Source organism: Methanoregula sp. (assembly GCF_041663825.1).
GTDB lineage: Archaea > Halobacteriota > Methanomicrobia > Methanomicrobiales > Methanospirillaceae > Methanoregula.
Genome location: NZ_JBAYLY010000003.1, coordinates 56,830 through 114,500 on the forward strand (window position 1 = coordinate 56,830; position 57,671 = coordinate 114,500).

Below are 57,671 nucleotides of genomic sequence, written 5' to 3' on the forward strand. Positions count from 1 at the left end.
AGCGTGCATATGCTCGACTGGGAAGCCTGCGACAATTCGCTTGTTAACGCGGAACTGGAGCACGCAATGGAACTCGCCCGCTCGTTTGACGACGCGGTGCAGAACGCCCGGCAGGCCGGGAAACGGAAACTCCGCTGGCCGGTCGACGAAGTCGTAATCGTGACCGCAAAGGAAGAGGTCAAGGATGCTGTCGCCCGGCTCAATGCGATCTGCATGGACCGGGCCAACGCCCGCAAGGTGACGGTCGTGATGGGCCGGTGGGACCGGATCGGCTGGCACGCGGAGCCGGTGATGAAGACGCTCGGGAAAGGGTTTGGCAAGAACGCGTTTACGGTCAAGGGGCTCATCGAAGCCGCTGACGGTAATGCGATCAGGATCGCAACCGGTGCCGGGCAGACCTATACACTCGTGAGTGGCGATGCGAAGTACGAGATCGGTGCAGAGCACGTGACCTTCACGGAAAAACTTCCGGCCGATATCTTCTCCGCACCCATGGAGGACGCGACCGTGTACGTGGACGTGGCACTCACGCCAGACCTTGAAGCGGAAGGCTATGCCCGCGAAGTGATCCGCCGGATCCAGGAGATGCGCCGGCAGCTCGATCTCGCGGTCGAGGACTTTATCACGGCCGATGTGTCGGTTGCGGATAAACGGATCTGTGATCTTGTCAGCGGGGGCTGGAAGACCGGGATTGCGGAAGAGGTCCGGGCAAAGAACTTGTCACTGCATAATGCAACTGAACCGGCAACATCTGCGTACCAGCTCATCAAAGAGTGGGATGTTGAAGGGATCGCAATGACAATCGGGATCTCGAAAGCGAACTAAATAGTAAAATCTTTTTTTTTTGCACCGGAGAAAACCTGTGCTCATCCCATTTTTCCGAATCGTTTTGATAAGTTTTGAGGATCCCCCCATTCTCCCCAAGGGGGGAGCAGCCCATTTAATGCAATATCTCACATCCGGGGCAGTACCGGAAACGCCCGTAAAATCGCCCGTTTCAATCTTTCTGGAAATGAGGCATTTTATTTGCCCCGTTTGCAAAAATAAGCCCATTTTGAGCCCCGTATAATGCCCTTTACAGCCCCATATTCGTGTTCTGGCGGCCTCTGTTTTCTGGATCGTCCAAGTGGCAATTTTTCCTTCGAGATCTGCCCAAAAACCGCGTTATCGGGTCCGTTTTATTTCGTCCGATTTCGAAAATAAGCCCAAATTGAGGGTGTTTTTAAACGGAGCCCGATACGGGCTCCGTTTGGGGTGAGGGCAGGGCAATCGGGGGTCATATTGAGCCCGGATTGCTTCAGGTCAATGATGGATTCCGGAGGTAGCTGGCAGGACCGGGTGTATTCGGTCACTGGACATATGCAGGCCATTTCACCATTTTTTTCTTCAGGTCGAGAACCCTGCCGTCAATGATAAAAGTGCCGTCCCCTCTGTGATGGATGACCCGGCGTTCTTTACGCTCCGGATCGACCCATGCCTCGACCACTTCCATAACGAACATGTTGTATCTATCGACAAGGCTGTCGTCCTTCACCCGGCATTCGAAATTGGCGAGGCACTCGGCAACAAGCGGCGGGTTCACTTTTTTTGCGGAGACCGGTGTCAGGCCGAACGCCTCGAATTTGTCAATGTCCGCACCGGAGCAGTTGCCGATCTCAACCACCTTTGTGGCGAGATCGACCGTGGGGACAGCGATCACGCATTCACCGGTCGCGCGAAGCGCCCGAAAACTGTGATCCCAGGGCCCGATCATACAGCCGACGAGCGGTGGGACGCCATCCTGCATCACCATGTGATAACTCAATAGTCATGATATTGGGACGTTCTTTCTTTTGCACCGTTGTCACGAGGACGACCGGCCCCGGTTCTATGAAGCGGTACACCCGGGATAAAGGAAGCTTGTCCATCATGATCGTCACTTTCCCGTGAGGGATATATCAGGATTGGGATTCCGTTTGAGAATAACCCCATAAAAAGAGGGTGAGATACAGGTTATTTTTTCCCGAGATACTGCACGCCGGCCAGGCCTTTGAAATGCTGGTCACCGGTCACGAGCAGTAAATTGTTATTTTCAGAGGTTGCACGGATGAGCCGGTCAGCTATCCCGCCGGCAAACTTCTTTTTTTCATACGTCCCGGCACGTATCGCGATTTCCGGGGTTACGGGGAGAATGCGACTACCCTCGCTGATGAACCGGACAGCACGCTCGCCCTGTTCACGGCCACCTCCCCGCTGACTGAGAATGAATATCTCTGTCAGCGTAACAACTGATGTAAACACCGGTTCATTTCCCCGGAGGATCAGAGAGACTGCCGGATTGTTATTTTTCAGGTGATCTATCCATGCCCACGTATCAAGAAGGTATGCGATAGGGATCATCCTCCTCATCCCGTACAAACTCCGGCAGGTCCGGCATCATTCCCCCGCATTCGGGAAGATTTTTCCGCCATGCACGGTACAGGAACTCTATTGCATCGTTGTACGTATCCAGTCGTTCAACCTGCTTGACATGGTCCAGCCGTTCTTTTGCTAAATCGGTAAATTGTGCCGGGTTTCGTTTCCGGGGCTTGTGGGGAGGATCCGGGACACGGACTACCGGCACCTGCCGTCCCCGCCGTGCTGTTGATTTTGCCGCTTGCATATGGTATACAGTATACAGCATACCCAATAAACGTTTACATCTGACGGATATCGAGAGGCGCATCTGAGATATACGGGGCTTTTACTCATTCATGCCCGACACAGCCCGGGTTCCCGGTTGCCGTGAGCCGCACAGTGGAATGGACGAACCGGCACGTTTTAAAAAAAGACCTGATGAAAGATATCGGTATTTTCGTCTCATTATGTGTGGTCGGCAGATCGAACGCGACAAATTGGTTTTTAATCCTTGTTCTCGTGAGGATTTACTCGAAGGTCCGTTGGGGTCCGGGATCTCGAGTTTTTTGTAGTCGCGGGCCTTGATGGGCCGGACCCGATCTTTGTTTACAGCAGAGGGGTCCGGATCCGGGCTCATTTCAGCAGTTTTACAGCACGTGCTGTAAGAACCCGGAGGAGTTTGCGGGGCCGGATTCGCGATCTTTGCCGCTCCGGTCCGAGATCGATTTTTGTTTACAGCAATTTCAGAATCATGGAGACACTGATCTGCAGTTTTTCCGGAATTTTTGTCACCTCCATAATTCCGGTTTTGCTGTAAATGACATTCTCTAAGTACAGAAATATTATCAGAATACTCTTCTTTGCTGGAACCGGGCGCACCGGTTTGCCATTTTGATTTACAGCAGTTGCTGTAAAACTGCTGTAAACGTGCTGTAATGCTGTAAATGACTTTTCGTCATCCTTGCTCTTTTTTATTGTCCTTGTCGTCATCATCGTGATCGCCATCGTGATCGTGATGGTCATCGTGCAGATCGCGGTCGAGCCAGCAGGCCCCGCCGTTCGCCCACTGCCGGTAGATCTCGCGGCTCCACGTGAACGCCTCGGTCCGGCGCCGGACAGAGAGACCTTCGTCCTCCTTTAGCATCACGGTCCGGTCGGTGAACGAAAGTGCCGGGCACTTCTCTAAAAGGCCCGTGTAATTCTTCCCCTGGCTCTCGTAGCCCTTGAGCATCCGGTAGATCGCTCGGAACCTTGCGCCGGCATCAGGTTAAGGATCACTTTCGCACCGCACATGGCCGGATCCTTATCTCCCTCAGTGGGGTAGTGATCCGATGCTATGCAGATCGAGATCCGCAAGGGACTGGCGCTCCAGCCGGGAACATTTTCTGCCGTGATCGCTCCAGAGAAGGTGATGGTTGCGGCACTCAACAGCAACGCGGATCTCCAGCGGTTCCTGTTCCTCTACATAGGGGAGATTTACTCCCGCATCCTGTCGGGCATCCAGCGGTCATCGACCAACTTTGAGATCCGCCGGGCATTTACTGCCCACCAGCTCCTTACCATGCTCAGGGAAGCCGGCCATTCAGTCGTCTTTGTCGAGCACGACCCCTCCCTCTTTGATGGGGCCATGAACATCATCGAACTGGTAGCTGGGGCATTAAAAGACGTGGGCCGGGAATCGCTTCGGTAAGTCCTATCAAAAAAATTCTGATGTTTGTAAAGGAAAATTTAGAGAAGTACTGATGCTGATGGAGATCAAAAATCGGGCAATAGATGAGGCGAAACAGGAACAAGACAAACGTATTCATATTTACAATGTTTACAATATGATCATGCCAGCAGTGAAGAGAATCCCGGTAACAGAACCGGTATGGAAGGAACTTTCAGAAATGCGTTCAGCCGGCCAGACTTACACAGAACTTCTGGAAGATTTGATTGAGGCGCGAAAAAAGGATCGGCTTGCATCTGATATGATGCGCATTGAAGAAGAGGGAATATTTGTCCCACTCTCGGAGATTAAAGATTGACGTTTGCCCTTCTCATCGAACAAAAACAGATCGATAAGATCAACGGATTCGATGAAAAAAGCCGAAGAATAACCAAAGAAAAACTGGATACCCTCAAGGAAGATCCCTATCCGGGGAAACGAGGGGATAAAGAAAAGTTCTGTCTTCGGGGGGGCTATATTCTTTACCGGCTGCACATCGGGAGATCGTGGACTGCATTTTACCGGATTTACGATAAAGAAAATGTCGTAAAAGTGTTGGACATTATGACCATCGAACAGGCTCATAAAAAATATGGCCGTTTCAAATCAGGTTCTGAATAATTTTTTAATGATTCCTTAATAACGACCACCATGATAAACTCAAGGTGGCTTCTATTTCAGTAATCACCAAATCTCTTTTTTTGCACTGGAGAAAACCTGTGCTCATACCATTTTTCTGAATCGTTTTGATAAGTTTTGAGGGTCCCCCCACTCTCCCCAAGGGGGGAGGCAGCCCATTTAATGCAATATCTCACATCCGGGGCAGTACCGGAAACGCCCGTAAAATCGCCCGTTTCAATCTTTCCGGAAATGCAGCAATTTATCTGCCCCGTTTGCAAAAATAAGCCCATATTGAGCCCCATATAATGCCCTTTACAGCCCCATATTCGTGTTCTGGCGGCCTCTGTTTTCTGGATCGTCCAAGTGGCAATTTTTCCTTGAGATCTGCCCAAAAACCGCGTTATCGGGTCCGTTTTATTTCGTCCGATTTCGAAAATAAGCCCAAATTGTGGGTATTTTTAAACGGAGCCCTATACGGGCTCCGTTTGGGGTGAGGGAAGGGCAATCGGGGGTCATATTGAGCCCGGATTGCTTCGGGTCAATGATGGATTCCGGAGGAATCTGGCAGGACCGGGTGTATTCGGTCACTGGACATATGCAGGCCATTTCACCATTTTTTTCTTAAGGTCGAGAACCCTGCCGTCAACGACAAAGGTGCCATCTCCCCGGTGGTGGATGACCCGGCGTTCTTTACGCTCCGGATCGACCCATGCCTCGACCACTTCCATAACGAACATGTTGTATCTGTCGACAAGGCTGTCGTCATTCACCCGGCATTCGAAATTGGCGAGGCACTCGGCAACAAGCGGCGGCTTCACTTTTTTTGCGGAGACCGGTGTCAGGCCGAACACCTCGAATTTGTCAATGTCCGCACCGGAGCAGTTGCCGATCTCAACAACCTTTGTGGCGAGATCGACGGTGGGGACAGCGATCACGCATTCCCCGGTCGCGCGAAGCGCCCGAAAACTGTAATCCCAGGGCCCGATCATACAGCCGACGAGCGGAGGGATGCCATCCTGCATCACCATGTGATAACTCAATAGTCATGATATTGGGACGCTCTTTCTTCTGTACCGTTGTCACCAGGACAACCGGCCCCGGCTCAATGAAGCGGTACACCCGGGATAAAGGAAGCTTGTCCATCATAATCGTGACGTTCCCTTCCGGGATCTATCATGATTGGGGTTCTGCTGGGAATGACAAAAGGAAATTGCGAGAGATCGTTCCCTTTTTTGTTTGAGGGGAACTCGTTTCCTGCACAGCCCGGTCGCACTCGCGGAACGGTTCATCCCCACGCATGTGGGGAACTCGAAAGTGAAAATAGTAACAATTCCGACATCTTGGGGACACTCCCAAAACCCCCCTTCTTTTCATTTCCAGGTATCCTAGTCCGATCCGGAGGGAGATCTGCCTCCCAAAAGCGTATATTAGCGTTCTACGAAAGCCCGATTTACCCGGAAATACGGCAATCCGGGGACAATACAGTCGAATTCCAAAAATGTGTGTAAAACTGCACCCGTTTTGTGCATTTCAACACCTTCAAAACGCTCCGGCCGGAATGGGCAGGGCCTCATTCTCCGACGGAGACTCCTGCACCGGCACCGGGGCTGTGGTTCGACAGTTTTCATCGATCCGGGAACGGGTTTTTGAGGGTAAATCATTCGGAAATTCTGCCTCCCCTACAAATTCTCCGGCGTGAACTTCCCAGGATACCCTCCGGAGCCCCATATCCGCGTTCTGTTCGATCCCACATCCTCCAGTTCCTCCCGAAAAAACCCGACCGCTGGAACGCTGCTATTAGGTGTCGGGGCTCTCCGACGTTAAAATACCCTTTTTACCCTGAATTAGTGCCTGTTTTTGGCCCATGAGTGCCTCCCGGTAGGAAAAAGGAGGTGATCGGAGCCCAATATGGGTCCGGAATATCCGGTGTCTCCGGGAACGCATGGAAGTGTCGGGTTACAGGTTTTGTGCGAGAAGAGCCAGCCACGCGGGAATGTACAGGATCTCTTTACCGCTGGCGGCGGTCTTTTCCATCATGTTCCGGGTGATGATGATGCCGGTCGGGAGGTGGCGGGCATCCATGAAGGCCAGGATGTTCCCGGCATCGGACGGGCTGATCCGGCTCTGGTATTTCACTTCGATCGGGATCAACGTACCACCTCGTTCCCGGACAACATCCACTTCGCGTTTTTTTGCATCCCGCCAGAAATAGTCCCCGGCAAAGAGCGTCTCGACATACCGGCCGAGAACGGTGTCGATGAGCTGGGTGCGGTCGTAGCCGAGGACGGCGCAGGCGATTGACGGGTGGATAACATACAGTTTTTTGTTCTTCCGCGCCCGTTTTGCCGGGCTGCCGGTGTAGGACTCCGCGACCCTGACGAGGAATGCAATCCTGAGGTAGAAGAGGTAACTTGTCACGGTCTCGTAATGGACAGAAAAGATCCGGGACAGGTTCTGGATATCGAAAAGGTTCGATGAGGTCTCGCAGGTGTACCGGAACATTTCGTGGAGGATGTCGCGCCGCCTGACATCAAATATTGCCGGGATATCCTGGTAGATGATCTTTTTTACAACAAGATCATGGATATATTTCCGGATCACGGTGCTGTCCTCTTCGTTCACGAGCTCGGGGAATGCGCCTTTGTAGAGATATTCCAAAAATTCGTGTTCAAAGTACTCTTTTTCGGTGATGCACGTGAGGTACAGCCGGTTTGTTGCGGCGAAATCGTCAAGCGCCGCACCCGCCGGTTCGATGATCCGCCCTTTCATCGCAAGGTATTCGCGGAATGTCAGGGGATTTAACGGGAATGTGACCAGCCGCCCGGCAAGCGTGGCCTTCGCTTTCGAGATCTCCAGCGATTCCGATCCGGAGACGATGAACTTGAGGTTTTTCTGGTCGTAGTAGCGCTTGAGCGTCCCTTCCCAGTCGGCCACGTAATGGATCTCATCGAGGAAGATGGTGGCAGCGCCGAGGGTATTTACCGCATAATCGAGAATAAAGACCAGCACCTCTTTCTTCTGCGTCACCTCTTCATCGAAGGAGAAGAAGAGCGCCTTTTTTTCCCTGCCCGTCTCTTCCATGAGCTGGCGCATGAGCGTGGTCTTGCCAGTCCGGCGCAGGCCCACGATAGCGATTGCCTGTTTTTTTGGAAGCCATGGCTGTATCTCCGCGTAGAGATCCCGCCGGAACTCCGGGACTGCGAGGGGATGCCCTGCCAGCTGGGGGTTGTATTCGTAGATGAGCCGGATCAGGTACTCGTTATCCACAGTGTAGTGTGGTTAACTTGGAAAGTTAATATGGTTATGGTGTGGATATGTTTGCAGATTCGAGAGTACCGGGATCCGATCCGGAAACCCCCCTTCTTTTCAGATTTATGTACCGTAATCCGATCCCGGGGGAGATCCTCTTATTAAAAGGGACTATGAGCGTACCACAGAGGTTCAGTTTGTCCGAAATACGCCAATCCGAGGCCAATCCTATCAAATCCCCAAAAATATGTACCGGAATTTGCCATTTTGTGCAGTTCAACACATTTAAAACGCTCCGGCCGTAGGGGGCAGGCACTCATTCTCCGACGGAGACTCTGCACCGGCACCTGGCCTTGAGGTTCGATGTTTTTTCTCTCGATCCGGGAACGGGTTTTAAAAGGGTAACTCAATCGGAAATTGTGCCTCCCGCAAAAATTCTCCGACGTGAACTCTCCCGGATACCCTCCGGAGCCCTCTATCCGCGTTCTGTTCGATCCCACGTCCGCCAGCACCTCCCGGGAAAACCCGGCTGTTGGAACGCTGCTATTAGGTGCCGGGTCTCTCCGGCGTAAAAAAGCCCTTTAGCGCCTCAATTAGTGCCGGTTTTAAGCCCATGAGTGCCTCCCGGCCGGAAAAACAGGGTAATCGGGGCCCAATACGGGGCCGGAATACCCGGTGTCACCGGGGATCATGGAAATACCGGCCCCGGTCGTCATGGATGAACCCGGTGACACACCAGGGCACTCATTACCAATGAGAACATTTTAGTATATCTACTAATTACTAATTAGTATGAGTTCCCGGGAGATCCTGCGTCACCTTGTGATCCAGCAGAAGAACCAGATCGAAAAAGGCGGCGATTATATCGAACGGTCGATCCTTCCTGAGGTTCTCGATGCATTCAGCGACAACCGGGTGCTGATCCTCACCGGGATCCGGCGGTGCGGCAAATCAACGCTCTTAAAACAGATCATGCAGAAGAAAACCCGGTACTGCTATATCAACTTCGAGGACGAGCGTCTGCTGGCATTCCGCGCAGAAGACTTTGAGACGCTCAATGAAGTCCTCTTCGAAGTGTACGGTGTGCCTGAGATCTATTTCTTTGACGAGATCCAGAACATCGACCGGTTCGAGACCTTTGTCCGGCGGCTCCAGGACCAGGGCAAGAAAGTCGTGCTCACCGGCTCAAACGCCGCACTGCTGAGCCAGGAATTCGGGACCCGGCTCACCGGGAGATACAAACTCTTTAGCGTCTACCCGTTCTCCTTTGCGGAATTCTTACGGTTCAACAGGATCGATACCGGCAGGGATTCTTCGTACCTGACGGAAGAACGGGTCAGGCTCATTTCCGCATTTGAGACATATACCCAAACCGGCGGGATGCCGGAATATCTCAAAAATTCCGACCCCGACTACATCAGGACGCTGTACGACAATATACTCTACCGGGACATCATTGCCCGGTATTCCATCCGGAGACAGCGGCTCGTACGGGAACTGGTCGGCATGCTCGCCTCGTCCATCGCGCTCCCGTTTACCTATAACTCCTTAAAAAAGACGCTCGGGCTCAAAAACGCGATCACCGTCAAGGAATACGTCTCCTACCTTTCCGGCGCATACCTGTTCTTTGAGCTCTCCCGGTTTGACTATTCCGTAAAAAAACAACTGAACTCCCCGCGAAAAATCTACATGATCGACACCGCGTTTGGCATTCTCAATGGGTTTTCTTCCTCGCCCAATACCGGGCGGCTTCTTGAAAATATTGTGTTTGTCGAGTTGCTGCGCAGGGGCAGCGAAGTGTATTATTATTCCGGGGATCGTGAATGCGATTTTATCATCAGGCGCGGCCGGAAAATAACCCGGGCCATACAGGTATGTCATGAACTCAATAACGACAACGAGGACCGGGAGATCGGCGGGATTCTTGAGGCCATGGACAGTTTCGGGTTGCACGAAGGCATTATCCTGACAAGCCACCAGGAAGAGACCCGAAAGCTTGGTGATTCGACCATCACCATTCAACCGGTCTGGAAGTGGCTCATGGAAGAGAGCACGGGATAAAGATCAGGTCTGGCCCCGCGTGCAGGAAAAGAAAAAAATCCCGGCCAAAAATATACCCCGCACCCGCAATGGGGCAAATGAGACACGCCAAAAAATTTAAAAAATTTTCTTTCTCCACATCAAAACGCCCATCGCTGCCGAGATCATAAACGAAATAATAAAGATCGTTTCAAAGGCAAAGGGCCTGCCCGACAGCGGGATATCCCCGACATTCATCCCGTAAAAACTTGCAATCATCGTGGGGATCGCAAGGATAATCGTAACGGATGCCAAAAACTTCATCACGATGTTCAGGTTGTTCGAGATAATCGTCGCAAACGTATCGGTCATACCGTTGATGATGTGCAGGTAGATCTGCGACATCTCAAGGGCCTGCTTGTTCTCGATAATAACATCGTCTAAAAGTTCGGAATCCTCCTCGTACATCCGGAGCGGTTTTACCCGCATGATCCGTTCGAGCACAACCTCGTTGCTCTTGAGCGATGTCGAGAAGTAAATCAGGCTTTTCTGCATCTCCATCATATGGAAGAGCTCCTCGTTCTTCATGGATTTGTGAAGCTCTGACTCGATGTGCGAGATCGACTTCTCGATCTGGCGGAGGTGCGTCAAATAAGAGGACGCGTTCCGGTAAAAAATCTGGAACAGGAACCGGGTCTTCTTGAACGTCGCAAAGTGGCGGACTTTCCCCGAGATAAAATCATCAAGAATGTGGGTCTCGTACTTGCAGACCGTGACGAGATTTTTTTCGGTGATGATGATCCCGAGCGGCAGCGTCGTCAGGGTGCGGATGCCCTCGTTCTCCATCACGGTCGGGATATCGATAACAACAAGGACGACCCCGTCTTCCATGTCGATACGCGGCCGCTCTTCCTCATCGAGCGCTGCTTTCAGGAAATCAAGGGGGATCCCACAGGTCTCGCCTATGATCTTCAGTTCGGGCTCCGAGGTATTGAACAGGCGGATCCATGCACCGTCTTCGATCCCGCTGATATCGGCCGTGACCTCCTGGAGCCCATCCTCTTTTTTTGTCCTGATAATCTGCTGCATCTCTTCCCCCGATTATTTTTTTATGAGTTTCCGGTGACGGCGCCCCGGTCTTTTTAGGGAGCCGGTGTACGGAATCTTTCCCGCTTCGTTACATTACAGGGAAAACGGTCCCGGGTGCTATTGACAGTACTGGTGAATCTTTGACCGCTTCCATAAAACTGCTTTTTGGTTTTAAGTCCGGCCGGGATCAATAAATCCAGGGGGATTATCGGGACGAGAACCTGCCGGAGATTACGGGCCACCGGTGCCACCGATCAGCTTCTTCAAGAACGCCTGCCCTTCCGGTGTCGTAAAGAGCGGGAGGTCGCGGTCCGTGACAACCATGCTCCGTGTCACCGTCACGTGCTCTTTTGTGATCGGATTGTAGCCTTCTTTTTCGATCTCCTTTTTGCAGACAAGCACTCCCCGGCGCTGCCAGGCCGGTGTCTTTGCGAGATTGACACCCCGCTTGTGCATCATCTCGTGGAGCTCCTGCGCCGGCATCCCCTTGAGCTTTCTTGCCGCGTCGGTCCCGTCCATCCCTTCACTGATCAGCGCCTGCTGGCAGTAGGCATTCAGGTGGTCGCGCCATGCCTCGTCCTGCCGGCCGGTTATGTACTCGATCGCGGACTCGGGGGTTGCCTGCACGATCCGCGCATCAAACGCGAGCGGTGCTTTTGCATCAAGCGCAAGCGTGAGAGCGCTTGCCGCATACGAAGCGGCGACAGAATCGATCTTCTCAACCCGGCCCGAGAAGGGAAGTTCGGTAAGGTACAGGCTGATCTCGTCCGAGAACGTGTACGCAAAAACCGGCGTAAGGCCGCTCTCCCCGACAAGTAACCGGCAGACTTCGACCATCGCATTATTGAACCGGTCGTCAAACGGTTTTACAAACCCGAACTTCCTGGTCAGCCCGTGGAACGCGCGGCCATCGAGCCGGACAAAGACCGGGGAAATCGTGGCTAGATTTGAAAAGATCTCCCGGTTTTCCATGAATACCACCAATGCGGAGAAAAAAAGGGGGCGGCCCCGCACCACCCGGACTATCGTTACTGCTAAAACCCGGTTTATTGTTCCTCAATCGTGCCGGATGCGAACGCGCCCGGCAGGTGGCGGATAAGCACGATATCATCGATAGCGCTGATGATCCGGTAGGGGATCTTGAGGCCCTTATAATTCTTGAGCTCGAAGAGCTGGTCGTTTACCTTACCCACCACAAGCGATTCGATCTTCTTAGAGTCCACATCGATGACAACATCGTCGACTTCTCCGATGTACATGCCCTTGTCAGTGTAAATCGAAAGCCCGAATAAATCCGTAATCTGGGTTTCCATCGTTATCAGATGAAAGTATATACCATATGGGTTAAAAAGATAATCCATACTTTATGGACGGATCACTTCGAATCGGGCGGCTTTTTGACATCCCGATCCTGCTCCACTACACCTTTCTGCTGGTCATCCCGCTGTTTGCGTACATTATCGGCAGCCAGATAACGTCCACGACGGACATGCTCATAGAAATTTTCCACGTTACGATCGATACGAGCATAATAACTTCTGGTTTCATGCCCTGGATCCTCGGGACGCTTGTCGCACTCGGGCTCTTTCTCGGGGTGCTCGTCCACGAGCTTGCCCACTCGCTTGTCGCGAAGGCTAAAGGCATCAAAATGCAGAGCATCACGCTCCTGATGTTTGGCGGCGTCGCCCAGATGGACGAAGGGGCGCCGGAACCCCGGACAGAACTCCCCATGGCGCTTGCCGGGCCGGTGATGAGCCTCGTCTTTGGTCTTTTCTGCTGCGGGCTCGTGTACATAACCCCGGCGATGGCAGCCGACGCTCCCACACAGGGCGTTCTTGTCTTCATCTTCGGGTACCTCGGCGTGCTCAACATCATCCTCTTTGCGTTCAACCTGATCCCGGCCTTCCCCATGGACGGCGGCCGGGTACTCAGGGCGGTGCTTGCGATCAAGATGCCGCTTGACCGTGCAACGCGGATCGCGGCAAATGTCGGCAAGGCATTCGCCGTCATCTTCGGGATTATCGGCCTCTACCTTTTCTCCCCGTTCCTGATCCTGATCGCGCTCTTCATCTACATCGGGGCGAGCATGGAATCGACGGCCGTCCAGTACAACGTCCTGTTACAGGATGTGACCGTGGGCAACATGATGACTGCCCCGGTGACCACGGTGCCCGAAAACATGCCGCTTTCAAAAGTGATCGACATGATGTACGCGAGCAAGCACCTCGGTTTCCCGGTCACCGAACGCGACATGCTCGTGGGCATGGTGACACTTGCGGACGTGAATCACACCTCGCCTATCGACCGCGAAGCGATGCAGGTAAAGGATATCATGACCCGGGATATTGTCACCCTCCCACCAACGGCATCGGTGCTGGACGCCCTCCGGATCATGTCAACCCGGAACATCGGCAGGATACCGATCGTGCATGAGGACCGGATTGTCGGGATCGTGACCCGGACAGATATCCTGAAAGTTACAGAATTAAAAAAGATGTAGGCAGAGAATCCCGAAGGATTCCTGCACGCTTAACGTACCAGATCTTTTCTTTCTGCATAACTATTTTCAAGATTAATCCCAATAATTAAAGACAATTCTTTAGGATCCTGTCAGAATTAGGGCACATCATGATATCCGTAATCATCCCGGCATACAATGAAGAGGCTAATATCCGGAGGTGCCTGTCTGCCCTGTGCAGCCAGACGGTTCCCCGCAGTTCCTATGAACTGATCGTCGTTGATGGAAATTCCCGTGACCGGACACGGGAGATTGCAGCAGAGTACGCGGATCTTGTATTTATCCAGGAATCTGAAAAGGTCTCCGGTGCGCGAAACGATGGATTTCGCCGGGCGAAGTATGATATCGTTGCGACAACCGATGCTGACTGTATCGTCGCCCATGACTGGATTGAACAGATCCTTTTTTCATTCCAGGAACCCCGTGCGGTCCTTGCCTTTGGCCCGGTAACCTCGATTGAAGATACGCCAAAAAACCGGCAGTATGTCCTGCTGTTCAATTTCCTGATACGATTCGGGGCTGCCACCCGGATGTATTATTACACGCTCGGCTGTAACACCATCTTCCGGTATGACACCCTGAATCGCATCGGGATGTACAGGATTATGGATGCCGGGGACGATCTTGAAGTGGCGACCCGGATGAGAAAAGAGGGAAAAGTCGTCTTTAACCCCGACCTGAAAGTCGGGTTCGATTTCCGGAGATATAACCAGTACGGGTTCTGGAAAACAATCTATGAATGGTATCGTATCATCCTCGACGGAGGAATTTCCAAAAAATATACGTATACCCGGCGGGAATACAAAACGAGCGCCCCGGATGAAGAGACCGTGATGAATAAACCCCCGGAAAAAGAGCGGGTATAACCGGGAAGCCACCCCGCTTGTTTATCCTGATTTCTGGCTCTTGTCCTCCTCTTTTTCCTTGTTTTTCAGCTCCCGTTTGAAGATGGCAAGTCCTGCAACGGCGCCGAGAATGATATTTAAGTAGAATGTCACAAAACGCCACAGGATGACAAAGATCCCGATCATTCCTGAGGGAATGATCAGTGCATACAGCGAAGATGTGGAGAGCTCGGTGATCCCCGATGACCCTGGTGTGAGCGGGATCATCATGATGATGGCAAGGATGATCTGGAAGAACATGGATTCAAGGATGTAGGGGCTAAGGCCGAGACCCATCATAATAACCGAAGCGACCAGAAACTCACTCGTCCAGAAAAGTCCTGTTAAGATTCCACCGACGACAAGACCCCTTCGTGCAGGTCCGGTAAACCGGGTCGTGCCCTCAAAAAAATTTTCAATCTCGCGTTCTGCCCGCCCGGTTATTTTCTGGTCCGTATCAGAGGATTTGAAGAACCGGGCAACCACCCAGTTAACCAGCCTCATCACGAGAGATTTTGTTTTTTTCGGGTATCTTATGGCGAGAACCAGGAGGACAAGGACCCCGATCATGAAGACCAGGGCGAAGGCAACAAGGATTACCAGGGCAGGACTAAACGTGCCGAGGAAATACGGCAGCATCACAAAGAGGATAAGAACTCCCATGACAGAAAGGATGAGCCCGTCAAGGAACCGTTCCATGATAACAACCGCGATGGCATCTCCCATCCTGACGCCGCCACGGTAAAGTTCGTGCACCCGTACCGGGTCGTTTCCCACCTGTCCGGGAGTGATGGTGCCGGCAAGCAGCCCGGCAAGTACCATGTTGATGCAGTACGGGAGCGGTACACGATAGCCAAGGGAAGCGGACATCAGGTGGACCCGCATACCCCAGATCACCAGCGCAAGCAACCGGAACAGGATAGCAATGACCAGAAATACGAGGTTAAATGCGAGGATGTAGCCGATCGTTTCTTCGTTGAAGGTTGTGGCGAATATGATGACGATAACTACAAGGCTGAAGAGGATACTGAGTGCCATCCAGCCCCGATTTGATTTTTTCACCATATTCCTCCCAGACTAAAAGGGTACGTATCCCGATCGTCCTAGTGAATTCGTATTGTCGGGTTGTAATGATTTGGATGTTTTTTTATTTGTGTTAACATTCCAGAAGCAAATCGAGCGGCGAGTTCCCCGCAACTTTATTAAATTCTGCGATATCTGCAAACGGGCGCTTCGCAATCACGGCAGCCACCCGTTTCTTCCCGACGCCGGGCAACCAGCGGAGCGCTGAGACTGGCAGGGTGTTGACGTTGAGCGGGAGCGGGAGGGCGGTGATCGAACGCATGCCCCAGTCCACCACCACGGCATCGATCACGGTGCGGACGGGCAGCTTCACCGGGATGCCCGCGAGGATCGGGTATGAGCCCGGCTGCCGGCCAAACGAGAGTTCGCCCGAAACCTCGATCCGTACATCGCGGAGGATGGTCCCGATGGGAAAGACCCGCTGGAGCATAGGGAGATCGATCTTATTCCTGACATACTCCTTGAATGCCTTAAAGCGCCGCTCGTTCTTCCCGAGCGTGTTATCCGTGTACGCCCGTGTCCCCTCAAACGGCATCACCTGCCGGATGTTGACACGCCGGACCATGAGGCCGGCCGCGAGCACCCGGGCGAGGAACTCCTCGTTTTTATCGTAGGTTGCCGGGGTCTCTCCCGCAAGCCCGCAGACGAAGTTAAGGCCGGGCAGCAGGTCGGGGATCCCGTCCTTTCTCGCCCCCCCGACTTCATTGACAATTTCTATCGCCCGTAAGACCTCGTCCGGCTGCGCCTTGAGGTTGTTTGCCGCTATCACGGCCGGGTCCGCAGTCTCCATACCGAATGCAGCGACATCACCGGACGTGTGATGCCGGCAGATGGCGCGAAGCGCCTCCCGGCTCTTCTCCTCGTGCCGTGCGATGGTAGCCGGGTTCGTGTTGTCGATGTGGAGCGTTTTCAGATCCGGGGCTGCGGCCCGGATCCCGGAAAAAAGTTCTTCGAGAAGATCCGGGCGCGGTGCCGGGTACTCCCCCTCCCCGGCACCATACGCAAGGATATCCGGCTGCCGGCCGACCCGAAAGTGCCGGGCGCCGCTCGCCGACAGTGCCGTAACCTCGGCTGCAACCCCGGCAACGGACCGGTACCGGGGCCGGCCATAGAATGGTTCGGTGCAGAACGAGCAGCCGCCGGTCGCCCCGTGGGAGCAGCCCCGGGCGGTCTCGAGCTCGCACATCACGTACGGGAAGTCCGGGTGCTGCGTGATGATGCTGGCCCCCGCGACGCTCCACGGGTCGGTCAGGGCGTAATCGAAGACCCCGTTGGGCTCTCCCCCGGTAAGGTACCGATCGAGCGCCACGGCTGGCTCTCCGGTAAGCAGCGCGTCAAATCCGGTGATCAGTTGCCGGACGGCTTTTTTCCCGCCCTCGCCGGCATACCCAAAGCCGATGGGACCGCCGATCAGTTTCTTTGGGCCCTTCACCATATGGCCCACCTGCTGGCACTCGGTGATGGTGGCAGGAGTGCCGCCAAGGTATTTCCCCGGCACCGTCACCCCTGCGATCATCACAAGAATGCCGGCCCGGTTCATCGGTATTGCCAGCTGCGGATCGCTTCTGAGCTGGTCGATGGTAAAATACCGGACAGAAAAACCCCGGACTGCAAGCGCCCCCGCAACCGTCCGGATATACGGCGAGATGTACGGCGGGACGCCGAGGCATGCGGGCTCGTCCACGTACCCGTCAAGGATCACCGCCTCCCGGTTTTTGTCGCCCTCAACCGTCATGGCCGATCAGGGCAAGGAGTTTTTTTGCCCACATAAGTTTTCCACGCTTGACCGGGTCTACATTTTTGTCGTCGAGGTCAAAGCCGACAAGCGTAATTGTTTTCGCACCGAGCGCATCGGCGGCAAAGACTGCACGATCACCATCCGAAAAACCGCCGAAGTTATGGACATGCGGGAGCGGTATGCTCTGCGTAGTGGCGACAAGAGGGCCGGTGAATTTTTTTGTCCAGTGCCGGAGGAGCGGCACATTGTCGCCGTGTGCATGGACCACCACAATGGTTCCGGTTGCGTTCATTTCCAGGAGCAGGTCGGTGGCTCCGTCAAGGTCCGTGAAGACCGCGTCAGGCCGGATGCCGTGAGTGAAGAGGACGTCGGCCGCTGCATCGGCGGCAAAGACCACGCTCCCTTCCGGGATGCGGCCGAGTTCTTTTATGAGGCAGGGGGCGTTCCCGCAGACCACGATGTCACGTCCCGTGACAAGCCCGGCAAGTGCCGGGAGATCGTCGCGGGAAACGAGCGTAGCAAGGAGTGCAGCCGCTCTCTCATCATCCTCGCGGGAAAATCCAAAATAATCGAGGATCTCGCGGTAGTGCGGCTCCCAGAGAGAAAAGTCCATGCGGTCACCTGGATGGATGAGGAGGGGCCGGCACGGCCTCACTCCTCATTTTTCTTGTCCTCGTTTTCGAGACCGACGAGGTTCTTGAACTTCTGGAGGATCGGCTCGATGGTGATGTCGAGGAGCGCCACCTTGTCGGAGACGTTCCCGAAATAGTGGAGCGGGAGGTTTGCCGCCGCCATGTTCGGGTGGCCGCCGGCGTCTCCCATGTCCCCGAATGCCTCGGCAAGGGCATTCCCGACGTGCAGCCGGATGTCCCGGTTCCGGGCCGAGATCACGATCGAGGTATCCGTGATCCCGTACACGAGCGCCGTGTTCACGCCTTCGAGCGTGATCAGGAGATCGGCTGCCTGCGGGAGGGCGTCCCGGTTCATCACGTAGCCGACGTTCGAGAAGAGGTACCCGCTCTGGATCTTCCGGTTCTGGATCGCCTTTCCTATCACGTCCAGCGTCTCCTGCGACATGGACGGCGACATGATCTTATCGAGGAGATCCGCATCCGTAAGCGGGAGGAGGAAACCTGCGTTCCCCAGATCCTGGGGGGTAACGTTTCTTTTGAACTCCTTTGTGTCAGTCCGGATACCGTACAGGAGTGCGGTTGCCACCCTCTTGTCGACCGGGATGTCCAGTTCCTGGAGATACTGGGTCATGATGCTCGCGGTCGCACCGATACCCGGCCTGATATCCGTGAAAGTCCCTTGGCCGGCCGCGTGGTTCCCGTCCTTGTGGTGGTCGACGATGATATGGATCTTTGTCTGGGGCGGGATGTCGTTGTTGGAACCCGGGCCCGGGCAGTCCACCATCGCAAGGTAGGTGCATTTCTGGAGTGCTTCGGGCGTTACGTGCTCCATCTTGATATCGAGCAGGTTCACAAACGTCCGGTTCTCCTGGTGCCCGATGTTTCCCTCGTAGAAGATCCGGCAGGTGAGCGTCTTTGAGTTCGCGTGCCGTGCGATCTCGGCAAGGGCCATGGCGCTTGCAATCGCGTCAGGGTCCGGGTTCTTGTGGGTGATGATCCCGAGAATGCCATCCCAGCCGGCAAGGAGCGAGAAGAGTCTCTGGGAGACCCGGCTCGCGTGCTGCTTTTTGATCTGGAAGACGGCAGTCTTTGCGACGACTTCCTGCGGGTAGATGACAAGATCCGCACCGGCGGCCGTGAGCTTCCCGCCGGTCACCGGGTCGACCGCCCGGGCGATCACCTGCACTGTCGGGTACCGTCTTTTTACGGCAAGGACGGCGGCGAGATTTGCGTCCGCGTCGCCGGTCATCACAAACGCGATCTCGAACGCCGGCAGTCCAACGAGCATTTCAGACGAGGTGATGTCCCGCATATATGCGTCGTACTTCTGGTCGCGGAGGTGGCGCACGCGCGACTCGTCACGGTCGACGACGATCACACGTTCGTTCTCTTTCGCGAGTTCGAGGATAATATTGTACCCGTTTGTCCCGCACCCGAAGATACAGTATTTTATCGGGGCTGCCGACTCAAATGCGGCGTTATCAGGCATGTTAGATGAAGATGTACCACGCCCACGTATAAAGGAATTCTCCGGCCATCCGGGCTCCGGGTTCCAAAACATTTATTCGGCTGTACCGGCCACATTATTAGGCTACGTGGGTCTGTAGCTTAGTTCGGCATAGCGGCGGACTCTTAATCCGCAGGTCAAGGGTTCAAATCCCTTCAGGCCCGCTTTTCTCATCTTTCATTGTTCTTCACGGCAGAGTCTATTTTCGATGGCCTGCTCCCCGCCATGAGGAGGTACTTTAATAGCGATTGCGTAAACACAGACTGTACTCCCGTCTGATATTGTTCGGACGTGTAAAGGGGGCAGGGCTCACGTTTACCTTCGACCTGATCATCGGGATGCTGTTTGTCTCCGGCATCAGCATGGCAAGTCTCGGGCTGTATGCCAAGAAGTTCGTCAACAGGGTTCCCGCGGCAGCACCTTTTATCCTGCTGATGTTCTGCGGGGCAGCCTGGTCTGTGCTCTATGCCCTCGACCTCCTGACCGCATCCCTCCCGCTCAGGGTCTTCTATCACAACCTCCGCTTTCTCGTCCTCCCGTTTCTCTCCATTATTGAACTCTGGCTGGTACTCGCGTACGTACATAAGACGGAATGGATGCACCGGGACTGGGCAGCCATGCTTCTTGTCATCCCGGTTGTGTCTGCACTCCTTGCGATCACGAGCCCCTATCATACCCTGTTCCGGTACAACTTCTCCCTCAATACGGCCGGCCCGGTACCTGTGCTCCAGTATTCCGAGAGCACGTTCTTTATCCTCTATTCTTTCTACTCGTTTATCCTGCTCGCTCTCGCGGTTATCCTGCTGGTCGTGGAGACTCATAAGAAGGGGACGCTTCGGGAAATGCCCACAATTCTCCTGCTTCTCGCCCTCGCGTTCCCGACCGTACTCAGTTACCTCTCCCAGATCTTCCTGATCCCGTTTCCCGGCATCAATCTGACTCCTGCCCTTCTCTGGATCCCGGCCATCCTGTATGCCGTGGCACTCTTCCGCTTCCAGTTCCTGGATATCATGCCGATTGCGCGGAGCCGGCTGATCGAGGCATTAAGCAAACCCGTGCTGGTGCTGGATAAGGACCTGCGTGTCATTGACATGAACCCGGCGGCAGGTTCGCTTTTTTCCCTCCCGCCTTCCTCTGCCTTGGGGAAATCCATTGACATGATTGTACCGGACTGGCCGGATTTCCTGTCGTTATGCAGGGGGGTCACCGTGCAGAAACAGGAACTCGCCCGGGCCAGGGACGGCGTCACGCACTACTATCTGGGATCTGCCGAGCCGCTCCTGACTCATCAGGGCGATACGGAAGGCCATCTCATCTTCCTGCAGGATGTCACTGACCTGAAACAGACCGAACAGGCACTCCGCGAGAGCGAGAAACGGTACAGGGATCTGTTTGAGATTAACAATGCGGTCATGCTCATCGTCAATCCGGAGACCGGCAGGATCGTGGACGCGAACACCGCTGCCTGCCGCTATTACGGATACAGCAAGGAGGAATTTGCCGATATCGCGATCATGGATATCAATATCGCAGATCCGAAAACGACCTACCAGAACATGGCCCACGCGGCATCAAACGGGGGCAAGGTGTTTTCATTTCGGCACAAAAAGAAGAACGGGGAGATCCGGGATGTTGAAGTATTCAGTGCCCCGGTTATACTTGACGGGCACCGTCTGCTCCATTCGATCATCCAGGATGTGACGGAAAGAAAACAAGCAGAAGAATCCCTGCGGATGAAAACCGAGGAGCTGGACCAGTACTTCACCACAAGCCTCGACCTCTTCTGCATAGCCGACACTGACGGATATTTCCGGCGGCTGAACGCACAATGGGAGAAATCACTGGGGTATACACTTGCTGAACTTGAGGGGAAACGGTTCCTGGATTTCGTGCACCCGGACGACATGCAGGCAACCCTTGACGCGCTATCCACACTAAGTGCCCAGAAAGAAGTGCTCAACTTTACCAACCGGTACCGCCACCGCGACGGCACGTACCGCTGGATCGAGTGGCGGTCGTTCCCGAAAGGGAACCGGATCTTTGCTGCCGCCAGGGATATCACGGAACGAAAGCGGGTTGAAGAAGCCCTCCGCGAGAGCGAAGAGAAGTACCGCTCGATCATCGACGAGATGCAGGACATCTTCTACCGGACTGATCTCTCCGGGAAGATCACGATGCTGAGCCCATCCGCCGCACGGCTGGCCGGCTACGAGTCAAACGACCAGCTTATCGGGCAGGATGTTATTTCGGTGTACGTTGACCCGGCCGGCCGAGGCAGACTCCTTGCGGCCCTGCGGGAGAAGGGATCCGTGTATGCGTATCCCCTGATCCTCAGGACCCGGGACGGGACGATCAAGCATGTGACAACGAGCAGTCATTTCTACCATGACTCTCACGGAAACATCCTGGGTGTGGAGGGCGTTATCCACAATATATCAGACCAGATGCAGGCCGAGGACGCCCTAAGGAGGAGCGAGGAGCGGTACCGGACCATTATCGAGAATATCCAGGACGTGTATTTCCGGTTCGACCGTGAAGGCCGTATCGTCATGGTAAGCCCGTCGGCTGCACCTACATTTGGTTTTGCTGCTGCTGATGAGATGGTGGGCGGACCCGTTGCATCAATCTGGAAGAACCCGCGAGAACGACAGCAGATGATCGATGCGATGAGTGCGCACGGGGGGGCCGTGCAGGACTGGGAAACGGAGTTTGTAAAAAAGGACGGTACTGCATTCTGGGCCTCGGTGAGTGGTCACCTGAATACGGACGAGCGGGGGGAGTTTGACGGAACGGAGGGGATCATCCGGGATATTTCAGAGCGCAAGAAGATGGAGGAGGCGCTCAAGAGCACACTCACGAAATTAAACATGCTCTCCTCCATCACCCGGCATGACATCTTAAACCAGATCATGGGACTGCGGACGTTCCTGGAACTCTCGCGGGAGGATCTCAAAGGCACCCGGTTCGCCGAATTTATCGAGAAAGAGGATCAGGCCGCAGAGGCGATCCAGCGGCAGATCGAGTTCACGAGATTTTACCAGGATATCGGGGTCAATGCACCGGACTGGCAGGATGTGGCTACACTCATCCATTCAGTAGTTACGCAGCTCAACCTTGCAGCAATCGAGGTGAAGGTCGCGGTCACTGGCGTGGAGATCTTTGCCGATCCGCTCATAGAGAAAGTCTTCTACAACCTCATGGAAAATTCCCTCCGTCACGGGGAGCGGGTGACAACGATGGAATTTTCTTCCCGCGAGTCGGCGGAAGGGCTTGTCATCACCTATCGCGATAACGGCGTGGGTATCTCAGCGGAGGACAAAAAGAGACTCTTCCAGAAGGGATTCGGCAAGCATACCGGTCTTGGCCTCTTCCTCTCCCGGGAGATCCTTGCGATCACCGGGATTACCGTCACCGAGAACGGAGAGCCTGGTGCCGGGGTGAGGTTCGAGATCACCGTACCAAAGGATGCGTACCGGTATACCTCCTGAAAACCTGTACGGTTTTCTTCGTTATCGGGACATTCAGGGAGTTCTCCCGGAATTGCCCCGGTACCAGATCCGGCAGATACAGGTTCAGGTTTTTAGTTTTTTTCGATTCGCAGGGCAGGTTCTGGCCCGGGATCTATCCGGGTTATGGGATCCAGCCCATTCTCACCCAGCGCTCATACTCTTCGGTGCGGAGATCCCGGTTCTCAAGAACGATGGATTTGAAGTACTCGCGGTTGTCCGCGAGGATCGCTTCCTGCGCCCGATCGGTATACCCGTCACGGCACGCCACCGCAAGTTTTTTCCCGAGCGCCCGGGCGGCAGGCTCAGCGGCGTCAAGGGCACCGGGTTTTTCCCCGTCGGCAATACTGATACCTCCCACCGAAACGACGCCAAGGTAGTTGAGCACATGGTTAAGGTACGCGACAACCTCATCGCCACCGGACTCGGCCGTCGTCGCAACGGCACACCCGAATTTGCCGGCGAACTGCTGGTAATGGATCGCATCTGCCAGCCGGTCGAAGAACACCTTCATCTGGCCGGAGATATTGTCGATATAGACCGGCGAGCCAAAAACGATGGCATCTGCCGCCTGAATCCGGACGATGAGTGAGGGAACATCATCATCGTTGACACAGATGCCGTTTAAGGTGCACGCATCGCACGCGGTGCAGGGAATGATCCGGTAATCCGCCAGATCGACAATCTCGGTCTCTGCACCAGCCTCGGCTGCTCCTTCGAGCACGAGACCGGCAAGTTTACGTGTGCTGCTCCGGATCGTACGGGGGCTCCCGTGGATGGCGAGGATCTTCATGTATGACTCCTTTGTACATCTGGTTGGACGAGGAAGAATATGAGGAAATGGGATGCGACGCACATGCACCATACGTTCGGCAGTTCGCAACATTCATTAGATTCAAGACCAATTGCCTGTAAATCAGACAGCGTGCCAGCCACCACGCAAGAGTGTTCCGGTATGTATTCTCTCCTCTATGTTGACGATGAGCCGGGACTGCTTGAGATCGGCAGGCTGTTCCTTGAACAGACCGGTGAGTTTACCGTCACCTGCGCACTCTCGGCAAAAGAAGGACTCGACCTGCTTGGCAGGAACAGTTTCGACGGGATCGTTGCCGATTACCAGATGCCGGGCATGGACGGCATTGAGCTCTTAAAAGAGGTCAGGACCTCGCACGGGCAGATCCCGTTTATCCTCTTTACCGGGAGGGGCAGGGAAGAGGTTGTCATTGCCGCCATCAACAACGGCGCAGATTTCTACCTCCAGAAAGGCGGTGAGCCAAAAGCGCAGTTTGCCGAGCTGGCCCACAAGCTCCGGCAGGCAATCGGCAGGACACATGCCGAAAAAGCCCTCTCTGATTCGGAGAAACGGCTTACAGATATCATCAACTTCCTCCCGGACGCCACGCTTGCCATCGATACGAAGGGGACCGTGATCGCCTGGAACCGGGCGATCGAGGAGATGACCGGGACTGTGGCTGCGGACATTCTCGGTAAGGGGAACTACGAGTATGCCGTTGCCTTCTACGGGAAACGGCGGCCCATGCTGATCGACCTGGTCTTTACTCCCGACGGGCAGTTCGAACAGGATCACTACATCTATACCCGGCACACACCGACAACCCTCACGGCAGAAACCGAGTTTGAACGAGAGGGGCAGACCCCGGCGATCCATCTCTGGGGAAAGGCGAGCCGGCTCTTCAATGAGAAGGGGGAACTTACCGGTGCGATCGAGTCCATCCGCGACATCACGGATATGAAAAAGTCCGAGATGGAATTGCGTGTGGCAAACGAGCAGCTGGCAGCATCCGGTGAAGAACTGCGCTCCCAGTATAACGAACTGGCTGCAAGCGAGAGAAAACTCCAGGAGAACGAGGAGAAGTACCGGACGCTCGTGGAACACAGCCAGGACGGGATATTCATTACGCAGGACGGCCACCTGGTGTTCCATAACCGGGGGTTCCGCGAGATCCTCGGGTATGCTGAAGGGGAGCTTGACGGGATCTCCATTGACCGGTGTCTCGCCCCGGAAGACCGGGAAATTGTGCTGGCCCGGCACTATGCTCGGCTTTCAGGGAACAGGCTGCCGGAAATGTACGAGTGTTCGTTCCTCAACAGGGACGGCACCAAGCGAAGGGTGAAAATGGATGTCGGCCTGGCATCCTACCGGGGAAAACCTGCTACCATCGGAACGATCCATGATGTGACCGGGGAGCGATTGCAGGAAGAAGAACTGCGGGTAAGCGAGGAGAAGTACCGGTCACTCGTTGAGAACCTCCAGGATGTGATATACCGGACCGACCGGGAGGGTCGGTTAACCATGGTGAGCCCGAGCGGGCTGGAACTTTTCGGCTACGATTCTCCCGATGACCTGCTGGGAAAACCCATTGCAAAGTCATTCTACCGGGTCCCGGAAAAACGGCAGGAGTTTCTCGATGAACTGTACAGGAACGGTTCGGTAAAGAACGTCGAAATCGAGCTCCGGCACCGGGACGGGACACCGGTCTTTGTTTCGACGAGCAGCCATCTCTATTACGACAGGAACGGGACAGTGCTCGGCATTGAGGGTATCCTCCATGATATCACGGCCCAGAAAAAAGCCGAAGAAGAGAGCCTCAAACGCCGTCAGCAACTCGAAGAGATAACGGCAACCGTGCCCGGCGCCGTGTACCAGTTTTATGCACTGCCGGATGGCAGCTGGAGGATCCCCTATGTGAGCACCCGTGCAGGGGATATCTTCGATGCCCCAGGAGATATTGGGGATTTTATTACCTGGTTTACGGATCATGTCCACCCGGATGATCGTGCCCGGTTCATGGCATCTGTCGAGACTGCATTACAGGCCCGGCAGAACTGGCAGTTCGAAGGGCGTTTTGTCAAACCTTCGGGGGAAGTCATCTGGGTTCAGGGAATTGCCAGCCCGGTCCCGCATGAGGACAACCAGGTATATTCCGGGGTCTTCATGGATATCACCCAGCGGAAACTGGCCGAAGAGGCGCTCAGGGAGAGCGAGGAGAAATACCGGCTCATTGCAGAAAATTCCCCTGACATGATCTATTTCGTCGACACCGGGGGACACGCCCGGTACGTCAATACCCTTGCAGCAACTGCACTGAATGAAAAGGCCGACAACATTATCGGGAAACACTTAACAGAGATCTTCCCGATGGAGGCGGCCCGGCGCCTCGATTTGCTCCACCAGATTATTGAAAGCCGGACCCCTCTCCAGAAGGAAATTGTTGAAACGTTACCCTCCGGTAAAATCTGGATCGACGTCCGCCTCTCCCCGGTAATTGACGCCGCGGGCCGTGTCCTTGGGGTTCTCGGGGTCTCGCACGATATCTCTGACCGGAAACAAACAGAAGAGGACCTCATTGAATCCGAGATGAAATACCGCATGCTCGTGGAAAACAGCCACGATATCATCTATACCATCAACCCTGACGGGATTTTCACCTTTGTTTCCCCGGTCTGGACCACCCTTCTCGGGCACCCGGTCTCCGAAGTTGTCGGGAAACCCTTTCAGACGTTTGTCCACCCTCTCGACATTTCCCCGTACGAAGCGTTTCTTGCGGAGGTAGTCAAAACCGGAAAACCCCGGGCCGGAACCGTGTACCGGGTGTTCCATGCGGACGGTTCGATCCGGCTCCATATGTCGAACATATCCCCGGTCTTTGATGAGCAGGGCGCACTCATCTTCTATATCGGAACCGCACAGGACATCACCGATGTCCGACAGTCGGAGAACGCGATCCGGGAAGCAAACCGGAAACTCAACCTCTTAAACAGCATCACCCGGCACGATGTGGCAAACCAGCTCACGGTCATGCAGGGGTATACGCAGCTTGCGGCACAGAGAAAACCCGAACCGGCCATTGCGGATTTCCTTCGTAAAATCGATGCTGCCGTGAACGTGATCCAGCGGCAGATCGAGTTCATGCGGACGTACCAGGACCTGGGTGTGAAAGCCCCGGCCTGGCACCGGATCGATGAACTTGTCAGTGCGGCTCGGATCCCGGACGTCACGGTTACCAGTGCCTGCGGTACCGCTGAGATATTTTGTGACCCGATGATAGGGAGGGTCTTTTTCAACCTCTTCGACAACGCGGTCCGCCACGGGAAGACCGTGACACACATCACGGTGCAGTGCGAACAAGTTTCAGAAGACCTGGTGATCACGGTTGAAGACAACGGCACCGGGATCCCGCCTGGTGAGAAACAGAAAATCTTTGATAAAGGATTCGGTAAGCATACGGGTTTTGGGCTCTTTCTTGTCCGGGAGATCCTTGCCATCACCGACATCACCATCCACGAGACGGGATCCCCGGGAAAAGGGGCGAGATTCGAGATCAAGGTACCAAACAAGGCGTACCGGCCCGCAGTGAAGTAAGCAGCCGTTCTGATCGTATCCCATGCAGCAGCCCGGGATGGCTATTACACGGGGACGATCCAGCAGAGTATAAATTGCAGGCCGACAGACTGGATAAAAAAGGGTGCGTATTTCATGAAATTCAAAGGCAGTAAGACGGAAAAGAACCTGCTCGCGGCATTTGCCGGCGAATCGCAGGCACGGAACCGGTACACCTTCTTTGCGAGCGCAGCAAAGAAGGAAGGCTACGAACAGATTGCGGCGATCTTTTTGCAGACCGCTGAAGAGGAGAAGGAGCACGGGAAACTATTCTTCAAACAGCTCAAAGGCGGCGATGTGGAGATCACGGCATCCTATCCTGCAGGCGTGATCGGGACGACAAAGGAGAACCTCGCCGCTGCGGCTGCAGGCGAAGAGATGGAGTGGGGCACGCTCTACCCGAAATTTGCCGCTGCGGCTGACAAGGAAGGATTTTCTGATATCGCAAAACTCTTCAAGATGGTGGCAACCGTGGAGGCCCACCATCAGCAGCGGTACGGGAAACTGCTCGAAAACATGGAGAACGGTACCGTCTTTAAAGTGGAAACCCCGGTAAAATGGTACTGCCGGAACTGCGGGTTCATCCATGAGGGGAAGTCTGCCCCGGCCAAATGCCCGGTCTGCGAGCATCCGAAGGCGTACTTCGAACGGGCGGCAGAAAACTACTGATCTTTTTTTCTCTTTAAAAAAAAGACCTTACGGGGTTACTCTTCCACGTCCGGCATGTTCCGCCGTACATCCACATAATCGCTGTACTTTGTAAGCAGGTCAACTACGACGGGAAGCGGATCGCTGAAGATCCCGGTCAGGTCGGCCTCGCCGGATTCTTTCGGGACAAACGCAAGGTGTTCTTCCGGTGGCGTAAACTCCGCGTGCACGTCCGCCCGGTTGCCCCGGGCATCGGCCCGGTACCACCCAAAGGGTTCAAGCCAGACCACATTGAGGCCGTGCAGGTAGAAGGACGGGCCGACATCGCCGTGGTTTTTAAGGCGCTGGTAACAGAGCCCGGCGGGGATCTTGTTTGCCCGAAGAAGGGCGGCAAGCAGGTGGCTCTTTGCAAAACAGTAGCCGGTGGTGTGCGTGAGGACTGCCGAAGCCGAGAGCGTGACCGGGTTTGCCTTGTAGTCCCAGCTGTGCCGGATTTCGTCGCGGACAAACATAAAACAGTTCCGTGCAATCTCCGCATCGCCCGTGCAGCCTTCGGCGAGGGAAAGGGCCTTCTTTCGCACGGCCGGGTTGTCATGGTCGATGACGGGTGTTGCACGGAGGAATTCTTTGTGACCGGTATGCATCATGGTACGGGAGCGTTCGTCACGTGAAGGTAAAATAACACGGGTGCCGGGCAGGATGATGCCGGGTTATTTTTGCCAGTAGATCCGAAAGGAGATTTGCATCAGGAAATTCACCCTTCGGAAGACCATCCACATTCCCGGCATCTATTAAATCGTGCGGTTGTTGCACACTTTGATTCTGATCTCCATTGTCGCTTTCACCCTCACGCACCGGATTGGTGCCCGGGAACAAGGGATCTGCATTGTCACTATCTCATGACAGAAATACCGGCATGCTGCCCCTACATTCCGGCAGGACAAACGGCGGTCATTAACCCGGATAAGACAAAAAGATATGGTATCAGCTTAGTAGTATGTTGAATCGTTGTTGGATGGTAAGGCACACCTTCATGGACCTCGCCAGCATGACAACGGATAGTGGATGGATATGACTAACACGGGCTCCGGTGATGAAATGAATCCTCTTCAAGAGGATACTCACCATTTTGACGATTCTGTCCGGTTTATTACGGCACTTACCAAGGTTATCGATCAGTATGGCGGCCATTCCCATGATACTGACAAAACCATCCAGCATATCATAAAAGTACTGGGACTCAACGGGGAGATCCTTGCAGTACCCAATACCATGATCCTCGCCCTCTGGCAGGATGACATGCACCACCAGACAATCCATATCGCCACAACACGGCAAACGAACTATGATATGGCACGGCTTGGAAAGGTGCGGGACCTTATCGGGGAGGTGGAAGGTGGCCGGGTCAGTCCTGCCGATGGACTCATACGGCTTAAAGAGATCGAACGTGCCCCTGCCCACTATGGCAATTATCAGAAGGCGTTGGCGTTCTTCCTGGCCGGGGTGGGTTTCGGGGTAATCCTGGGTATTTCATGGCTGGATGTGTTTATAGGGGGCGTTCTTGGTCTCATGGCATTTGGTGTTGAACTCCTTGCCGCCCGAACATCCCTGGTGGTAAACAACACCCCGGAACTGTTCATCTCTTTGGTGATTGCATTCCTCGCAGGTATCGCAGGTGTCGTGCTGCCGGGGATACACCCGCTGGCGGTGACGGTCTGTGCTCTCACCATCTATATTCCGGGTTTTGCCCTCACCCTCGCCCCTCGGGAGGTCCTCTTCGGGGATACGCTCTCCGGCCTCATTTACTTCACCAATGCCCTGTTTATCTCCCTGAAACTCTTATTGGGTACGATTCTTGGCCTTGGGATCGCCCATTATCTCTTTCCCGTGGCGGTTACAGAACCCCTTGCAGGAGTAGATCCTGTTTTTATCTGGGTTTTTATCCCTTTCCTGCTGGTAAGTAATGCGATTCTGTTTGGCGTTTCACGAGATCATCTCTGGCTGGTTATCATATGCGGGTTGCTTGTATGGGCGGGAGTACAAGGGGGAAATACGTTTGGTTTCTGGCAGGGCTACTTCATCGGGGCAATAGTTCTTGCTCTTTATGCCCGGATTGCGGCCCGCAGGTTCAGCATTCCCCACTCTGCCGTTCTGCTCCCCGTAGTTCTCATACTGGTTCCCGGCTTTTTGTTCATCCAGGCGTTGTATATGTTTAATGCCAACCAGGTCATTGCCGGAATCAGCGCGGGCTTTCAGGTAGTTATCATCATCGCTGCCATCATCTGCGGTATATTTATTGGTGACATCATGGGGTCATGGAACGGGATAAAAAAACGCGGATGAGGAAATAAAAGAGAGATAACCTCAAGATTACTAAAAATCTCATCGCTCATTTGTTCTTATCACTACGGGTTACACCAGTATAGATCGTTTGAAAAAACCAGATTATGCTATTCGATGCTGCCTGATGAATCCCGAATCCCGTAATCGGATGAGCGATGGAGAAGGGTCGCTTTCTTATCTGATCTAAAAGAGGGTTATGCCTGTTTATAGACGATACCCGCCTTCATAACAAAGTTGACCTTCTCCATGACCGTAATATCCTCAAACGGATTTCCAGGAACTCCGATGATATCTGCACATTTACCCGGTGCAAGCGTTCCGATATCATCCTTCATGAGCAGCTCTGCCGCCATACTTGTTGCAGCACGGAGTGCACGGGCCGGTGAAATACCATTTGCCACCATCTCACCAAACTCCGTTGCCCCGTTTATGGTAAATGATAATACTCCGAGATCGGTCCCGAACGCGATCTTGACATTGCTTTTTGCAAGATGATGTGCCGTTTCGAGAAGGGCGTCTTTGTATTTCCTGATCTTCATTCGCATTAACTGCGATGCGCCCATTTCATCCCAGTATGCGTCGCTGTCAGCAAACCGGGCTGACCGGACCCCGGCATACTGTGTCGGAACAAAATAGACACCTTTCTCCTCGATAAGCGCCAGGGTCTCCTTCGATGCCATAGCGCCATGTTCCACCGAGCGGACACCGGCAAGCACTGACATCCGGACGGCATCGTCGCCATGGAGATGTGCCGCGACCGGCCGGTGGAGCGCGGCAGCAGTAGCAACAAGTGTATCCATCTCCTCCCGGGTATAGGTCACCTCGACCGGATCGTCAGATGGGGTTGCAAACCCGCCCGATGCCGCATACTTGATCCAGTCGGCACCCCATTTGATCTCGTTCCTGACGACAGTCCGGATCTCATCCGGCCCATCGGCAAGGCAATTTTCCCTGGTATCGCAATAAGGAGAGAGAAGTACTGTAACATCCATATGGCCGCCCCGACAGGAGATCATGTGGCCGGAGGTGACCAGGCGGGGTCCCTGAATAATTCCCTGGTTAAGGGCGATCTTCAGATCCCGGGTCGTATACCCATGAAAATCCATGTCGCCCACATCACGGACGGTCGTGAACCCGTTCATCAGGATAATCCGAAGTGCCTGGGCACCAAGGAGCGCCTTGTATGAGCCTGAATGGCTCCAGAAGGTTGGCGATATTTCGGGCCTGATTGTCAGATGGACGTGACAGTCGATGAGGCCGGGCATCACCATCCGGTCATGGAGATTGATAACCTCTGCACCTTCAGGGACCGGGATATTTTCTGCAATCTCTTTAATGAAACCGTCTTTTATAAGGATATCACGAGGACCGAGTGGGGCATCAGATACGCCGTCCCAGATAGTTCCTGCCCGGATGAGGGTAACCGGCATCAGACATCCCGCCTGAGGTTATGCCCGGCAGGGTTCTTACATCTCATAGAGTTCTTTGTCATGATGTGCCAATACCGTGATTCTGTGGTTTCTCCTCGTAATGTGATAACCATTCCTCCTTTGATATATCATGGATGGGGTAGTGCCTGATCTCTCCCTATACTCCAAACTACCCGCAACTTCTCCCCATTCGTATCTAATCTCAGTACTTCTCTAATATTTCCTCCAATTGGATATAATTGACAAGCACACCAATCGCCATTTTTCTAACAGGCCGTTTTCCCCGGGAGGGTCACCCGCCCATGATAATGAACAGGGCGACAAGAAGGAGGAGCACAATTACCACAATCGCCACAATCGCGATCTTCAGGTACGGGATAGTTCCAGTCACAAACGAGAGCAGCCCGGGTTTTTTACCTTTCAGTGCCGCCGCGTATCCGCCACCGTATGCTGCTGCCCCGCCGCCGCTATACCGGATGCCAACACCCGGCGCCGGGGTCTTTTTCCATTCCGCGAGACCGGCGCACGCGTGGTTGGGCGGCAGCCGGTGCTCGTCGCAGAAATTTTTGCCGCAGTACTGGCAGTGGAACGGAAGCGAGACGTTTTTCCCGCAGGTGTCGCAGCGAGACATTCCTCATTTCACTCTCGTCCGGGATTACATAAGGACTCCGGTAGTCGGTGCATTCATGGGGGGGTCGTGCACGATCATAATATGACCCCCCTGTTTTTATGGCAGTCTGGCGGTATTTTGTGATGTGCCGGCCCGGGCAATTTTCAGAGGGAAATCTGATTGAACAGAATCCCCCGGGCCGCAGGATTGTGGCGTTTGAAAAAAGGGTGCGACCCCCCCACAGGTTGAAAGGATTTTGTGGGTCAGAAAATCTAAATTTATGACGTGAAGTTTGTGTAAAAAACAGGAAAAAATGGACTGGAGGCTGAGGGGGGTCGTACCTGATCCTGGTGTGACCCCCCCCCTCTTTCCAAAGGTTTGACTCGTCTGACTGGCTTCCCAGAACTACTAAAAATTGATCCGGCAGAAACGGGCCTGCCCTGATCGTTTTCACTCAGGAAACCTTGAAAGCCGGGGAAAAATTGTGAGGGGGCCCCGGTTCATGGCCCCTCCGGGGCACAGGGGGCATCCTCACACTTGCCGGATGCTTTCATTGTCGGACATGATTTTCTTTATTTTTCCCAAGGGTTTGTGGTTGTTAAAATGAAAACAGGAGTGCCATTAACCGGAATGAAAAAGTCAGGAAGATTATTTTTCACTATCGAGCACAACCAAGAACTTCGGCCCGTTGAGATGGATCATATGGTCGGGTTCCTCAGCTAACCAGACCTCCGTTTCCCAAGCGGTTTCATCGAAATATTTCTTGAATTCTTTTTTTGTCGGGAAAGCCGTGATATAGATCTGCCTGATGCCGCACTTTAACAATAATTCTGTCAGCTCATTCACCCGTTTCGGCGACATCGGGCCGTGGGAAGTAACGGCCTCGATTAAAAAGAGCACGTTCTTTGTCCGGTCATAGAAAACAATATCCGGTAATTTGTCATGCTGCGTGATAGGGAAGTGTAATTCTTCGACAAGTTTCGGGTTTATTTTTAGCATTTTATTTGCTGCATCACCGAGATAAAGCAATTCTGCACCAGAGAAAAATCTTGGGTAGAGATCCCGAAGGATTGCAATCTGTAATTCATTATGCGCTCCTGCGGTCAGGGTCAGTATCTCATCGTTTAATGTGACCGTTAAATCGTGCTCATGTTTCCGGCCTGCGTATTTTTCTATGAGTTTTCCGTGATCCGCCGTAAAATGACGTAATTCTGCATCAAAACCCGGCGTCCCGAACGCCCGAATTACCGATAATGCTTCCGGTGTTATTGTGTAATTGTTCTTCGGACTGTTCGTGGATAGGGTGGGATCCTCCTTATTCCGGATAACAATCCCGGCCTGTTCGAACTGGTGGAGTGTCTGTCTTCGTATCGTTTCCCGGGAATTTTCAGCGTAGGTCACCGCATAATTCTCTTTGATGAATCCCATGATATCGTGAATAATAATCGGGCGCTCTTTTGCATTTTTCCAGGGAGTTTTCTTCCTGATATCGAGCACAGCGAGAAGTGTTAATGCGGATCGATCGTTTTGCTGGGCTTTGGGTATCCCCATTACGGTGAGAATTTTCAATGCGTCGTCAATTTTACTCATGGCAGATCAGCGGTTTTCTGGTTTTACCAGATATTTTTCGATATGTAGTACTTTTGCAATCGCATCATCGCAGTCAGATTTTGAATCCGGATCTTTTTTCCTGATCAATTTCCCGATGGCAACAATTTTTTCATACTCCGGCAGGGATACCACACGGATATCGGTTGCATTGACCTGTGTATTCCCATTCAGCGCTCTGAAATATTGATCGATAATTGTGGTATTCATGACTGCGGCAATGCCATACGCTTCATCAAGCGTCATGATGGCTCGTTTTTTATGAATATAATTCAGATGGTTTTCAAGGCCAATAAATTCAAAATCCGGGAAACGGTTGGCATCCAGTACTGCGGCGTGTACGCGTTTCTTCTGTTCTTTGGAGGTAAAACGTTTCAAAAGAACATAATTTCTCATCGGCACGACAAGGTTTTTTGATCCCGGAGTAATTTCGATAGCCTTTGCTTTCCCGTTTTTCTCGACAGACCATTCCACATCGATACCCCGGATATTGTGCATCCATAGCAGCGGGACACACTGCGAATTCTCTATCGTGCTCCTGAGATATTTCAAAGCACGGAAATCGACAACGGGACCGGTAGAGACTTCAAAACCCAGCGTATTGAGGGTCTCTGGCCACGAGTCAACGATCTCAATAACCGTAAGATCGTTTTCTGATGTGGGAATCCGGATATAGCAATCGTCTCCCCGGCAAAATGCAACATCGGATGATGGAACCGTTAATTCCTGGTACTGGGTGAACTGTCGATCATAACTCACACTGATCAAGGTTTTTCCATCAGGTTTTGGCTGGGCATTTGTTGCATGGAATATGAGATTTTCCTGCAGGATTTGATCGTCTACAAACACGTCTTTGCGGGTTTCAAAGAGGTGAAGCCGGTCAAGAGTGAGGGTATGTACAAACCATCTCCTGATTTTTGAATAATAGAGACCGGAACAAAAACTTCTGGGGGTGATGAATACCATCTCGCCGGTTTCACTGAGTAACATCCCGGAAAGAAGCATAAAAAATGCGTAAATGTTTGGCTGTCCGTAGACATATTTTTCGAGTGCCAGCGCTTCTGGTGAAGATTTGTTCAGTTTGTAGTAAGGAGGATTTGAAATTACCAGATCGTATCTGGTATTCAAATCAAGGGAATACGCGACGTACTTCCCGCTTTTTTTGACTTTCGCATGGTGAAGAATAAAATCGTTATCAAAAATCTGATAATCCATCGAACAGTTCACGTTATTCAGGGCATTTTTGCAGGTTTCTAATGTCGATTTGAGAAACGGCAGGACATTTTTATCGTTCTCATACACATGAACCGATATTTTGAGATTTTGTCGATTTTCCTGAATAAACCGATCACAGACCGCTGCGACAAGTATGCCGGTCCCTGCACCGGGATCTAAAATCCTGATCGTGCTTTTTTGTGACGCGAACAGCCCCGCCATGAATGACGCTATTTTGGGAGGCGTGAAGATCTGACCTTTGAGTTTTCTGCCAGAAACGGGATTTGCTTCGCAATACAGTTTTGTCTGATTGTTGGCATACCCGGTAAGATTCTGGAAATCAGGATTCTCCAGGGGATAGATATAGGGTGTAAGGTTTTCCTGATTTTTTGAAACTATCGAGGTCATAGCCAGTTCTCACCAATAATTAAGAGTCGGATATGATAGATTATCGTTTAATGTCCATATCCGTTTTTGTTCCAGCTTCTGCGTTTTTCCATAAATTTTTTATTTGTTTTTTCCCTGTAGGGATATTAAAGAGGTCGCAGTGGAACGTGAAAGTGATGACAGCCCGGGAAACAGGTACAATACCTTCAGTCACCAGGGGTTTTGTAATTTGTTGAAAAACTAGATCGGCAGAACTCATTGAGATCGTATGTTGACGCTCTTGGGGGCTGCGGTATTTTATGCCCCCGCCGCCGGGGCATCCCCAATTTATGATAGTGCTGTATTACCCAAAAGTGTAGAGATTTTCTGTATAGGTAATTCCGAGGTATCACTCTGCACCCCGTCCCCCTCGGGGGACTGGTGGCGCATGAGGGGGGCTTCGTTTCTCAGTAAAGGTTTTCAACAGTACAGAAAAACTGAGGTTTTCTCCCAATCCCCCCCAAAAAAGATCCCGAATCCCGGTTCAGAACACAATCTCACTGAGCGGAAACCGGATCTTCGCCCCCGGCTTATCCGCCGCGTACCCGATCGGGCAGAGCATCACCGGAGTGAGGTGTGCCGGTATTTTGAGGATCCGGGCATATGCCTTCGGGTCAAACCCGCCCATCGGGCAGGAATCAAAGCCGAGCGACTTCGAGCCGTTGAGTGCATTCCCAAGCGCGAGGTAGGTCTGTGCCTGCGACCATGCAGCCTGCTGCTCTTTTGACATACTCCCGGCAAACTTTGCTGCCATGCCGGTAACCATTTTCACGACCTCTTCCGGCACATGGTTAGCCTTCATCAGCGCCCCGAGGCGTTTTATTAAGGCGTCGTAATCCGCATCCGCGCAGAAGACGAGCAGGTGCGAACAGGTCGTGACCTGTTCCTGGTTGTTCGACACCGGGCGAAGCTGTTCTTTCACCTTTTTGTCCGTTATGACCTTGATCTTCCAGGGCTGGAGGTTTAAGGCTGACGCCGAATACCGCACCAGTTCCAGTAGTTCGTTCACCTTTGCTTCGGGAATGGTCCTGCCATCAAATTTTTTTGTAGCATACCGCTGCATCACGCATTCTGCAAACTGCATTTGTCTCACCACCGTTCCTATGATCCGATGATCGGGCGCCCGAATGTAAAGGGTTTCTCAGGGCCGGGTAGTATGGGCTGCCGGGATTATCCGGGTCCGCAAGGGGGCCAAAAAAACCAATCAATTGCCTTATGCTTTCCGGTGCCGAACTATCCGGGACATGGGGAGTTATGTGCGGGGCGACGTGATCCTTGCCCCGGTCCCGTTCGATGAGCGAAAGGGTGCGAAGACCCGGCCTGCCGTAGTGGTGGCCGCACGGGAGAACGGAGAGGTCTGCGTCTGCCCGGTCAGCAGCAGGCCTCCGGTGGACACGCCCTGCATCCCCATCGGGCTTGACGATTTTGCAGAAGGCGGCCTCGATCTCTTCAGCGAAAGTTTTGTCCTCACTTCAAAGGTCACCGTGCTCCGGGCCGGCGACGTCATCGGGAAGAAGGGCCGTCTTGCGGCCGATGCCATCGATGCAATCAGCGAACAGGTGCCGCACCCGCCCGGCCCCCGGAAAAACCGGAAGAGTTCCACAAGATCCTCCAGGAAATAATATCGCTGTTTTTGCCGTGATTCTCCGGGCGGATCAATAACCTTAATATTTCCGGCATGGAGGTTGTGAAGATGGATATCGCACACCGCCTCAAAGAGATCGAGGAGCATGTGGGCAGGCTCTCCCCGGTACAGAAGATTCTGCTGGGCACGGATGGATCGGTCACGCAGCTCTTAGAATCGGTCACCGGTCACCCGGTAGCAGTCCGGACCCGGGAACAGGAAGTCAGGAAAGCCGACCCTTGTGTCGCAGAGCGTCTCAACATCGCGCCCGGCGATGCGGTAAACCACCGGATCGTGGAACTCTGCGACGCCACGACCGGAGAAGTGCTGATCTACGCGAAATCGCAGACGCCGGTGGCCCGGCTCGCCCCGGAGTTCCGGGACGACCTCATGAAGGCAGATATCCCCATTGGCAGGATCATCGAACGCCACCATATCGAGGCCCGGAGGGAGATCCTCGCCGCCCGGGTAACTCCCGCAAAGGATGACGTGAGCGGGATCTTTTCGGTCTGTAAAAACGAACCGCTGCTGATGCGCCAGTACCAGATCATCCACGCCGGGGAACCGCTCATTTTTATTGAAGAACAGTTCCCGTACAACAAATTCCTTGACGGGCGCCGGGTGATTGTGAGGACGCCGTCGCGCCTTCACCTCACGCTCCTTGACATGAACGGCAGCCTCGGGCGAGTGGACGGCGGGATCGGGATCGCCCTTGACGACCCCGCGATCCTTATCGAGGCACAGGCAAGCCCGTCGCTGGAAGTCCGCGGCTGCGACCCTGTGACGGCCCAGCGGGTCCGGGACTGCGCAGGAAGCGTGCTCGCCAAGATCCACGCGGGAAGCAGCGTGTCGATTACCGTAAGGGAACACTTCCCTGCCCACACCGGCCTCGGGGGCGGTTCCCAGCTCGCGCTTGCCACGGCCCGGGCCTGCTGCGAATTGTACGGGAAATCCATGACCCCGGGGGAACTCGCCCGGATGGTCGGGCGCGGCGGGACTTCGGGTATCGGGACGGCCGCGTTCGAGCACGGGGGTTTTATTCTGGACGGCGGGCACCGTTTCGGGCCGGGCTGCGAGAAGACCGGCTTTGCACCTTCATCCGCGTCAAAAGGGGTACAGCCGCCGCCGGTGCTCGTGCATCACGATTTCCCCGGCGACTGGCGTATCCTGCTTGCGACCCCGTCACTCCCGGAAGGGGCGAGCGGAACACGGGAAGCCGAGATCTTCAAAAACTGCTGCCCGGTCCCGCTTGACGAGGTGCGGACACTCTGCCACGAGGTCCTCATGCGGATGCTCCCCGGGATCGCGGAACGGGATCTCGATCAGTTCGGCACATCGGTCAATGCCATCCAGGAACTTGGTTTCAAGAAAGTCGAACTCTCCTTCCAGCCCCGGGAGATGACCGGTCTCCTTGATACGATGCGGGCGGCCGGGGCCGCCGGGGCCGGCATGAGTTCGTTTGGGCCCACGCTGTACGCCATCAGTGATACGGGGATGCAGGATGTCGAGAGGGCAGCGCAGTCGTACATGCAGGAGATCGGCGGGGGAACCACGCTTGTCACGGCTGCAAGGAACAGCGGCGCAGCGGTACGGATCGCCTAGGGATCGTCCGGTGCCGGGCCGGAAATTTTTTTTAAGACCGTTTCTTACCGGATAATCCCGTGACGCTTGCACCCGGGTTATCGTTTACAGCACGGGAAGAAAAATAAAAAAATCCGGTTGCAGATCGTTTCAGATCTTCCGCTCCATCCAGACGACATCGAACGTTTCGCCAAACTTCTCGCCCACTCCAGCGAGCGTGCCGGCAACCGTAAAGCCGTGCTTTTCATGGAACCGGATGCTTCCCGTATTTTTCGAGGAGATGTTTGCAAGAAGGGTAGTGATCCCGTGTTTGTGTGCGTCTTTTACGAGCCGGTCTAATATCTGCGTCCCGAATCCTTTGCCGGTGAACTCCGGCGCGATAAAATACGTCAGCATCCCGGTCTTCTTGAACGCCGGGAACGGGAAGAAGGGTTTGAGGAGGCCAAAGCCGGCAATACGGGCCCCTTCGTCCAGCACGATCGCGGAGATGGCCCCCTCACGGAGATGGGGGAAGAACTGCACCGGGACCGGCCCTTCCGGGTATGCTGCAAAGCCGGTTGCTGCATAATGATTGAAAATCTGCATGACCGCCCCGCTGTCCCGCTCATCCATTGTGCGAATGTGCATTTCATTCATGCAAAAAGACCTCATAATAAAAACGGCATCAGGTATGGCCGCTTCTCTGTGTTTTTACCAGATAGTTGTCCGGAAAGACAAAAATCGTAGCGATCGGCAGGGGTTATTTCCCGATCGAGACGAGCATCTCTTCGAGTGACGGGTACCGGGACTCGATCCGTTCCACCCTCCCCCCGGCAGCCGTGATGGCGGCGGAGATCGCGTTAAGGCCGGGTAAGTCCGGGGCATCGCAGGCCAGCGCCCCGTCTTCCTCCCGGTACGGCACCTCGTGCCGGTCGATGCGGGCCGGATCGGCGGCAGAGAACCAGAGCGTGTACGTGATCGAGCCGAACTGGTCGCGGAGCTCTTTCATCGTGCCGGACGCGACCACCTTTCCGCGCCTGAGGATCATCACCCGGTCGCAGATCGCCTCGACCTGGAACAGGTTGTGGGCCGAGAGCACGATCGTCCGGCCCTCGCTTTTAAGTTTTTTCAAATAACCGGCAATGAACCGGGAGGTCATCGGGTCAAGGCCGCTTGTCGCTTCATCGTAGACAAGAAACTTCGGGTCGTGGATGAGCGACCGGGCGATCGCGGTCTTGCGCTTCATGCCCTTGCTGAACTCGCCGAGTTTCTTGCCGTTTGGTTCAAGCGAGAGGGCGGCAAAGAGCCGGCGGGTCCTGATTGCAATCTCCTCTTTCTCGATCCCGTAGATGTCGCCGAAGAACGCGAGGTAGTCCTCGGCCGTCATCGTCTCGTAGAGCCGGGATTCCTCGGGGAGATAGCCAAGCGTCTCCTTGAGTGCCATCGGGTCACGGACGACATCGATCCCGTTTACCACGAGTTCCCCGGATGATGGTGCGATCAGCCCTGCGATCATCTTTAAGAGCGTGGTCTTGCCGGCCCCGTTGTGCCCGATGATCCCGAAGATCCCGGCCTCGGGAAACGAGAAACTCACATCGTCAAGGGCGGTAAATGTATCGTATCGCTTGGTCAGGCTGCGGGCGGAAATCACGGCGGGTTCTCCGGGGGTGTCCTCTTTTTTGGAGGGGAAATTTTGCTTAATGTAGACTTGTGGGGGGTGAATCATATAGGTTGGGATGGGGACAGCCGGTATGAGAGGGTCCCGGATATGTCCTCGACAGTACCTTGTCAGTACCGAACAGTATTTGACCCCGGTACCCACAACTATTGATAAAGATCTCCCTCATGAGGGAGCCGGACGGACATCATGAGTGCAGGCAGGGATATTGCAACCATCGCACGTTGGGAAGTGAAAAAGACCTTCTCGATCATGTCACGCGATGTCCTGCCGATCGCGATTGTCCTCTTCGTCCTCCTTGTCGTCGTTACGGGTTTTGCCGCCCAGAGCGGCCTGCACATCCAGGACGGGATGTACCGGATCGGTGTCGATGACCAAAACGTCGCCGCCCTGTTTGCTTCCGACGCACGCTTCACGGTGGACGAGGCCGATGCTGCAACGCTCTTGACCAACCGCGGGGCGTACGACCTCATCATCGTGAACGGGGCAGCGTACGCGACCCCGACCGAGAAGGGAAAAGCCGCGATAAAGACCCTCGAACGGGACTACACGAAGTACAAGAGCAGCGTGTACACGAACGCAGACGATCTCTTTGCCGCCTACCCGCTCTGGATCGATGCCGAGACCGTGAAAAGCGAACTCAATTTTTCTGCCCCGCAGAACGGCCAGTTCGTGCCGGCGCCGCCCGGCCGGGGCACGCCGGTCCCGCAGGGTACGGTCGAGGATATTGCCACTCCTTCGCCAACACTCGGCGTCACGCAGGATGAACTGAGGGCAAAACTGGTCACGTCATCCTCACAGAATACGCAGGTCTCCCGGTACACGGACGCCCTCTCCTCGCAGTCCGCGATGGGAACTTTCGTGACCCCGGACCAGCTCTCGCCCCCGCTCCCCTTTGACTCGATCATCCTCGTCTTTGTCTTCATCTTCCCGCTGTACTTCACCTCGCAGTTTTTTATGATGAGCATCATGAACGAGCGGATCGAGAGAAAAGGCGAAGTCCTCCTCTCCCTTCCGGTCCGGTCCACCTCCATCATTTTCGGGAAGATGCTCCCGTACATCCTCGGGATGCTTGTTATCTGCGCCGGCATCACCCTCTACATCGGCGCCTCGCCGATCATCCTCCTCCCCCTTGTCCCGATCATTCTCTTCTTTCTGGCAAACGCCCTTGTCATCGGGATGCTTGCCCGGAGCTTCAAGGAACTCTCGTTTATCTCCATTTTCTTCTCGACCGTCGCCACCTCGTACCTCTTCTTCCCGAGTATCTTCGCAAACGTGCACGTGATCAGCCTGATCTCCCCGCTCACACTGATCGTGCTCACCATCCAGGGCACCGCGTGGACGGTTTCGGATTACTGCTACGCGACCGCGCTCTTCTGGCTCACGAGCATCGTCCTCTTCTATGTGGCGTCAAGGAACTTCAACGAGGAGCGCCTCTTCTCGGAAAAGACGCTCCTGCCCCGGTGCCGCGAGTTTTTGGCCGGCGCCCTCTCCCGGCCCCACCCCTATGCGTCACTCTTCTTTGTTGCCGCCGCCACGATCCCGTTTGTCTTCATGGCGCAGATGATGGGCCTTGTCCTCTTCTTCAACCTGCCCATGCCGCTCTCGCTCGTGCTCCTCCTTGTCCTCGCGGCATTCATCGAGGAGACGGCAAAAGCAGCCGGCATCTACACGCTCTTTGTTGCAGATCCGGCGTTCTTCTCGTGGAAACATCTGGTCTATGCCTGCGCTGCCACCGCGATGGGATTTTTGATCGGGGAAAAACTCCTGCTCTTTGCCACGCTTGCCGAGATCACCGAATCAGTCTTCGGGAACATCCTGTTTCTGTCGCTCGGCGTTCTCTGGCTGCCATTTATGATCCACTTTGTCTGCCTCCTCATCGTTGCCGTCTCCTTAAAGAAGTGGGGGAGGAAGGGCGCCGTTGCCGGTCTTATTGCCGCAAGCGTGCTCCACTGCAGTTATAACCTGTACTTCATCTGGGGGTGGATCAAATGAAGGCCCGGCACGTCACCATCATCGCAAAAAAAGAGTTCAAAGGACTCTTTTCCGAGAAGACGATCCTCCTTGCCGTCCTGCTCCAGCTCTTCATCGCGCTCTTCTCGTCGTTTTTAATGGTCGGGCTTACCTCGATGTACGACCCCACGTCGCTCTCGAAGTATTCGCACTTTAAGTACAACATCGCGTACGCGGGAGACGAGTCGCCGCTGCTCGGGGACCTGGAGAACAGCCAGGACTTCCGGGTGCACAGGATCGATCTCTCGACCGCGGTCGAACTGCTCAAGGAGCGCCGGCTCTCTGCCGTTGTTTACGTCCCCGACACCGCGACAGATGCCACAGACCCGGTGAAGATCTCGCTCTACACGCTCAGTAACGATCTCATGGGGGCTGTCGTCGATGTGAAACTGAAAACGATCTTCCTCAGGTACGAGAGCGAGCTGCGGGAGATCCGCACGGACCGTATAAGCGAACAGCCCCTGCCGATCGAAATCCCCCCGTCATCGGATAGCAGCGGGTACTTCGAGTTCGTATACGGACTCCTGATCCCGCTCCTGGTCTTCCTGCCGGGGATCATCTCTGCCGCGCTTATCATCGATCTGATCACCGAGGAGTACCAGCACGATACCCTTGAGACCCTCCTCTCGACACCGGTGACGTTTGCTGAGACTGTCTGGGGCAAGGTGCTTGCCTGCACTTTGCTTGTCCCGCTCCAGGCCGGGGTGTGGATCCTCCTTCTCTCGATAAACCGGATACCGATCCAGAATCCCGGCCTGATCCTGCTTCAGGTCACCCTCGCATCCCTTGTCCTGATCCTGATCGGGGCACTGGTCGCGCTGCATTATCGCGAGCGGACTGCGGCGCAATTCGTCTTCTCGACCGCGCTTGTCGTCATCATGCTCTTTGTGCTCGCCCTGCCCTACAACCCGCTCAACCTGATCGCCCGGCTCGCAGTGGGAACGGCGGGCGTGGAGCAGTGGATCGTTCTTGGTGCCGTGAGCCTTGCCGTGCTTGCGCTCGGGTACGGGATGCAGAAGTATGCCGGGAAGGCCGGGCGGGAACTTCATTCAGGATAACGAAATAAAAAAAGGAAAACGGCCGGGACCGATCACTGGATCGGGTAGAGATCCTCGTCAATGATCTTGTAGACTTTCCCTGCGGTCGTTACCCAGACCTCGCAATGATCGCCGGTTCTGGTTCCCACAACGACCATCTCGTCGCCACGCTTGGGCTGGTTACCCCCGTCCAGGAGCTGATCAGTTACCGTGCCATCCGAGCGGGTGACTTTCAGCCTGACGCTCTGGACAAAAATTTCGCCATTGCCACCATTGTACAGCATGTGGATCTTGCTGGTGGGCCGGTCTTTGGTCAGCCGGACATCGACATACAGGTTGGCAGGGAGCGGGACGATGGATTCTAACGTAGTGGTAGTCTCTACTACCGTTACGAGGGTCTCGGGCACTACAGTTGCCGTAACTGTCGTGTCAATGGGTTTTATCTCGGCCTGGGTCGGGCTCGTGCACCCGGCAAACATCGCACAGAAAAAAAGCGCGACGCATGCGGCTGCTAGGTTGGCGTATTTCATGAATACCCCTTTTGTATTTTGAGATTTTTTATCTTGCGTTTAGAATTGTAGTGGAATCGCCCGGACGAACTACCCCACTATCTCCGGGGATCTCTGCCGGTTTCGTGCGTCGGACAGGGAAATTCCTTAATATCCCTGAAAAGAACAGTTAAATTAAAAAGGACACCGGAGTAACTTTATCTATCAGGAGTATGAGGAATGTTCTGTCCAAAATGTGGAAAAGAGACTGACGCTTCCGGACAATTCTGCCAGTGGTGCGGAGCCCCGATCGAGGCGGCTCCGGCAGTACCGGCAGGGGTCGTTGCGCCGGAGGTTGACGAAGCTCCCGATGTCGGCATCTATGCCGGCCTTGGGAGACGGTTCGTCGCATTCATCGTAGATTTTATTCTTATCGCCATCTTCGGTATCTTTGCGATTGCATTCTTCAATGTGGCGAATGGGATCATGTACCTGTATTATCTCGTGGTTTCCCATGCGCCGATCTCCTCGTTAACCGAGGCGGGAACGCCGATTGCTGCTATCGGGCCGATTGTTGCTGCAGTCGGACTTCTGATCGTTATCGTTCCCTGGCTCTACTACGCGGGTTTCGAATCCTCGCGGGGACAGGCAACCCCGGGAAAAATCCTGATGCGCCTTGAAGTGACCGACCTTGAAGGCAACCGGATCTCCTTTGGCCGGGCCACGCTCCGGTTCTTTGGGAAATATATCTCGACCCTGATCATCTTCATCGGGTTTATTATGATCGGGCTTACCAAAAAGCGCCAGGGACTCCACGACAAGATTGCCGGCTGCCTCGTACTCCTCCAGGATTAAACTCTCTCTTTTTTTCGCCGAACGGCGGTATACTGGCACCCCCGGGGGTCACCATTTTTTTAAACAAAAAATATCTGCCATTCCGGGAGAAAATACAGGAAGCACAACACTGCCATCATCGCTCAAAGTGTCCCGTATCCCTTGGGAGACAACATGGCGCACGGGGATGGGCCGCATAGTATGAAAGAGGTTTTTCCGGGGAGCAAAATAAAAAACAAAAGAAGATAAAATGCGCTCACCGGTACCGCAGCTTGATCCCGATCAGGACTATGAGAAGAAAAAGCGAGGCGACGTTTGCTACGATGACGGGGAGGGACTCAGTCCAGAACCCGTACACTATCCAGAGGACAAACCCGGTAAAAAAGATTGCAAGCATCGCAAGCGAGAGATCCTTTGTCTCTTTTAATTTCAGGCTCCGCACGACCTGCGGGACAAACGCGAGGGTGGTAAAAGCCCCGGCGATAAAACCGATGACCGTTATGCTGTCCATATCGCTCTTCTTACACTATTGATCGATCGGTCCATTTATACCGGTGGGCCAATTCTCCTGTACTAAACCCGGATCCCCGGCCGGAGAATGCATGCCGGCACTATTATACCCTCATCGGGCTATTCCGGGTGCGGCGTTCCTGCCTGAATCGTGACCTTTTTAAAATGCGGCGGATAGAAGAGGCGGCCGGATTCCCTCAGCGGATCGGACAAGATGAGATTGTTTCCCTCTTGTTCTGCAGTTACGATATACGACTGGTACATCAGCCGTTTCACTTCCGGCATCGCGAGATATTGTGCAACTTCTTCTGCACTTGTATTCCGGAACTTCGGCATGATCACGGTGTCGGTCATCCCAAGGCCGATCCGGTAGTCCTGTGCCGTCCAGGCATCCCCGCTGTCGCTGATCGCAAGCCACCGCAGCGGGTTTACCTGCGGGATCGCCCGCATGGTGCCGCGAAGCGCCGGCCGCGATACAAGGAACGCGACGAACCGGACGAGAAGGAATGCAACCAGGATCGCCGCGTAGGCAACCATCCCTTGCGCGACATTGACGACACCGAGAGCCATCCAGAACAGGAAAAAGAGACTGACCGCCATCAGGAATATGCTCGGGCCCGGGAGGATAAAAAGCGCATATTTTTTGTCGGATTTCGGGGCGAGGAGCGGGATGCCGGGCGTTGCCGGGAGATCCATGGCGATATGCAGGAACGCGCCGGCGAGCACGGCAGCAAACCCGGCAGGGCCGGCGCGGACGAGGATGGCCGGATCGATAACCCCGGCAAGGGTTGCAAGGGAGATGCCGGCATACGCGAGAACCGACATCACGACCGCTCCCGCGAGGCTATGGGCAATCCCGCCGTGGACAAAAAGGTAGAGAGACGGGTGGCGGTCGGAGATGAGGGAAAAGAGCACGTCCGTATCGATAATGACGACACCGATGACAGCAAACGGGATGAGCTGCGGGAAGCCGAGGATATACGCGAGAATGGCAGCAACAAGTCCATGGGTGAGTGAGTCCACACGTCCCGGTTACCGGGGATGCTACAAAAGGCTGTGGTTCCGGGCACGACCACAAGTGGTTCTAAAAAAGGGGGTTTTTTAAGGGCACAATAATTAGGGAATGGGGCTGAAATCTTTTTATCATGGACGTATTTTTTGTTTTCTTCCTGACGCTCCTTTTCCTCTTCATCCTTGGGTACCTGCGCAAGCTGCCCGTCTTTGTCGTTCTTATCCTTGGCGCAATCTTTTTTGGCCTCCTTGCCGGCGCGGGGCTGGACTCCACGCTCCTGTGGATGGCAAGCGGCATGGGCTCTATATTTACCGGGTTTGCCATTGCGATCCTCTCCGGCATCGTTATTGTCCGGCTGCTTTTTGACCAGGGTCTCCTTGATGTCATGGCAAGGGGAATCCATGCGAGAGTAAAAAACACCCGGGCGAGTTCCGGGATCCTTTCCTTTATCCTTTCCGTCCCGATCACCTGCCCGGTGGTAACCTACGCGATGCTTTCCCCGGTGCTCAAAAGACTTGAACCGGAAAAGGCCCGTGCAAACATGCTGCTCTATGTTGCAGCAACCTGCGCGATCGTATCATACATCGTCATTTTCCCGACCCCGTTTACCCAACCGCTTGCGTCCACGTTTGCACCCGCCATTTCCTGGGGCATGCTCGACCTGATCACCATCCCGATCGCACTGTGCCTGCTTTTCCTTGTGATTGCCGTAGCGGGCTGGTGGTCCCGGTCATCGTTTAGGAAGAGCGGACAGGAAGCAGAAGCGACAGGCTTGTCAGCTACCCCGACTTTGAGCGGTACAAGCGGGGAGGCCCACGGATCTGCCGGCGAACCCGTCATTCCGCTGTCCCGGCACCTGAAAGCATGGGCCCCGTTTATTGCCATCATCGTTTCGATCCCGGTCGGGCATTTCATTCTGGGCCTTTCGCACGGGGCGATTCTCCAGTTTATCATGCTCATCGGTCTTCTCGTTGCACTGCTCCTTGCCCCGCAGGAGATCCGGATGAGCGGGTTTTCCAGCGGGGTAAAAACCGCAGGTCTTGTGATCTTTGATATCTGTGCGGCAGGAGCAATCGGAACCGTCGTGGTGCGATCCGGGCTTGCAAATAGTGCCCTTGCAACACTTACTCCGGTGCTACCGGATATTCTTATCCCGTTTATTATCGCCGCGATCCTTGCAACTGCCCAGGGTTCCCGTGTCACGACTGCAGTCGTAACGGCGCAGGTGATAGGTGCGACCGCGCTCATCAACGAGATCAACCCGCTGCCCCTGATCCTTATGGTTGCCGCCGGTTCGTGTATCGTCTGCCACGTTACCGATCCATTCTTCCATTTTGTCCGGAATACAACCGGTGACGATACCCGGACTGTGCTCAAAAATTACACGCTCCCGCTTGCATGCGTCGGTGTCGTGCTCTTCATTGTTGCGCTTGCTCTTACAGGTTTTGTCTTCCCGTACAACGAAAATGCCTCACTTGCCATGATGACCGGCGTGTGAAACGGCACGCTCCATGTTTGACGTTCGCGGCAAAATGAAAAAAATGATTGATATAACCCGACGGTTACATCACCGGAAAGTACTCAAAACCCAAGCGATAAAATAGAGCATTACAAAGAAGAGTTGAATCGTAAATGAAAATATTATCAGTCAACTGTGTCCGCGACCTGCAGAAAACCGGGTGTCTTGTCCTGATCGTACTCTGTATAATCTCGGTTCTCGTTGCCGGGTGTACAGATGCTGGTACGACCCCTGCATCCACCGCCCCGTCGTCGGTCACTTCTTCAGGATCCGCCGCTTCAAAATTATCCTTCGACCCGATTGTCGGAGTCTGGAGGAGCCCGGGCACGGTGTACAAATTCGAGATCACCTTCGATATAAACGGCAATACCGGGGAGAGATATTCAAGCGTCCCCAATTTGTATTATAACGGGACGTGGATTCCTGCAGGGGACAATATGTACCTTGTGACCCGCGAGACCGGGGATAAAACACTCTGGATCCATGACGTGTCCGCCAATACCATTTACAAACAGGAAGCTCCCCGTATCGTGTATTCCCTCTACCAGGGGGCCGGCATGTCATCGGGAAGATCGGCCGGGACTGCCGCAGGATCCTCTGCGATCTTTTCCGGGACCGGGGATATGGTTGTGCCCTTTACCGCGACCGAATCCGGGTTATGGGTTTTTACCCTGCACTATTCCGGCCAGAGCAACTTCATTGTCTGGCTCCAGAACAACCAGGGTAATCGTCTTGCTCTCCTCGCAAACGAAATTGGCATTTATTCCGGGATGAAACCCCAAACACTGGATGCAGGGAAATATTACCTGAATGTTACGGCAAGTGGCCCGTGGACCATCCAGGCCTCAGTATCATAAACCATTCCTCTTTTTCCCGGGCATGGGATAAGCTCATGCCGGTCCGGGACATTCGATCCGGGTGCGTTCACGAGACTAAAAAGAAAATGACCTCGTCATAATCAATACTGGTCTGGTATTTAACAAGTCACAACAACGTACCAGACCCTTGATTCCGGTGTTAAAATTGTGTATCTCTACCCGGATTACGCGAGCTGTATATTCTACAATAGGTTAATACCGTACAAAATTAAGCATTGGGATGAAAATTTTCGTTGTGATGTAATATGGATCCTGTTTCAGTCAGTCTGGCAAATCAATGGTATAGTATCGTTATGACCTATCTTCCCGGCATTATCGGTGCGCTCATTATCCTGCTTATCGGCTGGATAGTAGGCAGACTCCTGGGAAGAGCAGTCCGGATCATTCTTGACAAAATTACCGCGATAGATGTAATCGAGAACACAGCGTTCTCCACCTCGTTTAAACATGCCGGTTTCACGCTCGGGTATCTCGGGGATCTCGCTGTGCGGATTATCGTTTATCTGATCGCGATCCTTGCCGCGGTTGATGTCCTCAATTTGGATTTTACAAGTGCACTGATGTCCTCCATTGTAGGGTATATTCCGCATATTGTTGCGTTTATCATCATTATCGTGGTTGGATTGCTCCTTGTTGACTATTTCATCGATTTCTTAACAAAGTATTATGGGGGCAGAATGGAGTTTATTTCAGCGGTACTGCTGTTACTCCGGATCTTTCTCTATTTCGTGATTGCCATCCTTGGGCTCTCCCAACTCAAGCTGGATCTCACGATCATCTATACCTTCGTCACGCCGATTGCCTGGGGTATCGGCCTTGGTCTTGGTGCGGCAATTGCAATTATTGTCGGCTTCGGTCTGAAAAACCGGAGCGAGGGCATCATGGACCGGTTAATCGAGACAATAACGAAAAAGTGAATCAAAATAAAACAAATTGCATCTCCTTTTTTTATTGACGTAATCTTTCCCCGGAACAACAATGCAGTCCTTTGTATTACGGCGGTCTTTGAGGACGGCGATGGCGAGCCGGTAGTAAAACCCTGAAGAATGTGTTGGATAAATGTAATCCCGGAATATTTTGGGGAAATCCGGGTGCCAAAAAGGAAATTTACCTTTTTATTCGGGCTCGAAAACATTCGTAATGACTGTTACTAAAATAACAAAGGACTGGATAAAAGAGCACCCGGGCTGCCAGAGAATCCGGTTCAATAACCGTATCCAGTACTTCTCTGAATTTTCCTTTGCAAACATCAGAATTTTTTAATAGGACTTGCCGAAGCGATTTCCGGTCCATTGGGGGTACCCCCCTCCTGCCAGCCCGTGGTGGCACCCCCCGCTCCCAAAAACGAGAGGTACCCATGCCCCCCGACCAATTTTTTAAAAGCCGTACCCCCACCCCCCTGTCCGTACACATGACTGGGGACTACCCCCCCTGATTGCACCGGTGCAACCTGTGCTTCGCATGGAGTTATCGTCTGAAGGTATATTTTGACGGCCGATGGCTTGGGGGGTAGGGGCCTCTTTTCTTGCAAGGGGGTACCCCCCACTCCTAAAAACGAGAGGTACCCTGACCCCCCGACCAATTTTTTAAAAGCACGATACCCCCACCCCCTTCTTGTGGCCCGTAGGTGGGGGGTGCCACCTTTGACAAATGGGGGGTACCCCTTCCTGTAAAGGGAGGGAGGAGGCTGCCAAAAAAGGATGCTCCCGCTTCCAGACCTGGCTCATACGAATTTTTGGTGGTTGTTCTTTCAATGTGAAAAACAGAGAAGTACTAGTATCAACAACCAGCCTGTTCCTCACGAGGGATGTCAGATAAAAACCGGAAGATCGATAAGATTTGAAGAAAGCCACACCATCGCATACTGGGTGAAGGATTCAAAATCAATAAGCGCTACCCATAGAAGGATTAGTGAAAAGTGAAGGGTGTAATTATCCCCGGTACCGGGTTTTTTTGCCTCTTTAGCCCGCTGATATTCACCCGTTAATTGTAATGAGGGATAGCCACACGCTGAAATAATGTCGGATGGATCGATTGACGTTCTCTCTCCGGCATGGGATGCAAGTGTGGTAAGAGAGACAATGGATTCCGGAAGTCTGGTACCGTACATCTCTCTTGTGACTACCGTGAGATCCCGTCGTGCATAATTGCGGACACTCCAGCGATCAACGACGATACCGGCCCGCTTGAGATATGTTGATGCACGGGCATATGGCATCATTGATGCGAATGTGATGCAAAGATCAACGACGGGGGATCCGATACGTGTACCTGGATAAAATGGCTGGTGGGCATAGACGACTGCGCGGCATTCTGTACATTGGAACCTTTTTACCCGTACCATGATGGTTTTTTTGGTACTTCCATCAGTGATAACAGCAAACTGTTTTGTCCTGATATCATAGTCAGCGATGACACCGCCGCAATGCGGACAACATGCCAGGTCGTCAAACAGGATGCCATCATACGCGGAAAGTGTTGTGGGAATAAGATCCGCAAGAATCGGGAGGATCCTGTATTTCATTCTCATTATTTAGTACACTACCTGTGCAACTTTGGCCAAGTTACCTAATTATATTAACATTCAATTCTTCACATGATAATCTTTTATTATTAATTTTCCACTATTGTTCTCCGTTTTGACGCGATATTCCAACACGTTAATAACGTTTTGTATACGAAATGGATCCTGTTCAACAATCAAAAATGGTTAACTGTGTGCAAAAATAGCGTGCAAAAACAGTGTGCAAAAACCTTTTGTTTGAACAGTTGGTGTCATTTGATGAGTGGAACAAAAAGTGCATTAACATATGTACACACGACTTGTCCATACTGCGGTGTAGGCTGCGGTCTGAATCTCGTGGTTAATGACGGAAAACTCGTTGGAGTTGAACCGTATAAGCGCAGTCCAATCAACGAAGGCAAGCTCTGCCCCAAGGGCATGACCTGCTGGGAAACGGCCCAGAAGCCAGGCCGGCTGACAAAGCCGAAGATCAAGAAGAATGGCAAGTTCGTGGACGCCTCCTGGGAAGAAGCTATTGACCTGATTGCAAAGAAGTTCAAGGAGATCTCTGACAAGAACGGTCCCAGGTCCCTCGGCTTCCAGACCTCGTGCCGTACGGTCAACGAGGACTGCTATGCGTTACAGAAGTTAGCGCGCGTGGGATTCCAGACCAACAACGTCGACAACTGTGCACGTATCTGCCACGGGCCGTCGGTCGCGGGTCTCTCCCTCTCCTTCGGATCCGGTGCAGCAACAAACCCGTTTGAAGATGTCCTCAACTCTGACCTGATCGTCATGTGGGGTTCCAATGCAATCGAGGCCCACCCGCTTGCCGGGCGCCGCGTCATGCAGGCGAAGAAGAAGGGAATCCCGATTGTTGTGGTTGACCCACGGTACAGTACAACGGCACGGATTGCCGACAAGTGGATCCGGTTCAACCCGTCGACCCATATTGCGCTCGCCAACTCCATGATGTACTGGATCATCAAGGAAGGTCTCCAGAACACGGCGTTCATCAACGAGCGTACGAAAGGCTTCGATGACCTCAAGAAGACCGTTGAGAAGTATGCCGATTGCGAAGAGATCCACGGGGTCCCGCTTGAGACGGTCAAGGCGTTTGCCCGCCAGTATGCCCGGGCAAAGAATGCGGTTATCATCTACTGCCTCGGTATCACCGAGTTAACAACCGGTACCGACAACGTTCGTTCGATGGGTAACCTCGCGCTGCTCACCGGAAACATCGGCCGCCCGGGCGTCGGTGTCAACCCGCTCCGTGGCCAGAACAATGTGCAGGGCGCCTGCGATATGGGTGCGTACCCGAACGTCTTCTCCGGCTACCAGGCTGTCGCATCTGCCGAGAATCGTGCAAAGATGGAGAAGGCATGGGGCATGAAGGAAGGTTCCCTGCCTGACTGGTATGGTGTGACCTTAACCGAACAGATCAACCAGTGCGGCGACCCGATCAAGGCAATGTATGTCCTTGGCCTGAACCCGGTTGTTTCCTACCCCGATTCAAACCATGTCAAAAAGATGTTCGAAAAGCTCGACTTCCTCGTGATGCAGGATATCTACTGGAACGAGAGCTGCGAGTATGCAGACGTTGTCCTGCCCGGCACCTGCTTTGCCGAGAAAGACGGCACATTCACCAGCGGCGAGCGCCGTGTCAACCGTGTACGGAAGGCCGTCGACGGCCCCGGTGAGTCAAAGTATGACTGGGAGATCATCGGCATGGTTGCCAAGAAGATGGGCCTCAAGGGCTTTGACTGGAAGACTGCGAAGGATGTCTGGGACGACATGCGTTCCGTCACCCCCGGCCAGTTCGGTGTGACCTACGAGAAGATCGAGAAGCCCGAGGCCATCCACTGGCCCTGCCCGACCATCGAGCACCCGGGAACCCCGATCCTCCACGTGGGGAAGTTCTCCGCCGCAGATGGTAAGGGCACCATGTTCGGTCTCGAGTACCGCCCGCCCGCGGAAGTCGCGGATGCAGAGTACCCGTATACGCTTATGACCGGGCGTGTGATCTTCCACTACCACACGAGGACCCAGACCGACCTTGCTGCAGACCTGCACTATGAAGTGCCCGAGTCCTTTATCCAGATCAACACAATAGATGCAAAGAAGCTGGGTATCAAGGAAGGCGAGAAGATCAAGGTTACGAGCCGCCGTGGCGAGACCATAACAAAGGCACGGATATCAGAAGACGTTGCCCCGAAGGTACTGTACATGGCGATGCACTTCGCAGAGGGTGCCAACAACCTCACCAACACGGCTCTCGACCCGCTCTCCAAGATGCCGGAACTCAAGCACTGTGCCGTTAAGGTTGAAAAGATTACGGAGGCGAAGTAAATGGCAAAGAAAGGCGATATGCTCTATGCATGGACCAATGATGCCGGCCTCTTAAAGAAGGCGGAATGCGGTGGTGCAGTAACCGAGCTTCTCAAGTATGCACTTGAGAGCAAGACCGTTGATGCAGTGCTTGCCGTAACCCGCGGTGTTGACCTGTACGATGCGATCCCGGTTCTTGTTACCGACCCAAAGGATCTTGACCAGTGCGCCGGTTCGCTCCACTGCGGAACCGTCCTCATGTCCAAACTGGTGACGGAGTACGTGCCCAAGATGTCCGGTAAGAAACTGGGACTGGTTGTCAAGGGCTGCGACATGATGGGTCTCCTTGAGCTCGCAAAGCGCAAGGAAGTCAACCTTGACAACATCGTCATGATCGGTGTCAACTGTGGTGGATCGGTCAGCCCGGTCGCCGCACGGAAAATGATCAAGGAAAAGTTTGGCGTCGACCCCAACACGGTTACCAAGGAAGAGATCGACAAGGGCCAGTTCATCATTGAGTATGAAGGAGGCCACAAGGGCATCCCCATGGATGAACTTGAAGAAGCCGGCTACGGCCGCAGGTCAAACTGCCGCCGCTGCAAACTGAAAGTCCCCCGTCAGGCAGACCTTGCCTGTGGAAACTGGGGTGTCATCGGTGACAAAGCCGGCAAGGCAACCTTCGTTGAGGTCTGCTCCGAGAAAGGGGCAAAACTTCTTGACGGCGCCGTCAAAGCCAAGAAACTGAGCACGGAAGCGGCAAACCCCAAGGGTATCGAGATCCGGGGTAAGGTCGAGGGTGCAATGTACAAACTCGGCGACAAGTGGCGCAAGCACGACTTTGAAGCACTCGCACCGGTTCTCTGGGAGACCATAGCAAAGGAGACCGGCCGCTGCATGAAGTGCCTGGCGTGCATCGAGCATTGTCCGGTCTGTGTCACCCGTGCTGACAAGTATGAACAGCCCGATCTGATGGTCCGCCGTGGTTTTATCCCGGCCGACCCGATGTTCCACCTGCGCCGGTTTGCGCACATCTCCGACTCCTGCATCAACTGCGGGCAGTGCGAAGAAGACTGCCCCTGTGAAATACCGCTTGCGCTCTTCTCGCATGCGATCCGCACTGAGGCAGACAAGTGGTTCGAGCCGAAACTGGGGAAGTCAGATTATAAAAACTAATTTTTTTTAGATCAGCAAAATCATATCCCGTGGACGATTCGCCTCATGCACGGGAAAAAAGCATCTTTGGGGATATCTGCGAAGACAGGTAAAAAAGGAGAGCGCATGTGTGGATATCCCCCAGGTCGTCCCCCACTCACCTTTTTTTAATACCGGATTTTTTTTAGTTCAGACCATCTTTTGTGGTTTTATCAAAGGTATATCGTTACGATAAGGTGACGCAGATCGCGATTTTTTTAAGATCAATATACCGACTGACAGTTTCAGCCGGGGATTCTGCTGTTGCGGGATTCATCGTTATTGCAAATTTCCCCAAGGAGGACACTCTTTTAGTCGGTTATTACCCATGTGCAATTGAGCGATTACCAGAAAGGGATCCGTACCTCTTTATAAAAAAAGGATTACACCAGCATAAACGTGAAGAAATAAAATGCAATCAGCGGGATGAACAACACGAGATACAGGGCACGGTTCCATTTCCATATCGCACTGCCATCCATCGTGGAAATGGGGATAAGACTGTAGACTGCGGTGATGAGGTTGATAGTAAAGCCCAGACCACCGGCGATTACCCAGATCCCTCCAAATTGAACCATAAACAGGGAGACCAGCATAAGGATGATACTGACAACAGGTCCCGCCACCATTTCGATTCCCAGCTTGCGTGTCTCATCCGCATTCTCATCCCGGTTTACAAAGGTCCGGTAGGACTGGGCAAATGCATTCCCGTAGAGCCAGGCCGTCAGGAACATGATAACCGTGCCAAGGCTCCAGAACTGGATATCGGTGTCGTGGCCGTACCGGGTCGCAAAATACCGGTGGGCAAAATCATGAAGCAGGACTGATACCGCACCGACAAGAATGTAGATGAGCACCATCTGCAGGGTGAGATCCGCACGATCTGCGAGCAGGAATGCCACTGCCACCATAACCACTGCTGCCTCCACGACAAGGAGTTCAGTGGCAGACAGGCCGAAGAAGTGCCGCTCCCGTTTCTTTGCTTCGATTCCCCGTTTCTCAATCTCTTTCTCGCTGATCTTCTCAACGGTATGACCCGCAGCAAGATCGACAAAGAACTTGACGAATTTTGCACCGACCTGGGCAATGGTGCCGATATTGGTGAGGATGACCTGGACGAGTATCACGCCAAGGCTCGTCAGCACCGCAGCGAGGGCCATGAACTGCGGGGGGATGAATGCTGCTGTGGGGAGGTTCTTATCGGTGTCGCCCTTTGCATCCTGAATCAGGCCGACGATTCCCGTGGCATGAGCCTTGACCGGGGGAACCGGCACGGGCACCTCCACCGGGGCCGGACTGCTTGCATTGATGTAATTTGTCCGGATGAGCGCGTCACTGCCAAAGTGATTGCTCACTTTTAACCGGACCTCATAGAGGCCTGCCTGTGTATAGGTATGAGCGGGATTCTGGTCAGATGATGTTGTCCCGTCACCAAAGTCCCAGTTCCAGTCCGTGGGTGTATTCTTTGAAAGATCCGTAAATGTAACCGTGAGTGGAATAGTCCCATCTACGGGTGAAGCGGAAAAGTGTGCTTCCGGCGGGAAGCCGGCCCCAATAAAACCTGCAACAGTTTTGGTGTCCGAGCCGTACTTGTTGGTCACCGTCAGGCTGACGGTATAGTCGCCGGTATTACGATAGGTATGCGTCGGGTTCTGCATTGCCGAGCTTGCGCCATCGCCAAAGTCCCAGTGATAGGTCATTGGCAGAGCGCCCCGTGAGGAATCAGCGAAACTGACCGTAAACGGGGACGGCCCGTAGTGGATACTGGTGTAAAAATCAGCAACCGGCGGGTTAATTACCGTGATAAAACCACTCCCGTTACCTGCCGTTGTATTCGCAGCAACGCTGATTGGTAAGAGCGCTGTACAGAGCAAGGCGACGAGCAGGATAGGTGTGAGGTTTCTCATAAGTTTCCCTGATCCAGAAAATCCCGGGCGTTTGTGCAAATCGGAAACTGTTTCCGGATATTCACACCGGTTTTCCTTCTGGCATCTTAAAGAAATTGGTTGAAAAAAATGCGCTTGTGGCGTTTATTTAGGAAAAGAGGATCTCTTCTTTCCGGAACCGCTCGATGACCCTGACATTCATGTAGTCCTGAATAATGGTGCCATACATGAAGCCAGCTGCGTAGACCGTGATATGGAATGTCATCGTGGACTTGTCCATCTTCATGAGGTATACTGAGGGAGATGGATCATGAACAAATAAGTCTGGCCGGCTCTTTACCGCCTCGTCGCAAATCTCTCCGAGCACCCTCTTGATGCGAGGGATCTCTTCAGCGTTCGAGACCGTTACCGGGATCTGGATCCTGACCTGGGGATTTGGCAGGGAATAGTTATGGACAACACTTGTCGCTATCTTGGTATTGGGCATGCTCACGACATCTTTATCGAGCGTGAGGATACGGGTACTCCGGGGGCCGATATGGGTCACGTCCCCAAGAACATCGTTGATCAGCACGCGGTCCCCCACTTTGAACGGCTGGTCGGTGATGATGACCGCACCGCCAAAGAAGTTCGAGAAGAGATCCTGTGCAGCAAGGGCAATGGCAATGCCGACGATTCCTGCACCTGCGATGAGCGGAGTAATATTGATATTATACAGGGTCAGGATGTAGAGGATCCCCACAAACCAGATGAAGTACTTGCCGATCTTCTGGAGGATCTCTACGATCCGGTCATCAAGGTCGGTCTCGGTCGACTCGGCAAGGGCCGTACCGTAGATCCGCAGAAAATCGTCAACGAATGTTGAAACAATCCAGGTTCCGACTACGACATATGCCGATAAAAGGATGTTTGCCTCCGCAATCCATTGGTACTGGGGATAGAGAACAATCAGGTGATGAATCGCAAAGAAAAACGGGATGAAGAACGCGAGTATCGTG

The 57,671-nt window shown here is 53.8% G+C and carries 50 protein-coding genes and 1 tRNA gene (2 of these 51 only partly in view); 23 read left to right on the plus strand and 28 right to left on the minus strand.

The window, feature by feature from the left end; genetic code table 11:
- On the plus strand, positions 1-825 hold the end of the coding sequence (gene ileS / locus WCX19_RS02330; RefSeq protein ID WP_373004404.1) for an isoleucine--tRNA ligase. The gene continues 2,355 nt to the left of window position 1, outside the view; the window shows 825 of its 3,180 coding nt (coding positions 2,356-3,180); its start codon lies off the left edge, out of view; the stop codon is at positions 823-825.
- Positions 826-1,348: 523 nt separating this feature from the next.
- Here ileS and WCX19_RS02335 read toward each other — a convergent pair.
- From WCX19_RS02335 to WCX19_RS02350, 4 genes are all read right to left on the minus strand, one after another.
- A complete protein-coding gene (locus WCX19_RS02335; protein WP_373004407.1) occupies positions 1,349-1,792 on the minus strand; it encodes a flavin reductase family protein in 444 nt (147 codons plus the stop codon).
- 200 nt (positions 1,793-1,992) lie between these two features.
- The gene (locus WCX19_RS02340; protein ID WP_373004410.1) at positions 1,993-2,379 is read right to left on the minus strand and encodes a PIN domain-containing protein; all 387 of its coding nucleotides are present in this window, start codon (positions 2,377-2,379) and stop codon (positions 1,993-1,995) included.
- Positions 2,354-2,641, minus strand: coding sequence for a hypothetical protein (locus tag WCX19_RS02345; RefSeq protein ID WP_373004413.1), 288 nt, complete (start codon positions 2,639-2,641; stop codon positions 2,354-2,356). Before WCX19_RS02345 ends, WCX19_RS02340 begins: the two co-directional genes overlap by 26 nt.
- A gap of 690 nt (positions 2,642-3,331) precedes the next feature.
- Positions 3,332-3,607, minus strand: a complete 276-nt coding sequence (locus WCX19_RS02350) for a hypothetical protein (protein ID WP_373004416.1) — start codon at positions 3,605-3,607, stop codon at positions 3,332-3,334.
- Between the two features lie 105 nt (positions 3,608-3,712).
- On the opposite strand from WCX19_RS02350, the gene WCX19_RS02355 reads away from it, so the two are divergent.
- From WCX19_RS02355 to WCX19_RS02365, 3 genes are read left to right on the plus strand one after another with little or no spacing between them, the layout of a single operon-like run.
- The gene (locus WCX19_RS02355) at positions 3,713-4,066 is read left to right on the plus strand and encodes a hypothetical protein (protein ID WP_373004419.1); all 354 of its coding nucleotides are present in this window, start codon (positions 3,713-3,715) and stop codon (positions 4,064-4,066) included.
- 52 nt (positions 4,067-4,118) lie between these two features.
- The gene (locus WCX19_RS02360; RefSeq protein ID WP_373004421.1) at positions 4,119-4,403 is read left to right on the plus strand and encodes a hypothetical protein; all 285 of its coding nucleotides are present in this window, start codon (positions 4,119-4,121) and stop codon (positions 4,401-4,403) included.
- Positions 4,400-4,705 (plus strand): type II toxin-antitoxin system RelE/ParE family toxin, encoded by a 306-nt coding sequence (locus tag WCX19_RS02365; RefSeq protein ID WP_373004424.1) that lies wholly within the window; start codon positions 4,400-4,402, stop codon positions 4,703-4,705. The genes WCX19_RS02360 and WCX19_RS02365 overlap by 4 nt, the downstream gene beginning before the upstream one ends.
- A gap of 584 nt (positions 4,706-5,289) precedes the next feature.
- On the opposite strand, the gene WCX19_RS02370 is transcribed toward WCX19_RS02365, so the two are convergent.
- Complete coding sequence (locus tag WCX19_RS02370) at positions 5,290-5,733, minus strand: flavin reductase family protein (protein WP_373004427.1); 444 nt, start codon at positions 5,731-5,733, stop codon at positions 5,290-5,292.
- A 928-nt stretch (positions 5,734-6,661) separates the two neighbouring features.
- On the minus strand, positions 6,662-7,972 hold the full coding sequence (locus WCX19_RS02375) for an ATP-binding protein (RefSeq protein ID WP_373004429.1): 1,311 nt from the start codon (positions 7,970-7,972) through the stop codon (positions 6,662-6,664).
- Between the two features lie 774 nt (positions 7,973-8,746).
- On the opposite strand from WCX19_RS02375, the gene WCX19_RS02380 reads away from it, so the two are divergent.
- Positions 8,747-10,015: an ATP-binding protein gene (locus tag WCX19_RS02380; protein ID WP_373004432.1), complete on the plus strand. Its 1,269-nt coding sequence runs from the start codon at positions 8,747-8,749 to the stop codon at positions 10,013-10,015.
- A 96-nt stretch (positions 10,016-10,111) separates the two neighbouring features.
- On the opposite strand, the gene WCX19_RS02385 is transcribed toward WCX19_RS02380, so the two are convergent.
- The 3 genes from WCX19_RS02385 to WCX19_RS02395 all read right to left on the minus strand — a co-directional run bounded on the left by WCX19_RS02385 (position 10,112) and on the right by WCX19_RS02395 (position 12,375).
- Positions 10,112-11,062: a magnesium transporter CorA family protein gene (locus WCX19_RS02385; RefSeq protein ID WP_373004435.1), complete on the minus strand. Its 951-nt coding sequence runs from the start codon at positions 11,060-11,062 to the stop codon at positions 10,112-10,114.
- Between the two features lie 231 nt (positions 11,063-11,293).
- Positions 11,294-12,034 carry a tRNA(His) guanylyltransferase Thg1 family protein gene (locus tag WCX19_RS02390; RefSeq protein ID WP_373004438.1) on the minus strand — a complete coding sequence of 247 codons (741 nt, stop codon included), beginning with the start codon at positions 12,032-12,034 and terminating at the stop codon, positions 11,294-11,296.
- Positions 12,035-12,108: 74 nt separating this feature from the next.
- Positions 12,109-12,375: a PRC-barrel domain-containing protein gene (locus tag WCX19_RS02395; protein WP_292424967.1), complete on the minus strand. Its 267-nt coding sequence runs from the start codon at positions 12,373-12,375 to the stop codon at positions 12,109-12,111.
- A 53-nt stretch (positions 12,376-12,428) separates the two neighbouring features.
- Between WCX19_RS02395 and WCX19_RS02400 the strand changes: the two genes are divergently transcribed.
- Together WCX19_RS02400 and WCX19_RS02405 are read left to right on the plus strand one after the other, a co-directional pair.
- Positions 12,429-13,562 carry a CBS domain-containing protein gene (locus tag WCX19_RS02400; RefSeq protein WP_373004441.1) on the plus strand — a complete coding sequence of 378 codons (1,134 nt, stop codon included), beginning with the start codon at positions 12,429-12,431 and terminating at the stop codon, positions 13,560-13,562.
- 128 nt (positions 13,563-13,690) lie between these two features.
- Positions 13,691-14,446 (plus strand): glycosyltransferase family 2 protein, encoded by a 756-nt coding sequence (locus WCX19_RS02405; RefSeq protein ID WP_373004445.1) that lies wholly within the window; start codon positions 13,691-13,693, stop codon positions 14,444-14,446.
- 21 nt (positions 14,447-14,467) lie between these two features.
- Here WCX19_RS02405 and WCX19_RS02410 read toward each other — a convergent pair whose 3' ends face one another.
- The 4 genes from WCX19_RS02410 to WCX19_RS02425 all read right to left on the minus strand — a co-directional run bounded on the left by WCX19_RS02410 (position 14,468) and on the right by WCX19_RS02425 (position 19,406).
- On the minus strand, positions 14,468-15,502 hold the full coding sequence (locus tag WCX19_RS02410) for a YbhN family protein (protein ID WP_373004449.1): 1,035 nt from the start codon (positions 15,500-15,502) through the stop codon (positions 14,468-14,470).
- Positions 15,503-15,620: 118 nt separating this feature from the next.
- A complete protein-coding gene (locus tag WCX19_RS02415) occupies positions 15,621-17,282 on the minus strand; it encodes a radical SAM protein (RefSeq protein ID WP_373004452.1) in 1,662 nt (553 codons plus the stop codon).
- Positions 17,272-17,898: a 6-hydroxymethylpterin diphosphokinase MptE-like protein gene (locus tag WCX19_RS02420; protein ID WP_373004455.1), complete on the minus strand. Its 627-nt coding sequence runs from the start codon at positions 17,896-17,898 to the stop codon at positions 17,272-17,274. The genes WCX19_RS02415 and WCX19_RS02420 overlap by 11 nt, the downstream gene beginning before the upstream one ends.
- Before the next feature lie 38 nt (positions 17,899-17,936).
- On the minus strand, positions 17,937-19,406 hold the full coding sequence (locus WCX19_RS02425; RefSeq protein WP_373004458.1) for a DHH family phosphoesterase: 1,470 nt from the start codon (positions 19,404-19,406) through the stop codon (positions 17,937-17,939).
- Positions 19,407-19,514: 108 nt separating this feature from the next.
- On the opposite strand from WCX19_RS02425, the gene WCX19_RS02430 reads away from it, so the two are divergent.
- Positions 19,515-19,588 (plus strand) — tRNA-Lys (locus tag WCX19_RS02430).
- Positions 19,589-19,705: 117 nt separating this feature from the next.
- Positions 19,706-22,912, plus strand: a complete 3,207-nt coding sequence (locus WCX19_RS02435; RefSeq protein ID WP_373004461.1) for a PAS domain S-box protein — start codon at positions 19,706-19,708, stop codon at positions 22,910-22,912.
- Between the two features lie 142 nt (positions 22,913-23,054).
- Here WCX19_RS02435 and WCX19_RS02440 read toward each other — a convergent pair whose 3' ends face one another.
- Complete coding sequence (locus tag WCX19_RS02440) at positions 23,055-23,723, minus strand: flavodoxin family protein (RefSeq protein ID WP_373004464.1); 669 nt, start codon at positions 23,721-23,723, stop codon at positions 23,055-23,057.
- Positions 23,724-23,762: 39 nt separating this feature from the next.
- On the opposite strand from WCX19_RS02440, the gene WCX19_RS02445 reads away from it, so the two are divergent.
- Both WCX19_RS02445 and rbr read left to right on the plus strand, forming a co-directional pair.
- Positions 23,763-27,314, plus strand: coding sequence for a PAS domain S-box protein (locus WCX19_RS02445; RefSeq protein WP_373004467.1), 3,552 nt, complete (start codon positions 23,763-23,765; stop codon positions 27,312-27,314).
- Positions 27,315-27,428: 114 nt separating this feature from the next.
- On the plus strand, positions 27,429-28,001 hold the full coding sequence (rbr, locus tag WCX19_RS02450) for a rubrerythrin (RefSeq protein WP_373004470.1): 573 nt from the start codon (positions 27,429-27,431) through the stop codon (positions 27,999-28,001).
- 35 nt (positions 28,002-28,036) lie between these two features.
- Here rbr and WCX19_RS02455 read toward each other — a convergent pair whose 3' ends face one another.
- Complete coding sequence (locus tag WCX19_RS02455) at positions 28,037-28,627, minus strand: transglutaminase family protein (RefSeq protein ID WP_373004473.1); 591 nt, start codon at positions 28,625-28,627, stop codon at positions 28,037-28,039.
- 451 nt (positions 28,628-29,078) lie between these two features.
- Here WCX19_RS02455 and WCX19_RS02460 point away from each other — a divergent pair, with 451 nt between their 5' ends.
- Positions 29,079-30,323: a threonine/serine exporter family protein gene (locus WCX19_RS02460; RefSeq protein ID WP_373004476.1), complete on the plus strand. Its 1,245-nt coding sequence runs from the start codon at positions 29,079-29,081 to the stop codon at positions 30,321-30,323.
- Positions 30,324-30,517: 194 nt separating this feature from the next.
- Here the strand turns inward: WCX19_RS02460 and WCX19_RS02465 are convergent, their stop codons facing one another.
- From WCX19_RS02465 to WCX19_RS02485, 5 genes are all read right to left on the minus strand, one after another.
- Positions 30,518-31,753: an amidohydrolase family protein gene (locus WCX19_RS02465; protein ID WP_373004479.1), complete on the minus strand. Its 1,236-nt coding sequence runs from the start codon at positions 31,751-31,753 to the stop codon at positions 30,518-30,520.
- Between the two features lie 292 nt (positions 31,754-32,045).
- A complete protein-coding gene (locus WCX19_RS02470) occupies positions 32,046-32,384 on the minus strand; it encodes an AN1-type zinc finger domain-containing protein (RefSeq protein WP_373004482.1) in 339 nt (112 codons plus the stop codon).
- A gap of 627 nt (positions 32,385-33,011) precedes the next feature.
- On the minus strand, positions 33,012-33,953 hold the full coding sequence (locus WCX19_RS02475) for a BsuBI/PstI family type II restriction endonuclease (RefSeq protein ID WP_373004485.1): 942 nt from the start codon (positions 33,951-33,953) through the stop codon (positions 33,012-33,014).
- A gap of 6 nt (positions 33,954-33,959) precedes the next feature.
- Positions 33,960-35,594, minus strand: coding sequence for an Eco57I restriction-modification methylase domain-containing protein (locus tag WCX19_RS02480; protein WP_373004488.1), 1,635 nt, complete (start codon positions 35,592-35,594; stop codon positions 33,960-33,962).
- 502 nt (positions 35,595-36,096) lie between these two features.
- A complete protein-coding gene (locus WCX19_RS02485) occupies positions 36,097-36,696 on the minus strand; it encodes a nitroreductase family protein (RefSeq protein ID WP_373004491.1) in 600 nt (199 codons plus the stop codon).
- A 160-nt stretch (positions 36,697-36,856) separates the two neighbouring features.
- Between WCX19_RS02485 and WCX19_RS02490 the strand changes: the two genes are divergently transcribed.
- Together WCX19_RS02490 and WCX19_RS02495 are read left to right on the plus strand one after the other, a co-directional pair.
- Positions 36,857-37,234: a type II toxin-antitoxin system PemK/MazF family toxin gene (locus tag WCX19_RS02490; protein ID WP_373004493.1), complete on the plus strand. Its 378-nt coding sequence runs from the start codon at positions 36,857-36,859 to the stop codon at positions 37,232-37,234.
- 56 nt (positions 37,235-37,290) lie between these two features.
- The gene (locus WCX19_RS02495; RefSeq protein ID WP_373004496.1) at positions 37,291-38,838 is read left to right on the plus strand and encodes a beta-ribofuranosylaminobenzene 5'-phosphate synthase; all 1,548 of its coding nucleotides are present in this window, start codon (positions 37,291-37,293) and stop codon (positions 38,836-38,838) included.
- 129 nt (positions 38,839-38,967) lie between these two features.
- On the opposite strand, the gene WCX19_RS02500 is transcribed toward WCX19_RS02495, so the two are convergent.
- Together WCX19_RS02500 and WCX19_RS02505 are read right to left on the minus strand one after the other, a co-directional pair.
- Positions 38,968-39,444 (minus strand): N-acetyltransferase family protein, encoded by a 477-nt coding sequence (locus WCX19_RS02500; protein ID WP_373004499.1) that lies wholly within the window; start codon positions 39,442-39,444, stop codon positions 38,968-38,970.
- Between the two features lie 112 nt (positions 39,445-39,556).
- Positions 39,557-40,447 carry an ATP-binding cassette domain-containing protein gene (locus tag WCX19_RS02505; protein WP_373004501.1) on the minus strand — a complete coding sequence of 297 codons (891 nt, stop codon included), beginning with the start codon at positions 40,445-40,447 and terminating at the stop codon, positions 39,557-39,559.
- A 216-nt stretch (positions 40,448-40,663) separates the two neighbouring features.
- Between WCX19_RS02505 and WCX19_RS02510 the strand changes: the two genes are divergently transcribed.
- Together WCX19_RS02510 and WCX19_RS02515 are read left to right on the plus strand one after the other, a co-directional pair.
- The gene (locus tag WCX19_RS02510; RefSeq protein WP_373004505.1) at positions 40,664-42,469 is read left to right on the plus strand and encodes an ABC transporter permease; all 1,806 of its coding nucleotides are present in this window, start codon (positions 40,664-40,666) and stop codon (positions 42,467-42,469) included.
- A complete protein-coding gene (locus WCX19_RS02515) occupies positions 42,466-43,545 on the plus strand; it encodes an ABC transporter permease (RefSeq protein WP_373004508.1) in 1,080 nt (359 codons plus the stop codon). The genes WCX19_RS02510 and WCX19_RS02515 overlap by 4 nt, the downstream gene beginning before the upstream one ends.
- 32 nt (positions 43,546-43,577) lie before the next feature.
- Here WCX19_RS02515 and WCX19_RS02520 read toward each other — a convergent pair whose 3' ends face one another.
- Positions 43,578-44,054, minus strand: coding sequence for a hypothetical protein (locus WCX19_RS02520; protein ID WP_373004511.1), 477 nt, complete (start codon positions 44,052-44,054; stop codon positions 43,578-43,580).
- 198 nt (positions 44,055-44,252) lie between these two features.
- Here WCX19_RS02520 and WCX19_RS02525 point away from each other — a divergent pair, with 198 nt between their 5' ends.
- Positions 44,253-44,867 (plus strand): RDD family protein, encoded by a 615-nt coding sequence (locus WCX19_RS02525; protein WP_373004514.1) that lies wholly within the window; start codon positions 44,253-44,255, stop codon positions 44,865-44,867.
- A gap of 235 nt (positions 44,868-45,102) precedes the next feature.
- On the opposite strand, the gene WCX19_RS02530 is transcribed toward WCX19_RS02525, so the two are convergent.
- Together WCX19_RS02530 and WCX19_RS02535 are read right to left on the minus strand one after the other, a co-directional pair.
- A complete protein-coding gene (locus tag WCX19_RS02530) occupies positions 45,103-45,357 on the minus strand; it encodes a SemiSWEET family sugar transporter (protein WP_373004517.1) in 255 nt (84 codons plus the stop codon).
- A 119-nt stretch (positions 45,358-45,476) separates the two neighbouring features.
- Positions 45,477-46,379, minus strand: coding sequence for a metal-dependent hydrolase (locus WCX19_RS02535; protein WP_373004520.1), 903 nt, complete (start codon positions 46,377-46,379; stop codon positions 45,477-45,479).
- Positions 46,380-46,501: 122 nt separating this feature from the next.
- On the opposite strand from WCX19_RS02535, the gene WCX19_RS02540 reads away from it, so the two are divergent.
- The 4 genes from WCX19_RS02540 (at position 46,502) to WCX19_RS02555 (ending at position 50,028) form a co-directional block, all read left to right on the plus strand.
- Positions 46,502-47,866, plus strand: coding sequence for a GntP family permease (locus WCX19_RS02540; RefSeq protein WP_373004523.1), 1,365 nt, complete (start codon positions 46,502-46,504; stop codon positions 47,864-47,866).
- Between the two features lie 134 nt (positions 47,867-48,000).
- Positions 48,001-48,744 carry a hypothetical protein gene (locus WCX19_RS02545; RefSeq protein ID WP_373004526.1) on the plus strand — a complete coding sequence of 248 codons (744 nt, stop codon included), beginning with the start codon at positions 48,001-48,003 and terminating at the stop codon, positions 48,742-48,744.
- Positions 48,745-49,010: 266 nt separating this feature from the next.
- Complete coding sequence (locus WCX19_RS02550; RefSeq protein WP_373004529.1) at positions 49,011-49,682, plus strand: hypothetical protein; 672 nt, start codon at positions 49,011-49,013, stop codon at positions 49,680-49,682.
- A 223-nt stretch (positions 49,683-49,905) separates the two neighbouring features.
- The gene (locus WCX19_RS02555; protein WP_373004532.1) at positions 49,906-50,028 is read left to right on the plus strand and encodes a hypothetical protein; all 123 of its coding nucleotides are present in this window, start codon (positions 49,906-49,908) and stop codon (positions 50,026-50,028) included.
- Positions 50,029-50,575: 547 nt separating this feature from the next.
- Here the strand turns inward: WCX19_RS02555 and WCX19_RS02560 are convergent.
- A complete protein-coding gene (locus WCX19_RS02560; RefSeq protein ID WP_373004535.1) occupies positions 50,576-51,295 on the minus strand; it encodes a hypothetical protein in 720 nt (239 codons plus the stop codon).
- Between the two features lie 252 nt (positions 51,296-51,547).
- Here WCX19_RS02560 and fdhF point away from each other — a divergent pair, with 252 nt between their 5' ends.
- Positions 51,548-53,617: a formate dehydrogenase subunit alpha gene (gene fdhF / locus WCX19_RS02565; RefSeq protein WP_373004538.1), complete on the plus strand. Its 2,070-nt coding sequence runs from the start codon at positions 51,548-51,550 to the stop codon at positions 53,615-53,617.
- A complete protein-coding gene (locus WCX19_RS02570; RefSeq protein WP_373004541.1) occupies positions 53,618-54,769 on the plus strand; it encodes a Coenzyme F420 hydrogenase/dehydrogenase, beta subunit C-terminal domain in 1,152 nt (383 codons plus the stop codon). It begins immediately after the preceding gene.
- 401 nt (positions 54,770-55,170) lie between these two features.
- On the opposite strand, the gene WCX19_RS02575 is transcribed toward WCX19_RS02570, so the two are convergent.
- Positions 55,171-56,694 (minus strand): PKD domain-containing protein, encoded by a 1,524-nt coding sequence (locus WCX19_RS02575; RefSeq protein WP_373004544.1) that lies wholly within the window; start codon positions 56,692-56,694, stop codon positions 55,171-55,173.
- 127 nt (positions 56,695-56,821) lie between these two features.
- A protein-coding gene (locus tag WCX19_RS02580; RefSeq protein ID WP_373004547.1) for a mechanosensitive ion channel family protein crosses the window boundary here: on the minus strand, positions 56,822-57,671 show its 3' portion. It continues 155 nt past the right edge of the window; the window shows 850 of its 1,005 coding nt (coding positions 156-1,005); its start codon lies off the right edge, out of view; it ends in the stop codon at positions 56,822-56,824.

What these genes read in the sequence shown, in the direction of transcription:
- WCX19_RS02500 (WP_373004499.1), bottom strand. Translation starts at nt 39,444, where the DNA reads ATGCACATTCGCACAATGGATGAGCGGGACAGCGGGGCGGTCATGCAG.
- WCX19_RS02510 (WP_373004505.1), top strand. Translation starts at nt 40,664, where the DNA reads ATGAGTGCAGGCAGGGATATTGCAACCATCGCACGTTGGGAAGTGAAA.
- WCX19_RS02340 (WP_373004410.1), bottom strand. Translation starts at nt 2,379, where the DNA reads ATGATCCCTATCGCATACCTTCTTGATACGTGGGCATGGATAGATCAC.
- WCX19_RS02575 (WP_373004544.1), bottom strand. Translation starts at nt 56,694, where the DNA reads ATGAGAAACCTCACACCTATCCTGCTCGTCGCCTTGCTCTGTACAGCG.
- WCX19_RS02560 (WP_373004535.1), bottom strand. Translation starts at nt 51,295, where the DNA reads ATGAGAATGAAATACAGGATCCTCCCGATTCTTGCGGATCTTATTCCC.
- WCX19_RS02335 (WP_373004407.1), bottom strand. Translation starts at nt 1,792, where the DNA reads ATGGTGATGCAGGATGGCGTCCCACCGCTCGTCGGCTGTATGATCGGG.
- WCX19_RS02520 (WP_373004511.1), bottom strand. Translation starts at nt 44,054, where the DNA reads ATGAAATACGCCAACCTAGCAGCCGCATGCGTCGCGCTTTTTTTCTGT.
- WCX19_RS02465 (WP_373004479.1), bottom strand. Translation starts at nt 31,753, where the DNA reads ATGCCGGTTACCCTCATCCGGGCAGGAACTATCTGGGACGGCGTATCT.
- WCX19_RS02345 (WP_373004413.1), bottom strand. Translation starts at nt 2,641, where the DNA reads ATGCAAGCGGCAAAATCAACAGCACGGCGGGGACGGCAGGTGCCGGTA.
- WCX19_RS02415 (WP_373004452.1), bottom strand. Translation starts at nt 17,282, where the DNA reads ATGACGGTTGAGGGCGACAAAAACCGGGAGGCGGTGATCCTTGACGGG.
- WCX19_RS02400 (WP_373004441.1), top strand. Translation starts at nt 12,429, where the DNA reads ATGGACGGATCACTTCGAATCGGGCGGCTTTTTGACATCCCGATCCTG.
- WCX19_RS02485 (WP_373004491.1), bottom strand. Translation starts at nt 36,696, where the DNA reads ATGCAGTTTGCAGAATGCGTGATGCAGCGGTATGCTACAAAAAAATTT.
- WCX19_RS02425 (WP_373004458.1), bottom strand. Translation starts at nt 19,406, where the DNA reads ATGCCTGATAACGCCGCATTTGAGTCGGCAGCCCCGATAAAATACTGT.
- WCX19_RS02445 (WP_373004467.1), top strand. Translation starts at nt 23,763, where the DNA reads ATGAGGAAATGGGATGCGACGCACATGCACCATACGTTCGGCAGTTCG.
- WCX19_RS02360 (WP_373004421.1), top strand. Translation starts at nt 4,119, where the DNA reads ATGCTGATGGAGATCAAAAATCGGGCAATAGATGAGGCGAAACAGGAA.
- WCX19_RS02545 (WP_373004526.1), top strand. Translation starts at nt 48,001, where the DNA reads ATGAAAATATTATCAGTCAACTGTGTCCGCGACCTGCAGAAAACCGGG.
- WCX19_RS02470 (WP_373004482.1), bottom strand. Translation starts at nt 32,384, where the DNA reads ATGTCTCGCTGCGACACCTGCGGGAAAAACGTCTCGCTTCCGTTCCAC.
- WCX19_RS02440 (WP_373004464.1), bottom strand. Translation starts at nt 23,723, where the DNA reads ATGAAGATCCTCGCCATCCACGGGAGCCCCCGTACGATCCGGAGCAGC.
- WCX19_RS02480 (WP_373004488.1), bottom strand. Translation starts at nt 35,594, where the DNA reads ATGACCTCGATAGTTTCAAAAAATCAGGAAAACCTTACACCCTATATC.
- WCX19_RS02390 (WP_373004438.1), bottom strand. Translation starts at nt 12,034, where the DNA reads ATGGAAAACCGGGAGATCTTTTCAAATCTAGCCACGATTTCCCCGGTC.
- WCX19_RS02370 (WP_373004427.1), bottom strand. Translation starts at nt 5,733, where the DNA reads ATGGTGATGCAGGATGGCATCCCTCCGCTCGTCGGCTGTATGATCGGG.
- WCX19_RS02460 (WP_373004476.1), top strand. Translation starts at nt 29,079, where the DNA reads ATGAATCCTCTTCAAGAGGATACTCACCATTTTGACGATTCTGTCCGG.
- WCX19_RS02355 (WP_373004419.1), top strand. Translation starts at nt 3,713, where the DNA reads ATGCAGATCGAGATCCGCAAGGGACTGGCGCTCCAGCCGGGAACATTT.
- WCX19_RS02405 (WP_373004445.1), top strand. Translation starts at nt 13,691, where the DNA reads ATGATATCCGTAATCATCCCGGCATACAATGAAGAGGCTAATATCCGG.
- WCX19_RS02455 (WP_373004473.1), bottom strand. Translation starts at nt 28,627, where the DNA reads ATGATGCATACCGGTCACAAAGAATTCCTCCGTGCAACACCCGTCATC.
- WCX19_RS02420 (WP_373004455.1), bottom strand. Translation starts at nt 17,898, where the DNA reads ATGGACTTTTCTCTCTGGGAGCCGCACTACCGCGAGATCCTCGATTAT.
- rbr (WP_373004470.1), top strand. Translation starts at nt 27,429, where the DNA reads ATGAAATTCAAAGGCAGTAAGACGGAAAAGAACCTGCTCGCGGCATTT.
- WCX19_RS02515 (WP_373004508.1), top strand. Translation starts at nt 42,466, where the DNA reads ATGAAGGCCCGGCACGTCACCATCATCGCAAAAAAAGAGTTCAAAGGA.
- WCX19_RS02495 (WP_373004496.1), top strand. Translation starts at nt 37,291, where the DNA reads ATGGAGGTTGTGAAGATGGATATCGCACACCGCCTCAAAGAGATCGAG.
- WCX19_RS02475 (WP_373004485.1), bottom strand. Translation starts at nt 33,953, where the DNA reads ATGAGTAAAATTGACGACGCATTGAAAATTCTCACCGTAATGGGGATA.
- WCX19_RS02490 (WP_373004493.1), top strand. Translation starts at nt 36,857, where the DNA reads ATGGGGAGTTATGTGCGGGGCGACGTGATCCTTGCCCCGGTCCCGTTC.
- WCX19_RS02570 (WP_373004541.1), top strand. Translation starts at nt 53,618, where the DNA reads ATGGCAAAGAAAGGCGATATGCTCTATGCATGGACCAATGATGCCGGC.
- WCX19_RS02530 (WP_373004517.1), bottom strand. Translation starts at nt 45,357, where the DNA reads ATGGACAGCATAACGGTCATCGGTTTTATCGCCGGGGCTTTTACCACC.
- WCX19_RS02540 (WP_373004523.1), top strand. Translation starts at nt 46,502, where the DNA reads ATGGACGTATTTTTTGTTTTCTTCCTGACGCTCCTTTTCCTCTTCATC.
- WCX19_RS02555 (WP_373004532.1), top strand. Translation starts at nt 49,906, where the DNA reads ATGACTGTTACTAAAATAACAAAGGACTGGATAAAAGAGCACCCGGGC.
- WCX19_RS02350 (WP_373004416.1), bottom strand. Translation starts at nt 3,607, where the DNA reads ATGCTCAAGGGCTACGAGAGCCAGGGGAAGAATTACACGGGCCTTTTA.
- WCX19_RS02395 (WP_292424967.1), bottom strand. Translation starts at nt 12,375, where the DNA reads ATGGAAACCCAGATTACGGATTTATTCGGGCTTTCGATTTACACTGAC.
- WCX19_RS02380 (WP_373004432.1), top strand. Translation starts at nt 8,747, where the DNA reads ATGAGTTCCCGGGAGATCCTGCGTCACCTTGTGATCCAGCAGAAGAAC.
- WCX19_RS02550 (WP_373004529.1), top strand. Translation starts at nt 49,011, where the DNA reads ATGGATCCTGTTTCAGTCAGTCTGGCAAATCAATGGTATAGTATCGTT.
- WCX19_RS02385 (WP_373004435.1), bottom strand. Translation starts at nt 11,062, where the DNA reads ATGCAGCAGATTATCAGGACAAAAAAAGAGGATGGGCTCCAGGAGGTC.
- WCX19_RS02410 (WP_373004449.1), bottom strand. Translation starts at nt 15,502, where the DNA reads ATGGCACTCAGTATCCTCTTCAGCCTTGTAGTTATCGTCATCATATTC.
- fdhF (WP_373004538.1), top strand. Translation starts at nt 51,548, where the DNA reads ATGAGTGGAACAAAAAGTGCATTAACATATGTACACACGACTTGTCCA.
- WCX19_RS02525 (WP_373004514.1), top strand. Translation starts at nt 44,253, where the DNA reads ATGTTCTGTCCAAAATGTGGAAAAGAGACTGACGCTTCCGGACAATTC.